This is a genomic window from Paenibacillus sp. BK720, from assembly GCF_011761545.1.
Lineage (GTDB): Bacteria > Bacillota > Bacilli > Paenibacillales > Paenibacillaceae > Pristimantibacillus.
The window spans coordinates 478,186-535,856 of the sequence record NZ_JAASRQ010000005.1; the positions used below are offsets into that span (position 1 = coordinate 478,186).

General features: G+C 53.1%; 45 protein-coding genes (2 of these 45 only partly in view). 29 read left to right on the forward strand and 16 right to left on the reverse strand.

Annotated elements, in window-relative coordinates:
• The 11 genes from FHT67_RS21135 to FHT67_RS21185 all read left to right on the forward strand — a co-directional run.
• Positions 1-1,787, forward strand: partial view of a beta-galactosidase gene (locus FHT67_RS21135; protein WP_167201224.1) — the 3' portion only. The gene continues 31 nt to the left of window position 1, outside the view; only the last 1,787 of its 1,818 coding nucleotides appear in the window; its start codon lies beyond the left edge, outside the window; its stop codon occupies positions 1,785-1,787.
• A gap of 283 nt (positions 1,788-2,070) precedes the next feature.
• Positions 2,071-2,955 (forward strand): LysR family transcriptional regulator, encoded by an 885-nt coding sequence (locus FHT67_RS21140; RefSeq protein WP_132310646.1) that lies wholly within the window; start codon positions 2,071-2,073, stop codon positions 2,953-2,955.
• 136 nt (positions 2,956-3,091) lie between these two features.
• Entirely contained in the window at positions 3,092-3,625 is a 534-nt protein-coding gene (locus tag FHT67_RS21145) for a GNAT family N-acetyltransferase (protein WP_132310644.1), read from the forward strand.
• A 29-nt stretch (positions 3,626-3,654) separates the two neighbouring features.
• Complete coding sequence (locus FHT67_RS21150; RefSeq protein WP_132310642.1) at positions 3,655-4,524, forward strand: transporter substrate-binding domain-containing protein; 870 nt, start codon at positions 3,655-3,657, stop codon at positions 4,522-4,524.
• 40 nt (positions 4,525-4,564) lie between these two features.
• Positions 4,565-5,353, forward strand: a complete 789-nt coding sequence (locus tag FHT67_RS21155) for an amino acid ABC transporter permease (RefSeq protein ID WP_132310640.1) — start codon at positions 4,565-4,567, stop codon at positions 5,351-5,353.
• Positions 5,343-6,053 (forward strand): amino acid ABC transporter permease, encoded by a 711-nt coding sequence (locus tag FHT67_RS21160; RefSeq protein WP_167201226.1) that lies wholly within the window; start codon positions 5,343-5,345, stop codon positions 6,051-6,053. Before FHT67_RS21155 ends, FHT67_RS21160 begins: the two co-directional genes overlap by 11 nt.
• On the forward strand, positions 6,050-6,802 hold the full coding sequence (locus FHT67_RS21165; protein ID WP_132310638.1) for an amino acid ABC transporter ATP-binding protein: 753 nt from the start codon (positions 6,050-6,052) through the stop codon (positions 6,800-6,802). Before FHT67_RS21160 ends, FHT67_RS21165 begins: the two co-directional genes overlap by 4 nt.
• A gap of 92 nt (positions 6,803-6,894) precedes the next feature.
• The gene (locus FHT67_RS21170; RefSeq protein ID WP_167201228.1) at positions 6,895-7,905 is read left to right on the forward strand and encodes an LLM class flavin-dependent oxidoreductase; all 1,011 of its coding nucleotides are present in this window, start codon (positions 6,895-6,897) and stop codon (positions 7,903-7,905) included.
• A 22-nt stretch (positions 7,906-7,927) separates the two neighbouring features.
• Positions 7,928-9,115 carry an amidohydrolase gene (locus tag FHT67_RS21175; protein WP_167201230.1) on the forward strand — a complete coding sequence of 396 codons (1,188 nt, stop codon included), beginning with the start codon at positions 7,928-7,930 and terminating at the stop codon, positions 9,113-9,115.
• Positions 9,112-9,621 (forward strand): DinB family protein, encoded by a 510-nt coding sequence (locus FHT67_RS21180; protein WP_167201232.1) that lies wholly within the window; start codon positions 9,112-9,114, stop codon positions 9,619-9,621. Before FHT67_RS21175 ends, FHT67_RS21180 begins: the two co-directional genes overlap by 4 nt.
• Entirely contained in the window at positions 9,621-10,949 is a 1,329-nt protein-coding gene (locus tag FHT67_RS21185; protein ID WP_167201234.1) for an LLM class flavin-dependent oxidoreductase, read from the forward strand. Before FHT67_RS21180 ends, FHT67_RS21185 begins: the two co-directional genes overlap by 1 nt.
• A 234-nt stretch (positions 10,950-11,183) precedes the next feature.
• Here FHT67_RS21185 and FHT67_RS21190 read toward each other — a convergent pair whose 3' ends face one another.
• The 4 genes from FHT67_RS21190 to FHT67_RS21205 form a co-directional block, all read right to left on the reverse strand.
• Positions 11,184-12,647: a glycoside hydrolase family 32 protein gene (locus tag FHT67_RS21190; protein ID WP_167201235.1), complete on the reverse strand. Its 1,464-nt coding sequence runs from the start codon at positions 12,645-12,647 to the stop codon at positions 11,184-11,186.
• A gap of 15 nt (positions 12,648-12,662) precedes the next feature.
• Positions 12,663-14,279 carry an ABC transporter substrate-binding protein gene (locus FHT67_RS21195; protein ID WP_167201236.1) on the reverse strand — a complete coding sequence of 539 codons (1,617 nt, stop codon included), beginning with the start codon at positions 14,277-14,279 and terminating at the stop codon, positions 12,663-12,665.
• Positions 14,280-14,301: 22 nt separating this feature from the next.
• On the reverse strand, positions 14,302-15,183 hold the full coding sequence (locus FHT67_RS21200) for a carbohydrate ABC transporter permease (protein WP_132310611.1): 882 nt from the start codon (positions 15,181-15,183) through the stop codon (positions 14,302-14,304).
• Positions 15,184-15,327: 144 nt separating this feature from the next.
• On the reverse strand, positions 15,328-16,263 hold the full coding sequence (locus FHT67_RS21205; RefSeq protein ID WP_167201237.1) for an ABC transporter permease: 936 nt from the start codon (positions 16,261-16,263) through the stop codon (positions 15,328-15,330).
• Positions 16,264-16,468: 205 nt separating this feature from the next.
• On the opposite strand from FHT67_RS21205, the gene FHT67_RS21210 reads away from it, so the two are divergent.
• Positions 16,469-17,452, forward strand: a complete 984-nt coding sequence (locus FHT67_RS21210) for a LacI family DNA-binding transcriptional regulator (RefSeq protein WP_132310607.1) — start codon at positions 16,469-16,471, stop codon at positions 17,450-17,452.
• 59 nt (positions 17,453-17,511) lie between these two features.
• On the forward strand, positions 17,512-18,474 hold the full coding sequence (locus tag FHT67_RS21215; protein WP_347880115.1) for a carbohydrate kinase family protein: 963 nt from the start codon (positions 17,512-17,514) through the stop codon (positions 18,472-18,474).
• A gap of 56 nt (positions 18,475-18,530) precedes the next feature.
• On the opposite strand, the gene FHT67_RS21220 is transcribed toward FHT67_RS21215, so the two are convergent.
• Positions 18,531-19,334, reverse strand: a complete 804-nt coding sequence (locus tag FHT67_RS21220; RefSeq protein WP_167201239.1) for a phytanoyl-CoA dioxygenase family protein — start codon at positions 19,332-19,334, stop codon at positions 18,531-18,533.
• Positions 19,335-19,505: 171 nt separating this feature from the next.
• Between FHT67_RS21220 and FHT67_RS21225 the strand changes: the two genes are divergently transcribed.
• A complete protein-coding gene (locus FHT67_RS21225) occupies positions 19,506-20,297 on the forward strand; it encodes a helix-turn-helix domain-containing protein (protein ID WP_243711748.1) in 792 nt (263 codons plus the stop codon).
• Here FHT67_RS21225 and FHT67_RS21230 read toward each other — a convergent pair.
• Positions 20,281-20,946 carry a helix-turn-helix transcriptional regulator gene (locus FHT67_RS21230; RefSeq protein WP_132310601.1) on the reverse strand — a complete coding sequence of 222 codons (666 nt, stop codon included), beginning with the start codon at positions 20,944-20,946 and terminating at the stop codon, positions 20,281-20,283. The genes FHT67_RS21225 and FHT67_RS21230 overlap by 17 nt on opposite strands.
• 259 nt (positions 20,947-21,205) lie before the next feature.
• Between FHT67_RS21230 and FHT67_RS21235 the strand changes: the two genes are divergently transcribed.
• Positions 21,206-21,505 (forward strand): DUF6171 family protein, encoded by a 300-nt coding sequence (locus FHT67_RS21235; RefSeq protein ID WP_132310599.1) that lies wholly within the window; start codon positions 21,206-21,208, stop codon positions 21,503-21,505.
• Between the two features lie 41 nt (positions 21,506-21,546).
• Entirely contained in the window at positions 21,547-23,025 is a 1,479-nt protein-coding gene (locus FHT67_RS21240) for an alpha-N-arabinofuranosidase (RefSeq protein WP_132310597.1), read from the forward strand.
• A gap of 466 nt (positions 23,026-23,491) precedes the next feature.
• On the opposite strand, the gene FHT67_RS21245 is transcribed toward FHT67_RS21240, so the two are convergent.
• Entirely contained in the window at positions 23,492-24,649 is a 1,158-nt protein-coding gene (locus FHT67_RS21245; protein WP_167201240.1) for a Gfo/Idh/MocA family protein, read from the reverse strand.
• A 13-nt stretch (positions 24,650-24,662) separates the two neighbouring features.
• Positions 24,663-25,736 carry a Gfo/Idh/MocA family protein gene (locus FHT67_RS21250; RefSeq protein WP_132310593.1) on the reverse strand — a complete coding sequence of 358 codons (1,074 nt, stop codon included), beginning with the start codon at positions 25,734-25,736 and terminating at the stop codon, positions 24,663-24,665.
• A 122-nt stretch (positions 25,737-25,858) separates the two neighbouring features.
• Between FHT67_RS21250 and FHT67_RS21255 the strand changes: the two genes are divergently transcribed.
• The 3 genes from FHT67_RS21255 to FHT67_RS21265 all read left to right on the forward strand — a co-directional run bounded on the left by FHT67_RS21255 (position 25,859) and on the right by FHT67_RS21265 (position 34,207).
• Positions 25,859-26,698, forward strand: a complete 840-nt coding sequence (locus FHT67_RS21255) for an AraC family transcriptional regulator (RefSeq protein ID WP_167201241.1) — start codon at positions 25,859-25,861, stop codon at positions 26,696-26,698.
• A gap of 15 nt (positions 26,699-26,713) precedes the next feature.
• Positions 26,714-27,268, forward strand: a complete 555-nt coding sequence (locus tag FHT67_RS21260; protein ID WP_132310589.1) for a GNAT family N-acetyltransferase — start codon at positions 26,714-26,716, stop codon at positions 27,266-27,268.
• Positions 27,269-27,730: 462 nt separating this feature from the next.
• Complete coding sequence (locus FHT67_RS21265) at positions 27,731-34,207, forward strand: alpha-amylase family glycosyl hydrolase (protein WP_132310587.1); 6,477 nt, start codon at positions 27,731-27,733, stop codon at positions 34,205-34,207.
• Between the two features lie 113 nt (positions 34,208-34,320).
• Here the strand turns inward: FHT67_RS21265 and FHT67_RS21270 are convergent, their stop codons facing one another.
• Positions 34,321-35,217, reverse strand: coding sequence for a LysR family transcriptional regulator (locus FHT67_RS21270; protein WP_167201242.1), 897 nt, complete (start codon positions 35,215-35,217; stop codon positions 34,321-34,323).
• Between the two features lie 130 nt (positions 35,218-35,347).
• Here FHT67_RS21270 and FHT67_RS21275 point away from each other — a divergent pair, with 130 nt between their 5' ends.
• Both FHT67_RS21275 and FHT67_RS21280 read left to right on the forward strand, forming a co-directional pair.
• On the forward strand, positions 35,348-36,019 hold the full coding sequence (locus FHT67_RS21275) for an O-methyltransferase (protein WP_132310583.1): 672 nt from the start codon (positions 35,348-35,350) through the stop codon (positions 36,017-36,019).
• A gap of 77 nt (positions 36,020-36,096) precedes the next feature.
• The gene (locus FHT67_RS21280) at positions 36,097-37,089 is read left to right on the forward strand and encodes an NADPH:quinone oxidoreductase family protein (protein ID WP_132310581.1); all 993 of its coding nucleotides are present in this window, start codon (positions 36,097-36,099) and stop codon (positions 37,087-37,089) included.
• Between the two features lie 73 nt (positions 37,090-37,162).
• On the opposite strand, the gene msrA is transcribed toward FHT67_RS21280, so the two are convergent.
• From msrA to FHT67_RS21295, 3 genes are all read right to left on the reverse strand, one after another.
• A complete protein-coding gene (gene msrA, locus FHT67_RS21285) occupies positions 37,163-37,684 on the reverse strand; it encodes a peptide-methionine (S)-S-oxide reductase MsrA (RefSeq protein ID WP_132310579.1) in 522 nt (173 codons plus the stop codon).
• A 150-nt stretch (positions 37,685-37,834) separates the two neighbouring features.
• Entirely contained in the window at positions 37,835-38,500 is a 666-nt protein-coding gene (locus tag FHT67_RS21290) for an ABC transporter ATP-binding protein (protein WP_132310577.1), read from the reverse strand.
• A 136-nt stretch (positions 38,501-38,636) separates the two neighbouring features.
• Positions 38,637-39,386 (reverse strand): YheC/YheD family protein, encoded by a 750-nt coding sequence (locus tag FHT67_RS21295; RefSeq protein ID WP_132310575.1) that lies wholly within the window; start codon positions 39,384-39,386, stop codon positions 38,637-38,639.
• Positions 39,387-39,538: 152 nt separating this feature from the next.
• Here FHT67_RS21295 and FHT67_RS21300 point away from each other — a divergent pair, with 152 nt between their 5' ends.
• Genes FHT67_RS21300 through sbnB form a run of 3 tightly spaced genes read left to right on the forward strand, consistent with a single transcriptional unit; the run spans position 39,539 to position 42,767 of the window.
• Positions 39,539-40,804, forward strand: a complete 1,266-nt coding sequence (locus tag FHT67_RS21300; protein WP_167201243.1) for a phenylacetate--CoA ligase family protein — start codon at positions 39,539-39,541, stop codon at positions 40,802-40,804.
• Entirely contained in the window at positions 40,801-41,802 is a 1,002-nt protein-coding gene (gene sbnA / locus FHT67_RS21305) for a 2,3-diaminopropionate biosynthesis protein SbnA (RefSeq protein ID WP_167201244.1), read from the forward strand. The genes FHT67_RS21300 and sbnA overlap by 4 nt, the downstream gene beginning before the upstream one ends.
• Complete coding sequence (sbnB, locus tag FHT67_RS21310; RefSeq protein ID WP_167201245.1) at positions 41,799-42,767, forward strand: 2,3-diaminopropionate biosynthesis protein SbnB; 969 nt, start codon at positions 41,799-41,801, stop codon at positions 42,765-42,767. The genes sbnA and sbnB overlap by 4 nt, the downstream gene beginning before the upstream one ends.
• A 61-nt stretch (positions 42,768-42,828) precedes the next feature.
• On the opposite strand, the gene FHT67_RS21315 is transcribed toward sbnB, so the two are convergent.
• Positions 42,829-43,833 carry an aldose 1-epimerase gene (locus FHT67_RS21315; protein WP_167201246.1) on the reverse strand — a complete coding sequence of 335 codons (1,005 nt, stop codon included), beginning with the start codon at positions 43,831-43,833 and terminating at the stop codon, positions 42,829-42,831.
• A gap of 110 nt (positions 43,834-43,943) precedes the next feature.
• Positions 43,944-44,306, reverse strand: a complete 363-nt coding sequence (locus FHT67_RS21320) for a LytTR family DNA-binding domain-containing protein (protein WP_015846737.1) — start codon at positions 44,304-44,306, stop codon at positions 43,944-43,946.
• A 184-nt stretch (positions 44,307-44,490) separates the two neighbouring features.
• Between FHT67_RS21320 and FHT67_RS21325 the strand changes: the two genes are divergently transcribed.
• From FHT67_RS21325 to FHT67_RS21340, 4 genes are all read left to right on the forward strand, one after another.
• The gene (locus FHT67_RS21325) at positions 44,491-45,570 is read left to right on the forward strand and encodes a lactonase family protein (RefSeq protein WP_167201247.1); all 1,080 of its coding nucleotides are present in this window, start codon (positions 44,491-44,493) and stop codon (positions 45,568-45,570) included.
• Between the two features lie 28 nt (positions 45,571-45,598).
• Positions 45,599-46,819, forward strand: coding sequence for an MFS transporter (locus FHT67_RS21330; protein ID WP_132310563.1), 1,221 nt, complete (start codon positions 45,599-45,601; stop codon positions 46,817-46,819).
• A gap of 177 nt (positions 46,820-46,996) precedes the next feature.
• On the forward strand, positions 46,997-48,616 hold the full coding sequence (locus FHT67_RS21335; RefSeq protein ID WP_167201248.1) for a cellulase family glycosylhydrolase: 1,620 nt from the start codon (positions 46,997-46,999) through the stop codon (positions 48,614-48,616).
• Positions 48,617-48,805: 189 nt separating this feature from the next.
• Positions 48,806-50,017 carry an S-layer homology domain-containing protein gene (locus FHT67_RS21340; RefSeq protein ID WP_167201249.1) on the forward strand — a complete coding sequence of 404 codons (1,212 nt, stop codon included), beginning with the start codon at positions 48,806-48,808 and terminating at the stop codon, positions 50,015-50,017.
• Positions 50,018-50,441: 424 nt separating this feature from the next.
• Here FHT67_RS21340 and FHT67_RS21345 read toward each other — a convergent pair whose 3' ends face one another.
• Positions 50,442-50,690, reverse strand: a complete 249-nt coding sequence (locus FHT67_RS21345) for a hypothetical protein (protein WP_208403409.1) — start codon at positions 50,688-50,690, stop codon at positions 50,442-50,444.
• Between the two features lie 160 nt (positions 50,691-50,850).
• Here FHT67_RS21345 and FHT67_RS21350 point away from each other — a divergent pair, with 160 nt between their 5' ends.
• Positions 50,851-56,556, forward strand: a complete 5,706-nt coding sequence (locus FHT67_RS21350) for a hypothetical protein (RefSeq protein ID WP_167201251.1) — start codon at positions 50,851-50,853, stop codon at positions 56,554-56,556.
• 38 nt (positions 56,557-56,594) lie between these two features.
• Here the strand turns inward: FHT67_RS21350 and FHT67_RS21355 are convergent, their stop codons facing one another.
• Positions 56,595-57,671, reverse strand: partial view of an ROK family transcriptional regulator gene (locus tag FHT67_RS21355; RefSeq protein WP_167201252.1) — the 3' portion only. Its footprint extends 87 nt past the window's final position; the window shows 1,077 of its 1,164 coding nt (coding positions 88-1,164); its start codon lies beyond the right edge, outside the window — the gene reads right to left on this strand; its stop codon occupies positions 56,595-56,597.

Sequence of the window (57,671 nt, forward strand, 5' to 3'; positions counted from 1 at the left end):
ATTGGCTGGATGGGGAGGAGTTCCGGATTTTGTCCGGGGCGATTCATTATTTCCGGGTTGTGCCGGAGTATTGGGAGGACAGGCTGCTGAAGCTGAAGGCGTGCGGTTTCAATACGGTGGAGACATACATTCCGTGGAACCTGCATGAGCCCCGGGAGGGAAGCTTCCGTTTCGACGGGATTGCGGATGTCGCCCGTTTTATAGAAACGGCGGGCCGGCTCGGGCTATACGTCATTGTCCGTCCCAGCCCTTACATATGCGCGGAGTGGGAGTTTGGCGGCCTGCCGGCCTGGCTGCTGAAATCGTCCATGGGCTTGCGCTGCATGGATAACGAATATCTGGAAAAAGTCGACCTCTACTATAACGAGCTCGTTCCGCGCCTGCTGCCGCTGCTGGATTCGCAGGGCGGTCCCGTCATTGCGATGCAGGTCGAGAATGAATACGGAAGCTACGGCAACGATACCGCTTATTTAGCTTACATAAAGAATGGCCTGATCCGGCGCGGAGTTGACTGCCTGCTGTTTACTTCGGACGGTCCCACGGACGAGATGCTGCTGGGCGGAACGGTTGACGGGCTTCACGCCACGGTTAACTTTGGCTCGCGCGCAGCCGAATCCTTCGGGAAATACCGGGAGTACCGGCAGGAAGAGCCGCTCATGGTCATGGAATATTGGCTTGGATGGTTCGACCATTGGAGAAAGCCGCATCATGTCCGGGATGCAGGGGATGTTGCGAGCGTATTGGACGAAATGCTGCAGCAAGGGGCCTCCGTCAATTTGTACATGTTCCATGGAGGGACGAACTTCGGCTATTACAACGGAGCCAACTACGGCGAGCATTATGAGCCAACGGTGACCAGCTACGATTACGATGCGCCTCTGACGGAATGGGGGGACGTAACCGACAAATACAAAGCCATTCGCGGCGTGCTCGAAAAGCATGGCATAACGGAAGGAGCTCCGTTCCCCGCTCCGATTCCGAAGAAAACGTACGGCAAGGTCGCTTTGACGCAGCGGGGGGAATTGCTGGATCAGCTCGGGCAGGTATCCGCCGAGCAAGTGCAGTCCGTCGGCATCCGGCCGATGGAGCATTTCGATCAGGCGTACGGTTTTATTTTGTACTCGACGCAGGTTAAAGGGCCAAGAACCAGACAAAAGCTGCATCTTCGCGAGGTGCGCGACCGGGCTCAGGTGTTTCTGGACGGCAAGCTGATTGGCGTTGCCGAGCGTTGGAATCCGCAGCCGATCGAGATCTCGGTTCCAAGAGAAGGGGCAAGACTGGATGTCCTGGTCGAAAATATGGGGCGCGTCAATTACGGGCCTTATCTGCGAGATCATAAAGGAATAACGGAGGGCATCCTGATCGATAACCAGTTCCAGTCGAACTGGACGGTTACCCTGCTGCCGCTTGAGTCCGAGCAACTCGCACGTGTTCACTATGAGTCGGTGGAAGTAACAGAGGTACGGCAGCCTGACGGGCGTCCTGCCTTCTATCGCGGATTTGTTGAGGTGGACGAGCCTGCGGATACGTTCCTGCGCTTCGACGGCTGGCAGAAGGGGATCGCCTGGATTAACGGCTTCCAGCTTGGCCGTTACTGGGAAGCCGGTCCGCAGCGTGCGTTATACGTGCCGGCTCCGCTGCTCCGCAAGGGAGGCAATGAAGTCATTCTGTTTGAACTGCACGGCGTACACGGGCTTCCCGAAGTGACGTTGACGGATATGCCTGACCTAGGCGACACGGCCGCCGTAGACGAGCAGGTGCTGAATTTCGTGCAGGAAGAGGAGTAGGATTTAAGGCGGATCGAAGACTATTCGATTCGCCTTTTTGACGTCATTTTGAAGTTTTTTACCATTATAGAATTTATAAGTTCCTAAGGCAGCGGAAGCTGAAATTCTATATGGCGATAAAACCACCCCCTATACGCGGTCGCTCATCTTCGAAAGACCTGGATAGAGGTATTCTCACAATTCCGCTATTCCATAAATCCGATTAATCCTATAAGATAAAATTAATTTAATTTTATCGCCTATATAGAAAAAGTCTATCGATAAGGTCGCGGAGGGATTATCCATGAATATTGAGAACATCGAAGCTTTTGTGTACGTCAATCATTACGGCAGTTTTAATAAAGCGGCGGAGGTGCTCTTCCTCTCCCAGCCATCCGTCACCGCCCGCATTCAGACGCTGGAGCGAGAACTCGATTGCCGGCTTTTTGACCGGCTCGGCAAGCAGATCATGCTGACCGAGAAGGGCAAGCAGTTCCTTCCTTACGCCCAGCAAATCCTTCAAACGATTCAGAAAGGCCGTCTCCATCTCCAGGAGAAAGGGGCACGCCCGCAGGAGCTTCGCATCGGAAGCACCGTGTCCGTCTCGAATTATCTGATTCCCGATTTGCTGCCGCGGCTGACCCGCTTATTCCCGCGTTTAACCTTCAAATTAACAACGGCGCCCTCGGATGACCTGGTCAAAAAACTGCTCGACCGGGAGATTGATATCGCTTTTGTTAGAAAGCTTGTTCATCCTTCCCTTCAGTCATTTTCCTACTATGAGGATCCTATCCGACTCTATGTCTATGAGGGGCATCCGTTTGCGGAAGAAGGCCGGGTATCGATCGACGAGATCCAGGATCAACCGCTTGTTTTCTTCGAATGCGGCTCGCTGGACTGGCTGCGCCTTCACCGCGTATTCGAGCATCTGGAGCAGCCTCCGCGCATCGTTTTCCATGCGGATAATTCGGAGACCGCCAAGAAGCTTGTGCTGCAGAAGGCAGGCATTTGCTTCCTGCCGGGCTTATGCGCCAGGGAGGAAGTAAGCAGAGGAAGGCTTATTCCGATTGAGATTGAAGAGACCAAAGGGATTTCCCTGCAGACGAACCTGATTGCGCTGACGGGAGAGAACGAGGAGTATATACAGGCACTGCTGCCCAAGGATAATTTGAGCTTTTACAGCATTTAGAACGGACCAATAGAATCAATCGATCGATAGAGAAAGTCTATTAGCGCGGGTAGGCGGATCGATGATACATTAATACCATCTTAATTCTTAGTAAGTTTATAGGAATTATTTAATTAGACATTTGAGGGGTGGAACTATGAGTGAATTGTTTAGGCAAGCGGGAATCGATGATGCGGAGCGTCTCCGTGAGGTGACGTATGAAGCCTATTCGCTCATTCGGGAGCTGAAGCTGAATTGGCCAGCGGCGAATGCCGGTCTGGATCAGATACGGGACAACATTACACAGAATGAATGTTACGTGCTGGAAGCAGACGGCGTTATTGTCGCAACGATTACCTTGTCGAGAAACGATGAGGTGAAGGCCATTACGGATCTGCCGTTTATCAAATGGTTTGCGGTCCATCCCGGCGAGCAGGGCAAAGGATACGGCGACAAGCTGCTGACCTGGGTCGAGAATACAATCATTCGAGATAAGGAAGGGGCGCCCGCGGTAACGCTCGGAACGGCCGAGAAGCATCCGTGGCTTCTGCCGATGTACCAGCGCAGAGGCTACGAAAGCATCCGCTCCTTCGATTCCGGCAACGGCGACGGAACGATGCATTTGCTCCGCAAGATTGTGAATCCGGAGCTGTTCGAGAAGGTCAGCCGGGAACAAACCGCGGCGAATTAATTCAATAATTATAATCGGGGGTTACTTATATGAAGAAAAAAGCACTAGTCGTTACAGCCGCATTATCGCTCATCCTGGTGGCGGCGGGCTGCGGCTCGAACAATAAATCGGATAACACGCAAGCGCAAAACGGCAATAAAACGGCTGCAAACGTATCGGCATCCGGCAATGCCGGCGGTGAAGCGAAGAAGGTTGTCATCGGCACGGGCACCGGATTCCCGCAAGTATGCTTTATCGACGAGAACGGGAAGCTGACGGGCTTTGACGTTGAGCTTATCAAAGAGATCGACAAGCGTCTGCCGCAATACGAATTCGATATTCAAACGATGGAATTCTCGAACCTGCTGCTCAGCCTGGAGACGAACAAGATTGATCTTGTTGCCCATGAAATGGAGAAAAATCCGGAGCGCGAAGCGAAATACCTGTTCAACAAAGAGCCATACGCTCACTGGAGAAATAAAATCGTTGTTCCTCAGGACAACAACACGATCCATTCCCTTGATGATCTGGCGGGCAAGAAGGTGCTGGTTGGCGCAACTAGCGCGCAAGCGCAAATTCTGGAGAACTACAACAAGGATCATGACAAGAAGATCAACATCGTCTACCAAAACGGCGCAGCTAACGATACGGTCAGCCAAATTACGACCGGCCGCGTAGACGCTACGTTGGCAGCCGACTTTACCTTGTCCTTGATCGATCCGCAAGCGAAGCTGAAGACAACGGGCGATAACCTGTCCGAAGCCGACATTCTGTTCGTGCTCCGCAAGAACGATCCGGCAGAACAAGAGCTGTCCGATGCGATTGACGTGGCTCTGAAGGAGCTTAAAGCAGACGGAACGCTCGGCAAATTGAGCACCGAATGGCTGGGCGGCGACTTTACGGCGGATAGCGGGAAATAGCAAGCGAAAGTGAATGAGTAATGAGAGGTGAGACCGCAAGATGGAGTATGGCTTCGATATTAATTATGTGTTCGATTTTATTCCCAAACTGCTGAGTACGCTGAATATTACCCTGCTCATCGTGGCAGGCGCTATCGGACTGGGGCTGCTTGTCGGTTTTCTCGTCGCTTTGCCCCGCCTTTACAACGTACCGGTGCTTCGGAATGTATCGATGGTGTATGTATCCTTCTTCCGGGGCACGCCGGTTCTCATTCAGCTGTTCCTGTTCTATTACGGCCTTCCGGAAATTTTGAAGCTGGCGTCGATCGACATTTCAAAGCTTCCCGTTCTTTATTTCGTTATTCTCACCTTCGGCCTAAACGTAGGCGCCTATGTATCGGAGACGATCCGGGCGGCCGTGCTCGCGGTTAACCGGGGGCAGGTGGAAGCGGCTTATGCCGTAGGCATGACCGGGTATCAGGCTTTTACCCGGATCGTGCTGCCGCAGGCGGTAGGGATTGCCGTTCCGGTATTCACCAATCTTGTCATTGCGATGCTGAAGGATACCTCGCTTGCTTTTACGCTGGGCGTTATGGAGATGACGGGCAAAGCTCAGACGCTTGGCTCGCTGTCCCAGCATTTTATCGAAACTTACATTGCGCTTGCCCTTATATATCTTGTTATGAGTATCGTATTGGAACGTCTTATGCTGCTCGCGGAGCGTCGGTTGTCCCGTCATCTGCGCAGGGATAGCAATGAGAAGAACAGGTTTTTCAGCAGAAAACGCAAACGCCTGTCTTTGGGCGGCCTAACCCGCGAGTTAAAGGAGGTGCCTCGTTATGAAGCTTGATCCGTCCTTTATATGGACCGCATTCCTGCAGCTATGGTCGGCTGTTCCTACTACGCTGCTCATTACTCTCGTATCCGTGTCCGCCGGATTCGTGATCGGCGTAATAACGGCGCTAGCCCGAATTTACCGGATTCCGGTATTGTCCCAGCTGTCGAGCGGTTACGTGACCTTTATCCGCGGGACGCCGATGCTGACGCATCTGCTCCTCATTTATTTCGGATTGCCGATGCTTGTGGACGGATTGTCGGCGCAGTTTGATCTCGGATGGAATTCCGCCAAAATCCCTATGATCGGCTTTGCTTACATTTCATTCTCGATTACGGCTGGCGCTTATTTGTCGGAGGTTGTCCGTTCCGGGCTATTGGCGGTGGACCGCGGGCAGATGGAAGCGGCTTGGTCGATTGGCATGACAACGCCGCAGGCGCTTCGCCGCATCGTATTTCCGCAAGCGCTGGCAGCAAGCCTGCCGAACCTGTCCAACTCGGTTATCGGGATGCTGCACGGTTCGACGCTTGCTTTTACCGTATCGGTTGTCGACTTGAACGCCAAAGCGCAGATCGTGGCTTCGACGAACTGGAAGTTCTTCGAATCGTACGTCGCCGCGGCTTTGATATTCTGGGGATTAACGATCCTGATTGAACGTTTTACCGGCCTTATCGAAAGAAGAATCCGCGTGTACAGCAAGGGAGGGGTAGCATGATTAAGCTTAGCGGTATCCATAAGTCGTTTGGACGCCACGAGGTCCTGAAAGGGATTGATCTCACCGTGAATAAGGGCGAGGTTGTGGCCATTCTGGGGCCAAGCGGCTCCGGCAAAACCACGCTGCTGCGCTGCATCAATTATTTGGAGAAGCCAAGCGAAGGAGAGATCCGGATCGGCGATTTCGCCCTTAACGTGAAGCATGCGGGGAAAAAGGACATTTATTCGCTGCGCCAGCGCTCGGCGATGGTGTTCCAGCAGTACAATCTGTTCAGCCATAAGACGGCGCTCGAGAATGTGATCGAGGGACTGATTGTGGTAAAGAAGCTCGGCAAGGAAGAAGCGCGTAAACGCGGCATCGAGCTGCTCGAGAAGGTAGGCCTCGGCGCCAAGCTGGATGCTTATCCGAGCCAGCTGTCAGGCGGCCAGCAGCAGCGCGTCGGCATCGCAAGAGCGCTTGCGCTTGAGCCTGAAGTGATCTTGTTTGACGAGCCGACATCGGCGCTGGACCCCGAGCTTGTGGGCGAGGTGCTGGCCGTAATCCGCCGGATTGCCAAGGAAGGCATCACGATGATTATCGTGACGCATGAGATGGGCTTTGCCCAGGATGTTGCGAATCATGTGGTATTTATGGACGGCGGGGTTATCGTCGAGGAAGGCCCTCCGGCCGAGCTGTTCGGCAATCCGCAGGAAGAGCGGACCAAGCAGTTCCTGAAGCGTTTTACGTCGGAGTACAGCTATTCGATCTAGCAGTCTGAGCGCATGCTTTCGATGCAAGAATCATCATGAACAGCCTGCCAGGGCTATTTATGTGACAATTCTTTTAAGGAGGATTAAACGGCATGTCCATTACAATAAGCATTTTGGATCAAAGCCCGGTCTACCCGGGCGAAACTTCAGCCGAAGCATTCGCTCATACGGTTGCGCTGGCGCAAAAAGCGGAGGAGCTTGGCTTCCGCCGCTTCTGGGTATCGGAGCATCACGATTCCGAGCATGTAGCGGGCTCTTCGCCGGAGGTTCTTATCTCGTATTTGCTCGCCCGCACCAATAAGATTCGGGTTGGCTCCGGCGGTATTATGCTGCAGCACTACAGCCCTTATAAGGTAGCGGAGAACTTCCATGTTCTTGCTTCCCTCGAACCCGGCCGCGTTGATCTTGGCGTAGGCCGCGCTCCCGGCGGACTTCCGCGCAGCACGCAGGCGCTTCAACGCAACCTCGTGAACCCGTTGTCGCTCACGGACAAAATCGTCGAGCTCCGCGGATACGTGGAGGGACGGACGGAGGAAGAAGGTCCGCTGGCGGGACTTAAGGCGACGCCGATTCCGGCTGTAGCGCCGGAGCTGCACGTGCTGGGTGCTTCCGCGGACAGCGCGGAGCTGGCTGCAAGTCTTGGCCTGCCTTACGTATTCTCCCTCTTCATCGGAGGTGACGAGCAAGCTGCCGTTGATTCGGTTCTTCAATATAAGCAGGCCTTTAATTATGAGCTGGGTGCTGCCCCGCAAGCGATTCTGGCATTGGCTGCAATCGTAGCGGATACGGATGAAGAAGCGGTGAGCCTGATCCCGCCGCAAAAGCTGGTGAAGGTGCATTTGGCCAGCGGCCGCAAGGTTACGCTTGGCACGATTGAGCAGGCAGAGGCTTACGGTCAGCAATCCGGCGAGGCATACACCATTGAGGAGAAAGTGCCGCTTATCGCGGCAGGCTCAAAGGAAACCGTTCGCGGAAAGCTGCTTGCCTTGCAGGAAGCGACCGGCGTAGACGAGTTTATTATCACAACGAATATTTCGCCGTTCGAGAAACGGATCCGCTCGTATGAGCTGCTTAGCGAGGCATTTGCCGAAGTAACGGCTTAAACATGGGAGGTGGGGTGGACGAATGAGCAACGATACGACAACCCGCAGCGCTGCCGCGTTGGCGGGCCAACTGACAGACATCCGCAGGGAGCTCCACCGCAATCCGGAGCTGTCCCACGAGGAGTTCGAAACGACAAGGCGAATCAAAAGCTGGCTTGAAGCCGCCGGTATCCGAATGGCTGATTATCCTCTAAAGACCGGGGTTATCGCCGAGATCGGAACGGGCTCACCGGTTATTGCGCTTCGCGCCGATATCGATGCCCTTCCCATCCAGGAAGAGACGGGACTGCCGTTCGCTTCGATTGTTCCGGGCAAAATGCATGCCTGCGGCCATGACTTTCATACGGCTGCCCTTGTCGGAGCCGCTTATTTATTGAAGGAACAGGAGCAGGAGCTGAAAGGCACGGTCCGGCTGATCTTCCAGCCAGCCGAGGAGAAGGCGAAAGGCGCGCGGCAGGTCATAGAAAGCGGTGCGCTGGAAGGCGTGCGGGCGATCTTCGGACTGCATAACAAGCCGGATCTGCCGGTTGGAACCATCGGCATTAAAGGCGGTCCGCTTATGGCGGCGGCCGACGGCTTTGTTGTTGAAGTCGCGGGACGCGGCTCGCATGCCGCCGTACCGGAAGCCGGCAATGACCCGGTTCTAACGGCTGCGCATATCGTTACCGCGCTGCAGTCGATTGTCAGCCGTAATGTAGGGGCGCTCGACAGCGCGGTGATCAGCGTTACGAAAGTGAATAGCGGTACGGCGTGGAATGTCATTCCGGAGAAGGCCGTGCTGGACGGCACGGTCCGTACTTTTGATCCGGCAGTCCGCCGCCGGGTCCGCCAGCGATTCGACCAGGTGGCAGCCGGCGTTGCCGCTGCCTTCGATACTACCGCCGTAGTCCGCTGGATTGAAGGTCCGCCTCCGGTTTACAACGATGAAGGATTAGCGGAGCTGGCATGGCGGGAAGCCGAGCGATTGAAGCTGCTTCCGGTTAGTCCGGTGCCTTCACTTGCCGGAGAAGATTTTGCGGCCTACCAGCAGCAGGTTCCGGGACTATTCGTCTTTGTAGGAACGGACGGGCCAAAAGAATGGCATCATCCGGCGTTTGATCTAGACGAACGCGCACTGCCTGTAGCGGCTGATTTCTTGGCCGGTACGGCCATTCGCGCAATATCACACTTTGCGGCCGAACCGCAAGATCCAAAGGAGGACTTCGAATGAGTGCCATTGCTATTCAAGCTTATTTGGACACGCATCTTCAATTGACCCGGGCAATCGCAGGGGTAGACGAAGCGCAGCTGAAATGGAAAGAAAACGAAGCGAAATGGAGCATTACCGAGGTTTTGTCCCATTTGGCCGATCATAATATCGTGGTATCCTTCCGCATCCGCGACATTCTTGCGGATACGAAGGCTCAGCTCCCCGCTTTTAATCAAGACCTGTGGGTGTCGGGCCAGCATTCCAATGACGGCAACGCTTCCGATATTTTGAACGTTTTCTGGGCGCTGCTGCAGTACAACGGTCTGCTGTTTGGCCGGTTGAGCGAGCAGGATCTGGATAAAACAGGCATCAACTTCAAAGGGGAAACGGTCCGCGTCCGCGACATTATTCAAGGCTTTACGAAGCATGTGCAGAACCATCTCGGTCAGATTGACCGGATTAAAGCGGCTTATCTGGCACAAGGACCTGCGGTTATTGTTACAAGAGCACAAGGAGGGAATGAGTAATGGCTAAGCGTAAACAATTAAAGCTGGGCGCAATGCTGCATGGCGTCGGCAGCAGCACTTCGCTGTGGAGACATCCGGAGGTACCGTCCGATGCCAGCGTAAATTTCGAGCTGTACAAATCATGGGTCGAGAAAGCCGAAGCGGGCAAGTTCGATCTGGCGTTTATCGCCGACGGTCTTTATATAAACGAAAAATCGATTCCGCATTTCCTGAACCGCTTCGAGCCCATTACCATCTTGAGCGCACTCGCCGCCGTCAGCAAGCATATCGGTCTTGTAGGCACTCTCTCGACTTCGTATAGCGAGCCGTTTACGGTTGCGCGCCAGTTCGGTTCGCTTGACGTAATCAGCGGCGGCCGCGCAGGCTGGAATATCGTCACTTCCCCGCTTGAAGGCTCCGCGCTCAACTACGGCAAGAAGGAGCATCCGGACCATGACAAGCGTTACCGGATCGCAACGGAATACTTGGAGGTCACGCGCGGCCTGTGGGATTCGTGGGAGGACGATGCGTTTGTCCGCGACAAAGAGTCCGGCGTCTTCTTTGACCCTGCCAAGCTGCATACGCTTAATCACGAAGGCGAGTTCTTCTCCGTAAAAGGTCCTCTTAACATTGCCCGCTCGAAGCAGGGCCAGCCGGTTATTTTCCAGGCGGGAGCTTCTGAAGTTGGCAAGGATTATGCGGCTAAGCATGCGGATGCGATCTTCACCGGCCATGAGACCGTTGAAGACGCGGTTTCGTTCTATCAGGACGTGAAGCGCCGCGCGGCCGCGTTTGGGCGCAACCCGGATAACGTTCTTGTCTTCCCGGGCATTGGCCCTGTTATCGGCAGCACGGAGGAAGAGGCGGAGCGCAAATACCAGGAGGTTGCGGATCTGGTATCGGCGGAGAATGCGCTTCTGTATCTCGGCCGGTTCTTTGAGCATCACGATTTCTCTCAATATGATCTGGATGCGCCGTTCCCCGACCTTGGCGACCTTGGCCGCAACAGCTTCCAGAGCAGTACGGACAAAATCAAAGCCAATGCGAAGGAGAAAGGTCTGACGCTCCGTCAAGTGGCTCTGCAGGTTGCGACTCCTCGTCCGGTCTTTATCGGAACGCCTGAGCAGGTAGCCGACCGCGTGCAGGAATGGTTCGAAGCCGGCGCTGCCGATGGCTTTATGGTTGGTTCTTCCGTGCCGCATGGCCTTGAGGATTTCATTGAGCATGTGGTTCCGATTCTGCAGGCACGCGGCTTGTTCCGCACCGAGTATGAAGGCGATACGCTCCGCGGCAATCTAGGCCTGCCGATTCCGGCTAACCGTTATACGAAAGCGGCTGAACACGTTTGAGACGCATGCTAGAATATTACACGAAAAATAATGACAAACAAGACCCTGAGAGGGTCTTGTTTGCTAGGAAAGTAACCGGTTGGTTAGAATAAGAACCTGGCAGGGTCTCGAACGTGCTTAGGTTAAGGTCCTTATAGGGCCTTAACCCCGAATCAAAGGGATGAGTTCATGGGATTCGCAGGCAAATGAAAAAGCAATCCCCAAGCCATCGGCTTTGGGGATTGCTTTTTTCATTTATTCCGTTGCCAGCACCGTGCAGCTTACGAGCTGCGCAGTACCGCCAACCGCGTACAGCGTGACCTTCTGGCAAGTCTGGTCCGGGAAGACCAGACTGGTCATAGCGGCGGAGCCGTCCGCGAGGAACAGCTCTACCGATGCTGCATCGGCCAGAATCCGAAGACGGAGACGGTCCGGGGCGGATCCCTGCAGTTTCATGTGCTGAGGCTTCGCAAACATGTCGGAGAAATCATGCGGTCCGGCATGCTCCCTTAGCAATGCAAGCTCCTTCTCCTCAGCCGAATAGGTAATGGTTGTGTACTGCTCTTCATTATGATGAAGGACGATACCTAACTCCCGAGCCTCGATCTGCTCCGCATCGAGACGAAGCTCGAAGGCATCCAGCTTGCAATCGATGATCTCCTTGCGGCCATCAGCGAGCAGCAAATCCTCTACTTCAGCAGCCACCCGGGAGAAATACGTTCCGATTTCTTCAACCGGATGCTGGACGATAACAAGCTCGCCGTTCTCTTCGAGGCGCTTTAAACCAAGTGTCCGAGCCGCCGTCATCGAACCTCTCCAGCCGTTTGACGGAACATGATTGGCGTAACGCCAGTTGCTCATCCAAGCGATATAGATCCGCCGGCCGTCTGCCTCCGGAATATCCGAGAAGCTGACGCCCGCATAGTTATCGCGGCCGAAGTCCAGCCAGCGAACCTCGCGATCATCCGGCGCAAACGCAGAACCGTCAAACTCGCCGACAAAATACTGCGTGCGCGAGCCCTCGTTATATTCCGGATTGTCGCCAACGCTAACGAGGAGCACCCATTTGCTCTCATCCGTTCCTTCAACCGTCAGAGGGAAGAGGTCCGGACATTCCCAAACGCCGCCATGAAAGCCAATGCCGTCCCCGAACTCGCTTTCATGCTCCCAGACCTTCAGGTCCGGCGAGGAGTAGAAGGAGATCGTCTGGCCGGCCGCCAGAACCATCATCCACTTGCCGCTGTCCTTGTGCCAGAATACTTTCGGGTCGCGGAAGTCGGGTTTATCCGCAACTCGCAGCACCGGATTGCCCTCGTGTTTTGTCCACGTTCTGCCGTTATCCCGGCTGTAGGCAAGACTCTGCGTCTGCACGGCAGGCTCGCCTTTTACCTCGAGATGACTCGTAAATACAGCTACCAGCCCGGGCTCATCCGGAAAAAATCCGGATGTATTATGCCAATCCACGACCGCGCTGCCCGAGAAAATCGTCCCGTTCTCATCGGGATAAAGAGCGATGTCCAGCTCCTCCCAATGGACGAGATCCTTGCTGACGGCATGACCCCAGTGCATGGGTCCCCAGGTCGAGCCATGAGGATGATATTGATAGAAGAGATGATATTCTTCATTAAAATAAACAAGTCCGTTAGGATCGTTAATCCAGTTCTGCTGCGGTGCAAAATGCCATAGAGGCCGATATGCGGTCTTCTTGATCGTTTCCAAATAAACGTCCACCTTTTATGATTTGATGTAGTTGTCGTAGCCGGCTTGCTTGATTTGCAGCCATTTATCCAGTCCCAGACGGTTCAACTCTTTCAGGTAATCCGCCCATTCCTCGTTAACCTTGCCCGTCTTCATCCACTCGGCGCGTTTCCGGTTCACGTAAGCGAACAGATCGGTTTCGATCGTGGACAGCTGTTTCTGATCTTCCAAAGAGAAGAAAATCTTCGGATAATTGTTCTCCGCCTTCATGTAAGGAACCAGCTTTTCCTTCATAATGTTCAGGCGCCAAGCCGCGTCGTCCGGCTTTGTCGTGTATTTGCCGTAATACTCGTCAAGGATGGCAAGCGGACCGCCGATATTGGTCTTCTGGCGAAGTTCTGCCGGCGCCGCACCTTCTAGCGGTAGATGCTCGAGCATGCCTTTTGCCTCATCGAATTTGAAAATGTTCTGCTGCGTTTCGTCGCCGTAAGTACCCCAGTTGTCCTGTACCGATTGAAGCGGCTCGTACAGCTGGTCAATCCATTTGGCCGTTAATTCCACGTTTTTGTTTGCGCTTGTAATGACCATGCGGCCGCGGTCAAAGCCGTAGTTGTTCGTGCGGGTAACATTTACTTCGCCGGAAGGGCCGGCCAGCGGCTGCATCAGATCATACTTGTCGTTGTTGCCCGTAATGTTCGCCTTGTCCCAAGTGAAGTACAAGCCGTAACGCTCATCCTGACCCTTCGCCAGGAAAGTATTGTAATCCTGTTCGAACGATTCCTCGTCGATCAAATCCAGCGCATAAAGCTCATGCAAGTAGTTGATGGCATCCTTATACCCGTCTTGATCGGCTGTAAAGACCACTTTGCCGTCATTGGTGACCACCGTATGATCGCCGTTATCGCCAAGACCAAAGGCGCCAAACAGGAAGTTCAGGTCCTCGTTGCCGTTGTTCATGACAACGCTGAGGGGGATCTCGTCGGCTTGGCCGTTGCCGTTCGGGTCATCCTTCTTGAAGGCAAGCAGGACGTTTTTCAATTCCTCGGTTGTAGTAGGCATCTTGAGGCCAAGCTTGTTCAGCCACTCCATGTTAATCCACGGAATATCGTTGACGGAGTGAATGCTTTCTTTGCCCGCCCCAAGCTCCTCGATCCACGGGAAGCTGTAAATATGGCCGTCCGGCGCAGTCATCATTGCTTTGTACTCCGGCGCTTCCTCAAGCACCTTCTGCAGATTCGGCATGTATTTCGTTATGATGTCTTCAAGCGGAATGATCGTTTTGTCCGTTCCAAGCTTGAGCAGATCATAGTCGGAATAAGCCGCATCGAGAATGGCGTCCGGCAGATCGCCGCTTGCTACGGCGAGATTTCTTTTCTCCACGAAGGAGTCCGAGGTGAAGTTCTTCCAATTGACGTGAACGCCGGTTTTCTCCTCAAGCCGCTTGTAGATTAGCTTCTGGTTCGGGTCGGTCGGGGCAAGCGGCGAGCTTTGGGTCATGAAGTTGAGCGTAACCTTTTCCTGAAGCGGGAACGACACGTTAGTCAGGTCATAACTTTTGGAAGCGGCCGAGCCTTTGTCGCCCCCTCCGCTGCAGCCTGCGATCATGGATACGGATAAAGCTAAAGCGGTTGCGGAATAAATCGTTTTTCTCATGAGATGATTCCCCCGTATAAGTTTATTTGATGGAGCCTACCATAACGCCTTTCTCGAAGTACTTCTGGAAGAACGGATACATGACGATAAGCGGCAAACTGGACACTACAATCGATGAATATTTAATCATCTCCGACAGCTTCTTCAGTTCGGCTTGGGCCAAAATATCCGAAATCATGCCGGGATCAACCTGGTTCTGGATCAGAATCGACCGCAGAACAAGCTGCAGCGGGAACAGACGGCTGTTGTCGAGATAAATCATGGCGTCGAAATACGAATTCCATTGCCCGACAAACGCATACAACGCTAGGACAAAGATAATGGGCTTGGACAGCGGCAGGATGATTTGGAAAAAGAGCCGTTGATCCGTGGCGCCGTCTATCTGAGCGGCCTGATTCAGTTCCTTTGGAATGCCGGCAAAATAAGTTCTCGCCAAAATGATGTTGTACACGCTTACCGCGCCGGGCAGAATAATCGCCCAGATCGTATTGAGCATATTGAGGTCTTTGACAACCAGATAGGTCGGAATCAGACCGCCGCTGATAAACATCGTGATCAGGAAAAACACCATAAACAGTCTTTTGCCAACAAAGCCTTCGAGGCTAAGCGGATACGCGGCGAAGACCGATACGACAACGGTTGCCAGCGCAAAACCCGCGGAATACAAAATTGCGTTAAAGAAGCCTCTTAACATGGCCGAATTGCCTAATATTTTCTCGTACCCGGTAACGCTCCAGTCCGAGGCGCTAAGCGACAGCCCCTTCGTCAGAAGCACGTTTGGGTTCAGGAAGGAGGCAAGAAGCACGTAAAGAAGCGGAAAGAGAACGAGAAGCGCGAGCAGGGCAAGCAGCACATAGGTGATAACGAGCAGAACGCGGTCTCTTCGGGAAATATGAATGTCCATTGAATCCTCCTTAAAAGAATCGTCACGCCAACAGCCGGATGGCTGTTCGTGATGATTCTTGCGTCGAAAGCACTAGCTTAAAGAATCGTCACGCCAACAGCCGGATGGCTGTTCGTGATGATACTTGCGTCGAAAGCACGAACTTTAATAGAGTCCTTCTCCTTCGTTCAGCCGCTTCACGACGGCGTTTACGAGGACGAGAAGAATGATGTTGATAATGGAATTAAACAAGCCGATGGCGGTCGAGTAAGCATAATCGCCGGACTGAAGGCCAACCTTGTACACGTAAGTCGCGATAATCTCCGAAGTTGGCGTATTCATAGCGGTCTGCATCAGAAAAGCCTTCTCGTAGCCGATCGACATAATGCCGCCGGCAGCCAGAATGAACAGGACCGCCATAACCGGCTTCAGCGTTGGCAGGTCGATATGCCAGATGCGCCGCAGAAGCGACGCGCCGTCAACGGTTGCCGCGTCATGAAGCTGCGGATCCACATTGGAGAGGGCGGCGACATAAATGATCGAAGCCCAGCCGGCTCCCTGCCAGATGCCCGATAAAATATAAACCGAGCGGAAGTAAGCGGGATCGGACATAAACGAAATGGGCTTATCCGTAAACATGGTGACAAGCGAGTTGACCAGCCCCGTCGGCGACAGGAAAACAAACAGCATCCCGGTAAGAACCACGACGGAGATAAAGTTGGGCGCGTACAGGATCAGCTGTATATTTTTTTTAATCCTGGGCCCTCTGATCTGGTTGAGCATCAGCGCCAGTACGATCGGTACCGGGAAGCCAAGCAGCAAGCCGTAAACGCTGAGCTTCAGCGTATTCATAAAGATATCGTAGAAGTTCGGCGATGACAGGAACCGGTCGAAGTTCTCGAAGCCGACCCATTCGCTCGCCATAATTCCTTTCAGCGGGCTGAAGTTTTTGAAGGCGATGATGGAGCCGTACATCGGAACATACTTGAATATGACGGTCAGCACGACGGCCGGCAGCAGGAAGAGATAAAGCGTGTAGTTTCTGAACACGTAATAAATCCAGCTTGGCTTTTGTTTTCTGCTAATGGATGTGCTTGCCAATGTTAATCCCCCCTAAGAGTGCGCTTTCATATGGAGCTCGGAAAAAGCGGCTTGAATCCGTTTTCCCGATTTCAGGGTAAGTATATGTCAACCGGATGACATATGTCAACCGGTTTCATATTTGTTTATTTTGTGGTTTAATCAAATAGGCATTAAGCTTATAATAGGTTCCATAAAGCGGTAAGACAGGAATGAGGTGAGGCATGTGAACCCGAAAATAAGCGATGTGGCGGAGAAAGCCGGCGTATCCAAAACGACCGTGTCGCGGGTGCTCAACAATCGCGGCTATATCAGCCAGGAGACGAAGGACGCCGTTTACGGCGCGATGAAGGAGCTGAACTATGTTCCCAACGATGTCGCGCGGTCGTTATTTAATAAAAAAACGAATCTAATCGGGCTTATTCTCCCGACGGTGAACAACCCGTTCTTCAGCGAGCTGGCCTTCTACATCGAGAGCATTTGCGCGGAGAAAGGATATAAAGTCTTGCTCTGCAACAGCACCCATAGCAGGGAGAACGAGGAGCGGTACCTCGACATGCTGCTGCGCAATCAGGTGGACGGCATTATCGTCTGTTCGTACAACCGGGGGTTTCACCATTACAATCACGGCAAAATGGCGGTTGTCGCAATCGACCATTACTTGGCTCCTTCCATACCGGTGGTTGGTTCGGATAACTATAACGGCGGCAAGCTGGCAACAGAGCTGCTGATCGCGAAGGGCTGCCAAAATATTGTCCATATTAACGGGCCAAGCGAGCTGGCGACTCCGGCGAATTTGCGGCGGAAAGCTTATGAAGACGTGATCAGGGAGAACGGCCGCGAGCCAATCGTGTACGAGAACCGCCAGTCGTTTGAACAGAAGGGGTATTCGAATCTGTTCGATCGGATCTTTGCGGAGCATCCCGAAGTGGATGGCGTATTCGCCAGCGACGATCTGATCGCGTCAACGTTTATCCAATACGTGAAGAAAAAGGGACTCCGTATTCCGGAGGATATCAAGATTATCGGCTATGACGGGTCGGAGACGGTACAAGCTTTCCTGCCGGAGCTGTCGACCATTCAACAGCCAATCAAAGGCATTGCTCAAGAATGCGTCCGGATCCTGTCGGAGCAGATTGACGGCGAAGCCGATCATGAGGCGGAAGAGATTTATTTGCCGGTTCAGCTGATGGAGAGGGAAACCACCTAGAACGTGGTTTCTTTTTTGGGGGCTGTGTCAACCGGTTATCATACTAAGGGGAGAGATTTATTATGGCGGGGAATGTCGTTTGTATTGGGGAGCTGTTGATTGATTTTATCTGCACCGAAATCGATGTGGACCTGGCGCAAGGCGAACGGTTTGTGAAAAAAGCCGGAGGTGCGCCTGCGAATGTCAGCGCGGCAATCGCCCGGCTGGGCGGCAGCTCGGCTTTTGCGGGCAAGGTCGGAAAGGATCCGTTCGGCTATTTCTTAAAGCGGACATTGGAGGAAGAAAAGGTCGATACCTCGATGCTGATGCTGGATGCGCAATTGCCAACAACGCTAGCCTTCGTATCGCTCGATGCAAGCGGAGAGCGGGATTTCGTGTTTAACCGGGGAGCTGACCGTCTCGTTGAGCCGGAAGAGATTGACGTGGATCGCCTCCTGGCGGCGGCAGTGCTTCATTTTGGCTCGGCTACGGCTCTGCTGGAAAATCCGTTCCGCTCGACCTATACAACGCTGCTGCAGGACACTTCGGAGAACGGAAAGCCGTTTATCTCGTTTGATCCGAATTACCGCAAGGATTTGTGGGCGGACCGGCTGCACGAATTCACCAAGCTTGCGCGGGACGGCGCGTCGCATGCCGATCTCGTCAAAGTAAGCGAGGAGGAGCTGCAGCTGATGACCGGCGAGCCGGACCGCACGGAAGCCGTCCGGCTGCTGCATGGGCTGGGGGCCAAGCGGGTTTGCGTGACGCTGGGCAGGAACGGGACATTGGTATCCGACGGCAAAGCTTTGTCGCAGGTGCCGAGCATAGCGGTGAAGTCCGTTGATTCAACCGGGGCGGGTGATGCTTTTGTGGGGGCTTTGCTGTGGCAGATCAGCATGCTGGAGGAGCCCAAGGAAATGTCGTTCCGGCAGCTTTTGTCTTTCGTGGAATTCGCCAATAAAGTCGGGGCGATCACCTGTACGAAGATGGGGGCCATTGCAGCCCTGCCGACCCTGGACGAAGTACATTCATACCCGGCATAAAACAAGGGAGGCAGCGTCGGTTCGGGTAACCGCGTGCCTCCCTTGTTGCAAATAGATTAGTGATATGCCGGCGTCTCGATGCCGCATGGTCCGCCGTCCGGATTCGCTTCCAGCGAGAGCTCGGTGCCGTCCGCCTTGTAGAGCGGGTTATACCAATGCGAGATGGACATCGCGCTGCTGTTCGCGTAATGGGAAATAAACGCGCGGCGGAAACCGTCCTTTGTTTTGTTCCGGTAGGAGCCGTGAATCAGGTTGCCGTTGAAGAACAGGATATCGCCTGGCTCCATGATGGCGGCAACGGGCTTCTCCTCTTTTGGCGGCTTTACGTAATGATTCGTGAACGATTCGTTTGAATCCGATTCTTCCGGGCATACGATTTCATACGTATTTGTCTTCGGAACAAGCAGCATGCAGCCGTTTTCTTCGTCGCAGCGGTCGATAGCCGCCCATGCCGCAATACAGTTGCCCGGCTCCACCTTCAGATAGAAATTATCCTGATGCAGCGCTTGACCGCGCGAGCCCGGAGGCTTGTAATAGAACATGCTTTGCGCAGCCAAAGCCTCTTCTCCGTACAGATCGTGCATAATGTCAAGAACAACCGGATGCAGCATGTAATGCTTGCTCAGATCGTTGTAACGGTGAGGGTGCATCACCCGCGGATAGCGGCGAAGCGGATCCTCCTGCTCTCCGTCCAGGACCGGCTCGAAGTAGCCGGGAATGGGGGTAAGGCTGATTTTATCGAACTCGGCCCGGATTTCCTCGATCTCTTCCTTGCTCCATACCCCTTTTACGATTACGTATCCTTCCGTCTCGAACTGCTTCATCTGCTCCTCGGTAAGCACTTTAAGCGACTGGTTCATTTGTATTGCCCCTCTCCTTGTTGTTTGCTGCTTCTTGTCTCTAATTGTAGGGCGTTAAGGGAAAAGGGAGAAGTCGCGATTATGCTCAATACTGCATGGATTCTGCTATTATGCTGGACGAATGGAATGTGGCGCGGTACCCTTAGGATAAGGAATCGGAGCGGGGTGGAAATGATGGAGAAGGAATCGAAGAACGGCGTCGTGACGGGACATTTTCTGGAGAACGAGTCCTATTGCATGGTACGGCCTGCCGGAAGAGAGGACTGGCTGCTCGTCTATACGCTGGAGGGTCAGGGATTTTTCCGGACGCCGGCGGGAGAAAAATTATGCAAGGCAGGGGAATTGGTACTGCTCCGCAAAAGGATTCCTCATACGTATGGAACCTTAAAAGGAGATACGTGGAACTTTCTGTGGGTGCATTTCAACCGGCTCCCGGAGCTGTCCCTGCTGCCGGATGAAGAGGTGCTGCTCTGTCCGCTGCCCTCCAGCGAGCTGCAGCGAAGGGTGCTCCGCATCTTCCGGTCGCTGCTGCATGACTCGAGGGCGCAGCGCGGATTCTGGGAGGAGCTATGCGATAATCAGCTGAGTGCTTTAATTCTGCTGATGGCCGGACAGCTTGCGGACAAGCTGGATTACCGCGTCAGCCAGGTGATGCGGATTTTATCCGCGCAGATGCAGGAGCCGTTATCCGTTAACGAGCTGGCCGCACGGGTAGGATTGTCCGCTTCGCGGCTGTCCCATCTTTTCAAATCCGAGACCGGCCGCTCCATTGTGGACACGCTAAACAATATGCGTCTCGAACAGGCGGTTCTGCTTATGCTGCAGGCTGGCCGGACGGCCGGGGAAGCAGCCTTTGACGTCGGCTTCCAGAGCTATAACCATTTTGCCGCCTTGTTCCGCAGGCGGTATGGCTGCGGTCCGGCGGAGTACAAGCGCAAGGCGGAATCTATACCCGAGCCTTGAATTGGCTTGGCGTCAGGCCGACGAATTTCTTGAACTGCCGCATGAAGTGCGTCTCATGCTCGTACCCGCAGCTTGTCGCGATAGCGGTTACGGAGAGCGTGCTGTTCTTGAGCAGGTATTTGGCGAGCTCCAGCCTGCCGTTAATCATATCGGTAACGACGGAGCAGCCGAAAATATCCTTATAGAGATGCTGGAAGTAGGACTTGCTCAGATGCACGCGGTCAGCCAGCATCTCTACCGTGACATGGCTTTGCGGCGAGTTATACAGCTCGTCCCGCAGCTCCGAGAACTGCCGGATATATCGCCCCGGCCGCTCGGGATGCTGGGATAGCTCATGCAGATTGCTCAGCTTCATCAGAAGCGCCCGAATATCCGTATCCAGAATGTGATCCCTCAAATGCCCGCCTTGCTTCTGAACCCGATGGAGCTCCATAATGCTTCTCGAGATGAGCATGGGATCAACGGCGGGGACAGGAGTATCCAGCGGAAAGTTTAGTTCGGCAAGCAAACCCTTCAGCTCTTCCCCCCGGCAATGAAACCAGTCGTTTACGAACGGCAGCTCAAACTGCGCATAGGAATGCGGCGTATCCGGCTGGAACAGGATAAACGAATCGCTGTCCACCAGAATACGCAAGCCACGTATGATCACCTCGGACTTCTTCTTGAACAAAACAAACGCGTAATCCCCCGAACCATTCGGCCGGATAATCGAAATCCCGTGAGGATGGACAAACCGGTAGCCGCAGCTGTCTAATCGGATGATCGTCAGCAGCTCCTTTCTTCAAAAAAGCACGATAGGTCAGTTTTTTCTCATTATAGTGAATTGTAGGCGCTTTCTCAATCCCATACAATCTTTCTTATAGAGTTATTTATTATCGTCCTATGCGCGGGTGGGAGCTGAAGAAAGCATGACAATCACAGAATCCGTCAGTAAAAGGGAACGGGACGGCTGCAAGGGCTGTTCGGCCGATGTCAGAGTGACGGACGAGCAGATTCAGCGCCTGATCTCCAAGATCAAATCCGATGCCTGCGTAACGGACGAGCTGTACGCGAAGCGGCTCGCCGCATGCGAAGGCTGCGCAAGCATGGCGTACGATACGACCTGCATGCATTGCGGCTGTCTCGTACGGGTGCGAGCAAAGCTAAAGGATAAAGGATGCCCGCATCCGCAGCAGGCGGTCCGGGCGTTATGGGAAGCAAACCACTAACGGCTGTTTGTGCAATTATTCTTTTTGGGAGGCGTTATTGAATGAACAAAGCGGTAGTCCATGCAGACTGGTCAATCGGCACGATTAACAAGAACATCTATGGCCATTTCGCCGAGCATCTTGGCAGATGCATTTATGAAGGCTTGTGGGTAGGGGAAGATTCCGAAATTCCGAATACGGACGGCATCCGCAACGACGTTATCGAAGCGCTGCGCAAGCTGAAGGTGCCGGTTCTGCGCTGGCCGGGCGGCTGTTTTGCCGATGAGTATCACTGGAAAGACGGCATTGGTCCCCGCGAGACGCGCAAGAGAATGGTCAATACCCACTGGGGCGGCGTAGTGGAAAATAACCATTTCGGCACGCACGAATTCTTCCGCTTATGCGAGCTGATTGGCGCCGAGCCTTATATCTGCGGCAACGTGGGCAGCGGCTCGATTCAGGAAATGTCCGAATGGATGGAGTACATGACGTTCGACGGCGATTCCCCGATGGCGAATCTGCGCCGCCAGAACGGCAGGGAAGAGCCTTGGAAGCTGAAGTATTTTGGCGTGGGCAACGAGAACTGGGGCTGCGGCGGCGAGATGCTTCCGGAGCATTACGCGGATCTGTACCGCAACTTCCAGACTTACGTCCGTCAATACGGCGATAACAAGCTGTACAAAATCGCCGGCGGCGCAAGCTCCGACGATTACCGCTGGACCGACGTGCTGATGAACAAAGCGGAGCGCTTCATGAGCGGTCTGAGCCTGCATCACTACACGGTTCCGGGCGTATGGGCCGACAAAGGCTCCGCCACGGAATTCGACGAGAACGACTGGTTCGTGACCATGAAGAAAGCCGAATACATGGACGAGCTGCTTACCCGTCACAGCACGGTCATGGACCGCTACGACCCGAACAAACGCGTTGGCTTGATCGTTGACGAGTGGGGCACTTGGTTCAACGTGGAGCCGGGCACCAATCCGGGCTTCCTGTACCAGCAAAACACGATGCGCGACGCGCTGGTTGCGGCGATCAACCTGCATATTTTCCATAAGCATTGCGAGCGCGTACAGATGACCAACATTGCCCAAATGGTTAACGTTCTGCAAGCGGTTGTTCTGACTGAGGGCGACAAAATCCTGCTTACGCCTACTTACCATGTGCTTGAAATGTACAATGTCCATCAGGATGCCGAAGCGCTGGCGATTCATGGCCAATTCGGCAAAGTGAATGCCGACGGCAAAGAGCTGGACCAAGTTGGCGTTACCGCGTCCAAGAAGGATGGCGTCATCCATGTCAGCCTGTACAACCTGCACCCGTCCGAGCAATCGGAGATCAGCCTTGAGCTCCGCGGCGCCGAAGGCAGCTTCAACTGCACGGGCAAGCTGCTTGCAGCGGATGCGATTCAAGCGCATAACACCTTCGAGGAACCGTCGAAGGTGAGCGTAAAGCCATTCTATGAAGCGAAGATCGAGGACGGCAAATTGAGCCTTAATCTGCCTGCCGCATCGGTAGTTACGCTGCGTCTGGAGCAATAAAAGATCAGAGCCGGTAAGTCCCTTTTGCGGGGCTTATCGGCTTTGTTTTTGTTGGATCACAGAGGGGCGAGGCTTAACGCTTCCTATGTTGGATTCCCTCCAGTGTTTCCATTACATGTACCATGGTTTCTACACTGGATTCATCCCGTGTTTACTCCATTTAGGGGTTACTTGGCAGAGGGGAGCTCATTATGGTGCATTTAACCCAGCATAGATAGGGAACAAGCAGCGAACATCGATCAAACCAGGCGTTTGCGGAAGCTTAAGGCAGTAGAATTAGCCGACGTTGAACAGGTTAAGGTCCATTAGGGACCTTAACGTCCGGAACAAGTAACGTCGGGTGATTGAAGGAGCATAAGACCCAGGCGGGCTCTTATTTACCAGTGCGAGTGTCGAAACTGGCCTGTTACAGGTGCCCGAAAATGAAATAAGACCCCCATAGGGTCTTATTCCTCAACCTCTTCGGCTATCCTTTCAAATTGCTGCCCGTCGTAATCGCACGGTCCTTGAAGTTCTCGACCGAGGCGCTTTTTTCGTAGAAATGCGGGACGTTGTCCCGAATGCCCTGCCGAGTATAGAACGGATCGTCGGCAGCCAGCGGGAAAGTAACCTTTTCCCCGGTGGTGGCGGATTTGTAAATGCCTACAATCAGCTCCAGCGTCGCGCGGCCGCTATGGCCGTCAATTAACAACGATTCCCCGCGCTCGATCGCGGACAACACATTATCGATCTGCCCGGCATGCCCCTCATAGGCAACCTCCGGAAGGCTGTCGTAATAGGCCTGGATCTCGGCAGAAAGGGCCGTATTTGGAGTCGGGAAGCCGTTATCCATCGAGCTGGATGCAACAAGCTTCCATGGCGCGGAGATACGCGCGGCTTTGCCTTGGAAAATAAGCTGCTGCTCCTCGCCGTGGTGGACGACGGAGCTCGTAATTTGGCCAAGGCCGCCGCCGGCGAACTTCAGCATCGCAATCGACAGATCCTCCACCTCCGCATTATCATGCGAGGTATTGCTCATGAACGCCTGCAGCTCGGTTGGCCGGCCCATCATCCAGAGCAGCGCGTCGATATGGTGAACCGCATGGTTCAGCGTGCAGCCGCCGCCTTCCTTCTCCCATGTGCCGCGCCACCAGAGGTCATAGTAGCAATGGCCGCGCCACCAGAAGGAATCGACCTGCGAGTGGACAACCGGGCCGATCAACCCGCTGTCGAGCACTCCCTTAAGCTTCATCATTGGCGTGCGGAAGCGGTTCTGGGCTACGATCGATAAGAGCTTACCGCTTTCCTCCGCGGCCCGGTTCATCGCGTCGCACTCTTCGAGCGAGGAGGCCATCGGCTTTTCGACCAGCACATGCTTGCCCGCGCGGAGGAAGTCGACCGCAATCTCGGCATGCGTGTAAGGCGGCGTGCAGACGGAGACCAGATCGATGTCCTGGCCGAGGAGCTCCTTGTAATCGCTGTACGCCTTCGCCTCCGTAAGTCCGCATTGGGCAATGCGGCTCTCGGCTTTGTCTGCGTAAATATCCGTGACCGCAACAATCTTGCATCTGTCCGAAAACTTCTGATAGGCGTCGATATGGGCTCTACTGATAGCCCCGGATCCAATAATGGCGATTTTCAGCATTTTATCATCTCTCCTATTCCATGCGAACCGCAAGATTTTGGGCTAATACGCTAAGCTCGGCAACCTTGAAGGCATGTTCCTGGGTCATGGCGTTTTCCGTACGGTGGATGCAGTCAAGAATAAGCTGGCCGAAGAAGGGATAGCCAACTTGCCCTCTTACCGAAAAATGAAACTCTCCCTCATGGTTGGCCATATAAACCTGATCGCCTTCGGGATTCTTGGCAAGATCGACGTATTTGCGCACTTCAATGTAACCGTCGGTGCCAAGAATAAGCGTCCGGCCGTCTCCCCACGTGCTCAGCCCGTTAGGGGTCAGCCAGTCCACCCGGAAGTATGCCGCAGCGCCGTTGTCGCCCGTCAGCATCACGTCGCCATAGTCTTCCAGCTCCGGATAGTCCTTGTGATGGTAGTTGGCGATCCGGGACTGCACGACCTGCGCATCCTTTGCTCCCGTATAAGACAGAAACTGCTCGATTTGATGGCTGCCGATATCGCAAATAATGCCGCCGTACTTCTCCCGCTCGAAGAACCATTTCGGTCTGGCCTTCGCATTCGTGCGATGAGGTCCCCAGCCCATGACCTGCACAACCCGTCCGATCGCTCCTTGCTCGATTAATTGGCCAGCGAATAAGGCTCCTTCGTTATGAAGCCTTTCTCCGTAATAGACCATATATTTGCGCCCGGTCTCGGCAGATACCCGTTTGGCGTCTTCCAGCTGCTCCAAGGTGGTCAAGGGCGCCTTGTCCGTAAAATAATCCTTGCCCGCCTGCATGACCCGAAGGCCAAGCGCGCAGCGTTCGGAAGTTATGGCCGCCGAAGCAACGAGCTGTATGCGGGAATCCGCGAAAATCTCCTCTTCCGAAGCGGCTGCTTTTACATGCGGATACCGCTCCACGAATCTGGCAACCTTCTCCGGGTCCGGATCGTACACGTATGCAAGCTCGCCGCCTGCTTCGATCAATCCGTTGCACATGCCGTAGACATGCCCGTGATCCAGCGCGATTGCCGCAAATTGAAATTCCCCGGGCGCAACAACAGGATTTGGTTTTCCCTGCGGCGCATAGTTCATGCCGTCTGATTTACTCAAGCCAGTCACATCTCCTTAAGTGGAATTGCTTCTAGAATATATGGAAAATGAGATGCTTTGTCGTTTGATTTTGCGGTAAAATGTTTATATCTTGCGGTTATCTTGAAAGGGCGGGAGAACGGATGGTTCAGGCAAAAAGATGGTTCGAATACGAGTACCGCAGAACGTCGAGAGACTACTTCCGCGAGGTGTTCCATGCCCACTCCCAGATGGAGCTTACGTATGTCCATGAGGGCCGCGGGCTGCTCATTATTGACGGGGTATCCTATTCGATTGAGCCTAATGTGCTGCTTGTGTTTCCGCCGTTCCAGATGCACCGCATTCAGATTCAGGTGACGGAGAAGGAGCCATTTATCCGCAGCGTGCTGCTGTTCGAGCCGGCGATGCTGCACGGTTATCTGAACGATTTTCCAAGTTTAAAAAGCTTCTTCCAACGGCTGATGCTGCAGCAGGCGAATGTCCATCCGGTGAATGCAATGCCGGAGAACGAGCCGTTTGCGGCTTTGCTCAGGCAGTTCAGCGTAACGATGGGCGGCAAGAGAGAGGCGGATTTCGAGGAAAACATGGGCGTCTTTCTGCTCAGCCTTGTGCATCAGCTGAAGCAAAGCCCGGAAGGCGAATCCGCTTTTCTCAAGAAGCATAACCATCATGTAGAAGAAATCATCGGATGGATTGAGGAGCATTACACGGAGCCGTTCCGGCTGGAGGAGCTGGCGGGCGAGCTTCATTTGTCGCCATACCATGTTGCCCATCTGTTCAAGGAATCGACCGGCACAACCATTGTCGCTTATACCCAAGCCACCCGAATCCGGCATGCCTGCTCGCTGCTTCGCAAGACAACGCTGCCTTTATCGGAAGTCGGTTATCGGGTAGGGATCGCGAATCCTTCGTATTTCAGCAAAATTTTCCGCCAGATCATGGGCGTCGCGCCGCTCACGTATAGACAGCATCTGATCAAATAAGGATGAGGTGAAGGGATGATTCTTTTTCAAAGCAAAGAGATTGGTCTCCGTACATTGGAGCTTGAAGACGCGGGGCTGCTGGTCCGCTGGCTCAGCGATCCGGTGGTGCTGGAATATTACGAGGGCAGGGACAGGCCGCTTGACGCCGAGCAGGTCCGGAAGCATTTTTACGAGGAACGGGAAGAGATTATTCCTTGCATTATTCAATATAACGGCAACGACATCGGCTATCTTCAATTCTACGAGATTCAGGAAGAGGAAAGGGACATTTACGGATTCCCGGAGGACGAGGGCGCAGTTTACGGCATGGACCAATTTATCGGCGAGTACCGTTATTGGAACAAGGGGATTGGCACGGAGCTGATCAGAGAAACGGTGCGTTATTTGATCAAGGAGCGGGGAGCGCGGAGGATCGCCATGGATCCGCAGGCCTGGAATGCAAGAGCGTTAAGAGTGTATGAGAAGAGCGGTTTCAAGAAAACGAAGCTGCTGGAGAAGCATGAGTGGCATGAGGGAGAATACCGGGATTGCTGGCTGATCGTATACGACGCCGACGCGGCAGATGCTTAAGGCGTCATGCCGCCCATACCACATACCATCCATATCGCCAATAAGGCCCATATGCATTTCCTTTCAATAGTCCAAAATGCGCAAACGGTTGCTCAAATTTTTAATGCTCCTGTCGAAAAGTAAATTTCTTCTAACCCCCATTGACTGTAAAGCGTTTTCATAATAGGATGAAGATAATTCTTACAAGCTTATAAATGCCTAATTTAAGGGCAATGCTTTCCGGTTTAAGAACAAAACCGGAACAACCCCGCTATCTCTTCTAACCCAAGGGATAGCTTTTTTTATCTGAATATAAGCAAGTATAGGGTTTTTTCTATCCTGTATGCTTATATTTCGTTCGCGAAACGTCCGCTGCGATCTCCAAGGATCGTGCAGCCGTGTAGACTTGGAAGGAAAGGAGCTTTTTGCGTCTTGTTGTGCAATCGTTTGCTCAATCATTAAACCGGGGAGGATTTCGTGCATATGATAAAGCATGTAAGGAGCGGAAAACAGATAAGAATATGGTCGCTGCTGCTGGCGGTCATGATGGTTATTCAGGTGGTGGGGCTGGTGCCCAAGCAGGTTCAAGCAAGCGCTGCCAGCGAAACGTATTCGGAGGCTGGCGCGATTCATTTCGTTTTGCCGAAATCGTCGGTCAGCATAACGGCCAAAGGCGATTTCAACAGCTGGGGCGATCCGGCCGTAACGCTGACCGATGAGGACGGGGACGGTACTTACACGGCTGAAGTAACGGGGGATGCGCCTAGCAAGGCTTATGGCTACAAGTTCTTAGTGAACGGCAACTGGCTGGATAATCCGAATCTGAACGTTTCTTCGGACGAGAACAGCAAGATTCATCTAAGCTATACGCCGCATTTCAAGGTGGCGGGAAGCTTTGATACGAATGCTTTTGCCGATCAGCATGAGATGGTGCTGAGTGAAGGCAATTATACGTTTGCGGCTGAATCGCTGGCGGACGGGACTTATACGTATAAATTTATTTCGGAGGCCGAGGGCCTTCCAAGCATTTGGTTCCAGGATCCTACGAATCCGGAAACGTCGAACGGAAACAGCAAAATCCTCGTTGGCGAACCAACGCCGGATGCTCCGACTGCGGACGTATTCGTCAACCAACCGGGCGGCAGCAGCAAATGGGTGGTCGTCGGCTCCTTCCAAGGGTGGAATAACGCTTCGGCCGATACGCTCATGAGCCATCTCGTTGGCGAATTTTATGCCTACTCAACCGTGCTGGACCCGGGCCATTACGAGTTCAAGCTGGTCCGTCAGGGAACTTGGGACGGCTATTCGGATAACGGCAATAACTTCGCTTTTGACCTGGCGGCTCAGTCGAAGGTGAATTTTTACGTCAATGACGAGCTTGGTCAGGTCCGGATCAGCGTGCCGGGAGCAAGCGGCATTCCGCAATATACGCCGGTTCTTGGCGCGGCAGAATGGCCGCGGCTTGTCGGCGATATTCAGACGCAATTCGGGGAAGACGCTTGGGCGCCTGATCAGGCGAAGCAGCTGTTTGTCGATTACAACTTCGACGGATCGGTCTATAAGCTGCAGCGCGCGCTGCCGGCAGGCCGTTACGAGATGAAGGTTGTGCAGGGCGACAATTGGTCGGCCAATAATTACGGTACGGGCAATGACAATTTTATTTTGACGACACTGGATCCAGCCGATGTTACGTTCAGCACCGTGCTTGCGGAGCGGACGATCGTGACGAATTACAAGCCGGCGGACAGCCAGTTTGACGGGATGATCAAGCGCGACAAGCTGCTCTTCGATTCCCGGTCGGTTACTTACAAGAAGCCGTTTGGCGCGATAAAAGAAGGCGTCGAGGACGTGACGCTCCGCATGGCGACGGAAGCGGGCGATGCGCAGGTGGTCCGCGTGGAGCTGAGCAATCCCGAAGGGCTTGCTTCGGCATTTGATATGCATAAGGCGACTACATTTGACGACAAGGATTACTGGGAGGTTACGATCCCGGGCTCGACTTTCAAGGGCATCGGGGTATGGGGCTACAAATTTATCCTGATCGACGGAACGGCGAAGGTGGAATACGGTGACGACGGTTCGCGCGGCGGTACCGGCACTACGGCGGACGAAGGCGTGCTGCCTTACGATCTGACCGTTTACGATAAGGATTTCACGACGCCGGATTGGATGAAAAATGCCGTTGTGTATCAGATCTTCCCTGACCGCTTCTATGACGGCAACAAGGAGAACAACCGGGCGAAGACGGAAGACGGCTACCGCGGTCCCGCAGAAGGGGATAACGCAACGGCCGGCGTGACTTCGAAGGGCGGTTATCAGCTGCAATATTTTGACGGCGGAGTGGCCAATGATCCAACGCCGGATCAGGTGGAAGGAACATGGTCGACCCCGCCGGAAAATCCGGACCGGATATCGCCGGAGCAGAAGCCTTATTTCCCGGATGCGAAATCCGATGGCGTATGGACTAACGAGTTTTACGGCGGCGATATCCAAGGGGCTTCGCAGAAGCTTGACTACCTGAAGTCGATCGGCGTAAACGTCATCTACTTCAACCCGGTGGCCTGGGCCGGCTCGAATCATAAGTACGATGCGACGGACTACGAGCATTTAGATCCGATGTTTGGCGAGCCGGTATACAATACGCCTGGCGATCCAACCTCCGGGCTCAATTACGAAGCGACAAGGGCAGCTTCCGACCGCATTTTTACCGAGTTTGCGAAAAAGGCCCATGAGATGGGAATCAAGCTGATTGTTGACGGCGTGTTTAACCATGTCGGCGACGACTCGATTTATTTTGACCGCTATGAGAAGTATCCGGAAATCGGTGCTTACGAGTTCTGGGCGAAGGTATACGACATGGTGAATGACGAGGGCTTGGCGCTTGATGCAGCGAAACAGCAGGTCATTGACTCCTTTACCGCTCAGATCAACCCGGCTACGGGCAAGCATTACGCGTATCCGGAGGATTTTGATTTTACAACCTGGTTTACGGTATCCAATGAAAAAGTAGACGGCCATTACAAATACGAAGGCTGGTGGGGCTACGATTCCTTGCCTGTCATTGATGCGCCGACGCCTGCCGCCGGCGATACGGAAGGCCTTCCGGGCAATCATGAATGGAACGTAAAGGGCTACCGCGATCTCGTAATCGGCCATAATCTGTCGGGCAAAACGGATGAAGAAGCTTCCGCCATGATGCAGAAGGCGAACTCGCAGCGCTGGGGCTGGCTGGGGGCTAACGGGTGGCGGCTCGACGTAGCGCCGGACGTATCCGCTGGCACTTGGCAAAAGTTCCGCGAAGCGGTGAAGTCGACGGAAGGCCGCAAGGACAGTAACGGCGAGACGATTCCGGAACCGGTCATTCTTGGCGAGGAGTGGGGCGTAGCAACGCGGTTCCTGCTTGGGGACCAGTTCGATTCGGTGATGAACTACCGCTTCCGCGGCGCGCTGCAAAGCTTTATTCTGAGCGGCAACGCCCAGCAGTTCAACGATGCGCTGGAGTCAATCCGGGAGGATTACCCGGCCGAGGCTTGGGAAGTGATGCTCAACCTTGTCGACTCGCACGATACGATCCGGTCGATTACGAAATACGATAAGCCGGAGTGGGAAGAGGAGCATTTGGCGATTGCGCCGGAGGCTTCGGACAAAGCGCTTCAAATGCAGGCGCTGACGGCGATTTTCCAAATGGGTTATCCGGGCGCGCCAACGATTTATTACGGGGATGAGGTAGGTCTTGCCGGTACAAAGGATCCCGACTCCCGCCGCGCCTTCCCTTGGGAGCGCGTATCGGAATCCGGTGGAGAGTATACCGGGGTTGGGAAATATGCGTCTTTGTTCAATACGTATAAGAAGGCAGGCACCGTGCGCGACAACAATGAAGTGTTCCGCACCGGAGAGCTGAAGACGGCTTACAATACGGGCGATGTCATTGCCTATGCACGGAAAACGGGCAGCCAAGGCGGCCTTGTTGTCGTGAACCGGGGCTCCTCGGATGTGAGTATTCAGGCGGATGTGGCAGGCTTCCTGCCGGAAGGCCTGACGCTTGAGGATCAGCTTGGCAGCGAAGCGGTAGCAACGGTTACGGGCGGTAAAGTATCTTTGACCGTAAAAGCGATGACTGGTCTTATGATGACGTCGACCTCCGAGCTCGTTCAAGTTCCGCAAGTAACGAATGTGCATGCGGCTGGCGGCAATGGGCAAGTGGATTTAACATGGGATGCGGTAGCCGGTGCTTCCGGTTATAACGTATACCGCGCGGCGATTGAAGGCGGGCAGCTGCAGCTGGCCGGAGAGCCGTCGGATGCAAGCTGGACCGATACCCATGTCGTGAACGGCAAGAAATATTACTACACGGTGACAGCCGTGACGGAAGCCGGGGAAAGCCCGCTCAGCGAGTATGGCTCGGCAACGCCGTCGTTCCCGGTCAGCAGCGTTGAAGTGACAAAGCAATCGCAGGAAGTAACGCTTGGCGTTGGCCATAAGACTTCCGACATTGAAGTAACGATTGCTATCCCTGGTCTGACGGACAACGCGGCTCTTGCCGGCAAAGAAGCGCCAAACGTCATTGGACGTCTTGCATTCTATAAAGACGACGCGGGCAAAGCGACGGCCGAAGATACGAAGCTTCGCTATAAGTCCGATACGGAAGACGGCAGGAAAGTATACTGGGCCGCATTCGAACCGACGGAAGCCGGCACGTACCTTTATTTTGCAAGGGTATCCACGGATAACGGCGAGTCGTATGCCGAATCGGCTGAGGAAGCGGTGCCGGTTCAGGCGGACGGCTCGGATACGGAAGCTCCGAAGGCTCCCGTGCTTGCGGAGATTGCGGTGGAGTCCAACCGCGTTCTGCTGAACTGGACGGAGGATGCCGAAGAAACAACGGTTGATCATTACGAGATTTTCCGCAAGACCGCGGATTCCGGATTTGTGAAGATTGCTTCGGCTGCCAAAACAGCCGTGTCCTACGCGGACTTTACGGTCAGCAACGACAAGGCTTATACGTACAAAGTGGCTGCGGTAGACAGCGCGTATAACCGGGCGTTCTCGGGCGAGCAATCGGTAACGCCAAAGCTTGTTATGGTCGATGTAAAGCTCCGCGTTCATTTGCCTAGCTATACGCCGGTTCAGGACGATATTTACTTGGCGGGCGATCTGAACGGCTGGAATTCGGCGGGCAACAAGCTGACCGTGCCAAGCGGCGCCACAACTCGCGATGTAGTCGAATACAGCTTCAAAATGATGGCGGGCAAGTCGATTCAGTACAAATATACCCGCGGCACCTGGGCGACGGAGGCCTTCACCTCGCATGCCCGCCTGGCAAGCGATACCGTGGATGCCGGCAACTATGCTTACTCCTCGACGGATACGAATATGAGGCTGACGATCAAGAACCAGGGCGGCAATACGATGGTCGTCGACGATTACGTCCTGCGTTGGGTTGATATGCCTATGATCTTGACAATGCCGCGTATCTCTTACGGCGAGAATATTTCGTATGATACGGATGAAGAGTCGTTTACGCTGCGTGCCAATGTGCCGTATGGCGTGGACTTTACGATTAACGATCAGCCGTTGGCGGACGGAGCGATGGATGCTTACGGCAGCGTGTATGCACCAAATCTTCCGCTTCAACCGGGTGAGAACCGCTTTGTGCTTCACATTGAGCCAAGCGCGGATACGCTGGCACAGGAATGGTACACGGATAAGGGCCGCGCTTCGCAAGCGACCAAAACGATCGAGCTTGTCATTACAAGAGACGGCGGCGATAGTGGTAACGGCAACGGCAATGGAAACGGCAGCGGAAGCAGCGGCGGCGGAGTGACGCCGGGCAGCTCTTCGGTGACGGTAACCGAGCAGCAGCTGAAGGATGCGGTGAAGCAAGCCGGCGACAGCAAAGTGACCGTTGCGGTTGACGGGAAAACGGAAGTGCTCCTGCCGGCGGGGGCTGCTGAGCTGTTGGGCGGCAAGCCGCTGGAGCTGAAGCAGGGAGATTTGACGCTGCTTATTCCAAGCGCGATGCTGCAAGAGCTGGCGAAGAAAGCGGGTGGCTCTGCGTTGAGCGCTGCTTCGCATATTGTCCTGCTGCTTAAGCCGCTTGATGCTGCGGCGGAGCAGGATTTGCTGAACAAGGCTGCTGCGGCAGATGGTACGGAGTTAAACCCGGCTTCCGCCGTAGTTGAGTTCCGCCTAGCGCTAGTGGACGGCAATGGCAAGGAATCGGCCGTGTTAAGCAAGTTTGACGAGCCGCTTAAGCTGGCGTTTAAGCTGGATAGCGAAGCTAATAAGAAGCTGACCGGTATTTATTACGTAGCGGATAACGGCAAGCTGGAATATGTCGGCGGAACGTTAAATGAAGACGGTACAATGACGGCAGAGATTCAGCACTTCTCCACATACGCGGCATTGGAATACTCGAAATCATTCGGGGATGTACCTTTGACGCATTGGGCTTGGGGGATGATCAGGGTGCTGGCATCCAAGCATGTTGTAACAGGCGTAACGGCTGACCGGTTTGACCCGGAACGCAGCGTGACCCGTGCCGAATTTGCCGCGCTGCTTGTTCGGGCAATGAGCCTGAAGGCTGCCAAGCCAGCCGGATTCGCGGATGCAGCAGCCGGCAGCTGGTATGCCGACAGCGTTGCAGCGGCGGCAGAAGCGGGCATTATCAAAGGGCGTACCGCTACAACCTTTGCGCCAAACGCCGTCGTTACGCGCGAAGAGATGGCCGTTATGCTCTTGCGCGCGTACGAGGTAAAGAGCGGCAAGAAACTGGAAGGCGGCGCGGAAGGCAATGCCTTCACCGATTCCGCCGCTATCCATGACTGGGCGAAGACGTCCGTTGAGGCAGCCGTTAAGCTTGGCTTCATCAATGGCAAGGGCCAAGGCCAATTCGACCCGCAAGGCTACACTACCCGCGCCGAAAGCGCGAAGGTGATCTACAAGCTGCTAGGCTTGTAGAAGACGGAAAAGCGAACAGGCGAAAAAGCTGTCCTCTTGCGGGGCAGCTTTTTTGCGTCTTGCAGGCGAATAAGAGGAAAAAACCGAGTTGCGGCAGATCCGTATGCAAGGTGCTATCTCACATACGGATTTTTCCGGATCATCTGTACCAAGTTCGTCGCCGAGGCGGGGAGCGGCTCGTTTCTGCGGGTACAGATGGCGATGGTGTTCTTGAGGTGGATTCCCTCGACATAGACGCGGGCGAGCTCGCCGCGTTCGACGTAGTCGCGGACGACGAGGGAGGAGACAAAGTTGGCACCGTAGCCTGCGATTACGGCAGTAATCGCTTCGTGCAGTCCGTTAAATTGCAGGGAGATGGTCGGAACGGCCGAATTGTAGGTGCGGCATAGGGACAGCAGACGTTCCCTTGTGGAGCTGCCTTCCTCGCGCATGACAAACGGCTCCTTCATCATCTCAGGCAGCGTGACCTGCTGATTGGCATACGGGTGGCCGGGCGCGACAACAAACCATAATTCATCCTGGAATAGCTCTTCCGTCTGAATCGTGTCCGGATAATGCTCGGCCATTCCGCCAAATATGGCGATATCCGCTTCGACGTTCAGGAGCTGCCGTAAGGCCCCGCTGGAGTTGGTTGTCGTGATATTCATCTCGACCTGCTCGAATTGCTGCTTGAACTTGGCGATCCAGGCGGGGATAAGGAAATGGGCAGGCAAATAGGTAGCCGCAAGCCGGATGCTGCCGATAGTGCCGCTGCGGTAGTTCATGGCAAATTGCTCGATCTGCTGCTCCACGGCAAATAGTCTTTTTGCGAGCACGGCAAGCTCCTCGCCGGCATCGGTTAACGCGATTCCTCTGCCTTGAGGCTTGAAGAGCGTAAGCATCAGCTCTTTCTCGAACTTCTTGATCTGGGCCGTAATCGCTGGCTGGCTGATGTTCAGCAGCTCCGATGCGCGGGTTACGCTCCCCGCTGCGGCAATCGTATGAAACAAACGCAAGGCATGCAAATTCAAAACGTGGCCCCTCCCAATTAATTATATATAAAATTTATAAGTCGAAGAAAAACATATATTATTCTTATCATTATAACTCGCTTACTATGGAAGCAGAAAGTCATCTTAAAGCGAGGAGAAGTGATTGACAATGAGTACATTGCACACTTGGGAAAAAGTTGATGCCTACCTGACGGAGCGCCTCATCCAGCAGGATTCTATCCTGGATCGGGTGCTGGCGAACAACAAACAAGCCGATCTGCCTGCCATCGATGTGGCGCCGAATCAAGGGAAGCTGCTCAACCTTTATGCGAGGATGATTGGCGCGGAGCGGATATTGGAGATTGGAACGCTTGGCGGCTACAGTACGATCTGGATGGCAAGAGCGCTGCCGGAGCACGGGAAGCTAATCACATTGGAGCTGGATCCCCATCATGCGTCGGTCGCCGGTCATAATATCGCATTAGCCGGACTTAGCCAAAAAGTAGAGATAAGAGTCGGAGAAGCGCTGGAGCAATTGGAAAAGCTGGAGGAGGAAGGGACGGCGGCTTTTGATCTCATCTTTATCGATGCCGACAAGCCCAATAATCCCCATTATCTTCAATGGGCGCTGCGCTTCTCCCGTCCCGGCACGGTTATCCTTGCCGACAATATCGTTCGGAAGGGTGAGGTAACGAACAGACACAGCACGGATCCGCGGGTGCAAGGCGTGCGTAAATTCATCGATCTGCTGGCCGAAGAACCGCGTATAACAGCAACGGCTGTCCAGACGGTTGGAGTCAAGGGCTATGACGGCTTTGCGATGGGAATCGTTAAGAGCTAATTAACCTGGCCCAACTTGGATGTGCCTCTCTCTTTCGGCTACAATAGAAGAAACGAAATCGAAGGAGCGGATGCAGAGTGGATCACTTCCGAGCTTTAGTAGCGGATCACATGGGGGAGGAAGCCCCAAAGCTAGCGATTAAAAATCTGACAACCGCCGACCTGCCTGAAGGCGAAGTAACCGTTCGGGTCGCTTACTCCAGCGTGAACTATAAAGACGGGATGGTTGGGATATGGGGCCGAATGATCCAAAGCTATCCGCATATTCCGGGCATTGACCTCTCGGGCTTCGTAACCGAATCGACGGATCCGCGCTATAAACCGGGGGATGAGGTCATCGTAACGAGCTATGGTCTTGGCGTTACGCATCACGGCGGATACAGCGAGCTGGCACGGGTTCCCGCTAGCTGGGTTGTGCCGCTGCCGCCCGGACTAACTCTCAGGGAAGCGATGATCCTGGGAACGGCGGGCTTTACGGCGGGGTTATCCGTACAACGGCTCGAGGATAACGGTCTAACGCCGGATAAAGGCCCGGTCGTCGTTGCCGGCGCAAGCGGCGGGGTAGGCAGCGTTGCCGTCAACATCCTTGCCAAACGCGGTTACGAGGTAACGGCGAGCACCGGCAGGTTAAGCGAAGAAAACTATTTGAAGGCGCTTGGCGCCGCGCGTGTCATTCACCGGGATGAGCTGACGGAAACGGAACGCAAACCGATCCGGCGTCCGCTCTGGGCGGCTGCGGTTGATCCGGTTGGAGGGAAAACACTCTCCTACCTGCTGAGCACGCTCCAATACGGCGGATCCGTTGCCACAAGCGGATTAACTGGGGGCGTGGAGGTCGAGACCTCCGTTTATCCGTTTATCCTTAGAGGGGTGAACTGGCTTGGCATCGATTCGGTGGAATGTCCGATGGAGCTGCGCAGCCGGGTATGGGAGCGCCTCGCCACGGATCTGAAGCCAACGATGCTAAGCAACACGATCGTAAACGAAATCCAGCTGGAGCAGCTGCCGGAGGAGCTTGCCCTTATTCTGCAAGGTCAAGTGCGCGGCCGGACAATCGTAAAGCTTGGATGATAACAAAACCCGCCTGGCTAGCCGTATTAACCATAACGGCAGGCCAAGCGGTTTTTTTTGCGAAAGACAACGATTATTTCCAGTTCCGCTCGATAAACTCGTCGCGGCCGGACTGGGCGCGGTCTTCCTTGTAATGCTTCGGATTCTTCTTATGGTAATCCTGATGATAATCCTCTGCCGGATAGAACGTCTCCGCCTCCCGGATCTCCGTCACAATCGGCTTGTCGAAGCGTCCGGATAACGCCAGCGCCTGCTTGGAAGCCAGCGCGAGCTCCTTCTGCTCCTCGTTATAATAAAAGATGGCGGTACGGTATTGGCTCCCGCGGTCCTGGAATTGTCCTTCGTCATCGGTTGGATCGATCTGCGGCCAGAACAGCTCAAGCAGGCGTTCATAAGGGAATACCGCCGGATCGAATGTAATCTGGACCACCTCGAGATGTCCGGTTGTCCCTTTTTTAACCTCTTCATAAGTCGGATTGGCCAAATGGCCTCCCATATAACCGGATACGATTCCGTGAATGCCGGGAAGCTCCTCAAACGGCGTAACCATACACCAGAAGCATCCTCCGGCAAAAGCTGCATGCGTAAGCGACATTTTGCATAACCCTTTCTTTTCTTGCGTAGACTGGCCTTCTTTATTCCTAAAAGTAACTTGTCCGGCGCAAGAAGTCAATTTCGCCAGCCCCAAGCGCTAATAAGCCTCATAACCCTCCTAATACTGCCGGAAAGCGATGAGGCTTAAGACTTAAGCGATAGCTCCGTCTCTAATATATAAGACTCGGTCCGCGTACGATGCCACCGACTGGTCATGGGTGATGAGAATAATGGTGCGGCCTTCGGCATGCAGCTTGGCTAACAGTGCCATGATCTCTTTTCCCGTATGAGAATCGAGTGCACCCGTAGGTTCATCCGCCAGCAGTATCGAAGGATTTGTTGCAAGCGCTCTCGCAATCGAAACTCTTTGCTGCTGGCCCCCCGACAATTCCGCCGGCCGGTGATGCAGATGTCCGCTCAGCCCAACCGATTCGAGCGTATCGAGCACCGCTTTTTTCCTCTGATGCCCGGGAACTCCCCGGTAAATTAACGGCAGTTCTACATTGTCGTAGGCCGACAAGGTTGGGATCAGATTATAATTTTGAAAAATAAACCCGATTCGCCTGTTCCGCACATCCGCCAGTTGATTATCGTTCATTGCCGATACCCGTCTGCCCTCCAGCATATAAGTGCCGCTGTCGGCAGTGTCCAGGCAGCCCATGATATTCATGAGCGTAGATTTACCGGAGCCGGACGGCCCTTGAATAGCAACAAACTCGCCTTCCTGTACTTCCAGCGAAATATGCTGCAGGGCCGTGTAACGCTGCCCGCCCATGCGGTAATGCTTCGTAATCTGCTCCATTTGAACGATGGACATCCCGTTGAACCCTCCTCGTAAGCATTGGCTTAAGAAATGGCAAGCCATTCTTGTTTCGTAAGCGTCGACCTACTATAGAAGTTATTCAAAAAGCTTGTTCAAAATATCAGAGTGAATAAGTTTTTCCTTGTAACGCCTAAGTTCTGCGGGCATTCAGCTTGCGCAAATGGTGAATGCGGTTGTACATGGTGCGCGTCGGGAGCTTCTTGAAAGGGATAGCTTCCGGGGTTGTATTGACTTCGAGAATCCAGGGGTGCAGCTGCTGGTCCAGCGCAATGTCGAAGCCCAGCTCGTTCAAGAAGGGATACCTGGCCTTGAGCATATGCGCGCTTTCGATGCACAAGCTGTTCAGCTGCGAAGTTACCTTGCGAACAAGCTCCGCTCCGCCATGGGCAGCAATAACCGATCTAAAGGTGTATACATCCGCGCCTTGCGCCCCGTTGGTTACGGCCATGCCTTGTTGGGCAACCCGGGCAAGCATGCCGGTAATCTGCCATCGCCCGTACTCATTCAGCTGCACTTCGACCCGAAGGTCGTAGATCCGGCCCTTGAACCTCGACAAATGAATACCGCGTTGAATGATGTACTTGGTGCCCCGGATTTTGTTCGTCAAGGAAGCGACAAGCTGCGCCCAGGTCAGGTTGCTTCTCTTTTTTGCTCCGAGCTGATAGGAATAGGTGCCGTTCTTATGCTCTACCCGCATAACTCCGTCACCATGAGAACCGGCATTTGGCTTGACATAGACCATTTGATAGAGCTGCAGCATCCTTTTCAAAGAGCTTGCGTTAAATAGGAGTGTATGGGGAACATGACTTCGGGTTGAAGCTTTTTGGTTAAGAACAATGGTTTTGGCCCATTTGTTATATACGCCTCTTCTTTTACTCATAGGATCGCAATCTTCCTCCGTCTTTCTGACATGATTGTCTTACAGAGTTAAGATATGCTAGCCCTTTCTGCCGCGAGTGGGCTTAATGCGGGGCGATTCTCTTTTGGGGCGCATAGGATGGTAGAATGATCGACCGAAATGGAGGATGCTTCATGCCTATTTCTATGGAAAATTTGCCCTCTCTCTTCGTCAAATGGGAGGAAGTGAGACAGCTGTATCCTTGGTACAAAGAGATGACCGGGGAGTATGCAAGCTTTAATTGGGAGGAGGTTCCGCTTCTCACGCAGGAGAGATTGCTGCCCTATTACGAGAGTGATGAGAGTGCCGTTCCGCAAGATTGGAATGTCTACCGGACTTCGGGAACAAGCGGCGGTAAAAGAAAAGCGATCTATTATGACGCGAACGACGAGAATGGATACATTCAGTATAAAAAAGAGATGTTTGCGGAGCTGCTCAAAGGCTATCAGGTTTCGCGGGCATTAAGCGATATGGGGACGGGGCACGCGGAGGCAACGGCGGTGCAAATATTCGAGGAGCTCGGTCTTGCATGCGAGTCGGTTCCTTTTGGCCTGCCTGCAGCGGCACACCTGGTCCGTATTGCGGAATATCGGCCGGATGTGCTGTATACGATGCCTTCCTTGCTAGACGGAATGCTTCGGGTTGCCCCTCCGGACTTTGACTGGGGCGTGCAATGCGTCATTCTGGTCGGAGAGCCGGCACCTCCCGCGTGGCGTCAGCGTGTTGCGGAACGTCTAGGCATTACCGAGCAGGATGTCATGGACACGCTGGGCAGCATCGAGATCGGGACGATTGCTTATTACGACCGATCGATCGGACGGTATGTCGTTATGGATGGCATTATAGCCGAGGGTGTGGAGCCTGCGGAGGCAGGCCTTTCCGATATCGAGCTTCCTGCCGGAGAGCAGCTGCTCGTGTTGACCTCGCTTGTGCGGCGGCGTTTCCCGGCGCTTCGTTTCGTCACTTACGACGTTGTTCGGGATTTAAAGGTAGAGGAGCGGAACGGCAAGCTGATTACCACTTTTGAAGCCATTGTGAAGCGGGTTGGGCCGGAATTGAAGCATGGGGAAAAAATCAGCATTTACGACATCGAAAATGCGATCTTCAAGCATGTCCGGCAAGCCGTTGTGAAGGTGCTTGTGAACGGCAATAGGCTGCAGGTCAACATTACGACTGCTGATGATTTGGATGAAGAAGCGCGAACTGCGGTTCGCGACGAGCTGCATAGCACCATTCCCGCGATTGGCGCGATGATTCGCGGCGGCCTGCTGGAACAGATGGATGTATGGTTTCTTAGTGATAGTACGGACACCGCTTCGCCCGAGGGAACGGGAAAGAAGCCGATTAAGCAGAAAAAGCTGTTTGTGCAGCAGAGCAGCGAAGGAAGGGATCGTGGATGAGCGTTTACGACAATGTGGCGTCCATGATTGGCAATACCCCCATGGTGAAGCTTGGCAGGCTATTTGGGCATGCCGATTTTCAGGTATACGCGAAGCTGGAGATGCATAATCCAGGCGGAAGCGTAAAGGACCGTCCGGCAAAGGCGATGCTGGAGGCGGCGTTAAAGGATGGCCGGATTAAGCCCGGCTCCGTTATCGTGGAGTCCAGCTCGGGCAATCTGGCGGTAGGGCTTGCGCAGCTATGCAACACGATGGGCTTCAAGTTTATTTGCGTGGTGGATCCCAAAACAACGGAGGCGAATCTTCGCGTGCTCCGGGCCTACGGCGCACGAATCGATCTGGTCGAAAAGCCTGATCCGGAGACCGGAGAGTTCGTTCCGGCAAGGCTTGCGCGGGTTCGCCGCTGGCTGAAACGGCTGCCGGATGCTTTTTGGCCGAATCAGTATGGCAACAAAAATAATGCCTTGTCCCATCAACAGACGACGATGGCGGAGATGGCCGCCGATCTTCCTAAGCTGGATTATTTGTTCTGCGGCGTTAGTACCTGCGGAACGATCCGGGGCTGCGTGGACTACATCCGGGAAAACGGGCTGCAGACGAAGGTCATTGCGGTAGATGCGGAAGGCAGTATTATTTTTGGCGGGGAGAAGGGAAAGGTTACGCGTCTGCTGCCCGGACTTGGGGCCGGCATTAAGCCGGGGCTTTGTCCGGACGAAGGCATTCATGAGGTTGTTCGCGTGAACGACCGCGACTGCATCGCCGGCTGCCGGAAGCTGATTCGCATGGAGTCCATACTGGCAGGAGGCTCCTCTGGAGGCGTGATAGCGGCCGTTGAAAAATATAGTCCGTTCATCGAGCCCGGCTCAACCTGCGCGGTGCTGCTGCCGGACCGGGGAGAACGCTATTTGAATACCGTTTATGACGATACGTGGGTATCGCGGATGTTCGGCGCCGGTTTTGCGTCCGGTCTTTACAAGCAAGGAGGAAACAAGGAATGATTTATTTGAACGAACGGGATATTGAAGGGATCGGCATTGACTGGCCGGCATTAGCCGGGCTTATTGGAGAGGCGGTTGCTGCTTACGCAGCCGGCGAGTGCGCGCAGCCGATCAAGCCTTATCTGAAATACGGCGATGAGCGCAACCGGATCATTGCGATGCCCGCTTTCGTCAGCCGGCCGGTGAGGGCTGCCGGGCTGAAGTGGATTGCCAGCTTTCCCGGCAATATCGAGAACGGGCTGCCTAGGGCAAACAGCGTTACGATTCTGAATGACCCGGATACGGGCATTCCCGTTGCTATGGTGCAGGGCAGCCTTATTAGCGCTATCCGGACGGCAGCGGTAAGCGGTGCTTTGCTGCGCAAGCTGGTTGCCGATCGCAAGCAGCCGCTGCGAGTAGGGCTGATTGGCATGGGGCCCATCGGGCGCATGCATGTGCATATGTTAAACGGTCTTCTTGGCGGCCGGATCAGCGGCATTTCCGTTTTTGACCGTCGGGACGTTGAAGTAAAGGAATGGCTAAACGGAGTGCCGGCTGTTATTCCGGTCGTGAAAGCAGCTTCCTGGCAGGAGGCTTACCGCGGAGCGGACGTCGTGTTTACTTGCACGGCTGCGCCGGAGCGCTATATTGATGAACCTGCCAAGCCGGATGCGATTCTGATGCACGTCTCGCTTCGGGACTATCAATTGGAGGCATTGGCTAACGTGGGCACGATCATCGTCGACAGCTGGGAGGAGATTTGCCGGGCGGATACGGATACGGAGCGCCTGCATGTGCATGCGGGTCTGCAGGCAGATGACACGCTGACGCTGGCCGATGCGCTGACGCTTCCACCGGAGCAAATCATTCGGCCTTCGGGACCAACGTTATTTACGCCAATGGGACTTGCGATCTTTGATGTCGCCGTAGCCGCGCATTACGCCGCGGCTGCGGAGCGGCTAGGCGTAGGCTTGAGATTGGAGTAGAAAGAACGAGGGCTGTTCCGGTTGGTTGGAACAGCCCTTATTTTCCAGCTGGATATCTAATTTATTGTGCAGATCGCAAGTAGAAACGGCTGGAGTTTTCCCAAATGCCGCCCGGCTCCAGGCTGACGAGACCAATTTCATCGGCTGGCAGGTCAACGTTTGGCGCATTAACCACGTTAAGCTGCGGCTCAGGGCAGAAGAAGCCTTTGGTAGCGTTATTGTTCCATACCATCCATTGCTTGAAGGCCGTACCCGCGTCATAGACGAGAGCAACCTGCTCGCGCGAATCCGTCAGCACCATTTGGTTGCGGCCGTTGCGCGGCTCTGCCGTATAGTGGTTGTCCATAGCTTCCCAATAAGTAGGAACGCCGGTTGTTTGAATAGCCTGCTCGCCTTCGGAAAGCGGGAGGAACCGTCCGGTCGGCAGCATGCGCTCGCTCATTTCCCAGCGCTTGCCGATCGTCATCGTGAAGGAGCAGTCCTCCGGCGCGCTGTTTGGCGCGAACGGCGCATTAACCGCGGTATGGAAGGCAACCATGCAAGGCATGGCGTCTTGTCCTTCATTATGTACGGAAATATGCTGAAGAAGTCCGGTTTCGTTCAAGGCATAACGCAGACGAAGGGTAAACACATGCGGCAGGAATTCGAAGATCGGATGCTTCTCGTCTACGGACAGCTTCAGGGATACGTAGCTTTCCGTTTGGTTTACGCCGTAGTCTTCAACCGTCCACACCGCCGTATGGGCAAAGCCGTGCAGATGATTGCCTGTCTTAGGCTCGTTGATCGGGAAGGTATACGTGTTGCCGTTAAATTGGAAGCGGCCGTCTTCATAACGGTTCGGCGGGAACAATACCGGAATGCCGTGAACGCCGGGGTTTGCTTTAAACGCTTCCATTTCTTGTTCGGCTGGCTCGCGTAGAATATGATAGCCTTTGCTTGTGTCGCGGAACGCGATCAGGTTCGCGCCAACGCCAGGAAGCACGGCAGCTTCATAAGAACCCCATTGCAGCCATACCGCAGGCTCGCCTTTATATTGTTCCTCAAATGCTTTTCCTTGCGTGCTCATTGATAATGCCTCCTTATAATCAACCTTCCATTAGAATAACAGGATGAACTTGAACAGACAACCGCCGCATTCCAGTCCTGGAATGCGGCGGTTGTCCGTACAGGCAAAGCTTATGGTGTTATGCGCAGCTCGTTGTTGATCGTGCGTTGAGTGAAAAGCTGCTGCAGCACGTATTGTTTGCGCCTAGGTACCGGTACTTGCTTCGTCTCGTGGTATTCCGAGCCAAAGTATACGACGCCGCCGGCAATGGACTTGATCTTGCCGATATTAATGTAGCAATTCGTATTCACCGGATAGAAGCTGCTATTTGCGGTGAGCTGCTGGATCTGTTCGGCAGTCATTCTCTTCTTTATGTTGTAGTTTCTGCCGTGGAAGCTGACTAGACCAAGAGTACCAAGCTTGAAGTAAAGCACATCCGATTCCAGTTCGAAATCCTCGTAGACATTTCGGCCGCTCAGCGTAGTATTCATCATTCCGATTCCCCCTTAGAAATGTGAACTACTGATTTGATAGCGCTTACATTATATCACGCCTATGGATGGTTGAAAAGACATTTTTTTATAAGCGTCAGAATGTTTCGTTAGAAGCATTGTGAAGACGGTTGGCATGTGCTATGTTCACTTTACTGTACTCTACCTAAGAAAGGTTGTTGGGCAAATGAGCAAAAACCAGGCTTTTGCGGGCATTTTATACGTTGGCTCCTATGGAGCCGCAGCGGAACCGACGATTCGCGTATGCGCTTATGACGGCGCCGCGGGCAGGATTTCGGTCAAGCAAGAAGTGACGGAGGTTCAAAATGCATCTTATCTGGCCGTTGATTCGGCTGGCCGCCGGCTGTACGCGGTAAGCGAAACGGGGCAGACCGGCGAGGAAGCGGGAGGCTCGGTTGTATCCTTTGCGATTGATGAAGAAAGCGGAGAACTCACGGAGCTGAACCGACAGCTGACGCATGGCGCGGATCCTTGCTACATAACGGTTGATTCCGCGAATAACGCGGTTCTGGTTGCGAACTATACCGGAGGCAACGCAGCGCTGCTTCCTATTCATGAAGACGGCACGCTTGCGCCGGCATCCTCCATTGTCCGGGAGGAAGCACCGCTTGGCTCGAATACCGCGCGTCAGGAAGCTACTCATGCGCATGCCATTGTAGTAAACGGCAATTACGTTTATCTGAATGATCTTGGCACGGACCTGATCCATACCTTCCGGATTGAAGAAGGGAACAAGCTTGCGAAGCAGAGCTCCTGCAAGCTTCATTCGGGCGCCGGCCCGCGCCATATTGTTTTCCATCAAAGCTTGTCCACGGCTTATGTCATGAACGAATTGGATTCCACGGTCACCTTGCTCAATGTATCGGCGAGCGGTGAACTGACGCCCGTTCAGACCGTATCCGCTTTGCCGGAAGGCTTCTCCGGCTATAACGACGCAGCGGATATTCATCTGTCGCCCTGCGGCCGTTATTTGTACAGCTCGAACCGCGGTCATAACAGCATTGCCGTATTTGCCGTTGATCAGGCAGACGGAAGGCTGACGCTTCTGCAGAATGCTTCCTGCGAAGGGGATGCCCCGCGCAACTTCCTCGTGCTGCCGGATGGCAGCCAGCTTCTTGTCGCCAATCAGAAAACAGGCAATATCGTGTTGTTCTCCGTTGATGAAGAGACTGGTCATATTCAATCAGAAGGTACGATACTTGAAGTGCCAAGTCCGGTATGCATTCGTTTGGGTGCTGCCCGGTAAGCCTGGAATATAGAAAGAAGGAATCGGCATGTCCGTTAGTAATTCGGCGAAAATATCCCCGGCGGTCAAGCTGGGGACGGTATACTCTATTCTTTTTGCTATCAGCTCTGTCCATTTGCTTAATGATGCAATGCAATCGGTCGTTTCGGCTTTATTCCCGATTTTCGAGGATTCGCTTGGTTTGAAATTCGGCCAGATCGGCTGGATTGCTTTTACGCTTAATATGACGTCGTCGGTCCTTCAGCCTGCCGTAGGTTTATTGTCGGACAAAAAGCCCGCGCCTTGGATGCTTCCGGTGGGGATGGCGTGCAGTCTGGTCGGGATGGTCGGACTCGCTTACGCGCCAAGCTTCTGGATGCTGCTGCTTGCCGTCGTATTTGTGGGCTTTGGTTCGGCCGTCTTCCATCCGGAAGGCTCGCGCGTCGTATTCTTTGCGGCTGGCGAACGCCGCGGTCTTGCGCAATCGATCTATCAGGTGGGAGGCAATTTCGGCCAGGCGCTTGCTCCGCTGATGACGATTTATATTTTTGTCCCGCTTGGCCAACGCGGTGCGGTGCTTGGGACTTTCCTTGCGATTGCCGCCATTCTGGTGCTTCTACGGGTTGTCCCGTGGTACGGAGCGCAGCTGGCTGAGAAGGGAACGCCGGTTAAGAAAAAAGCAGCCGGTGCCGCTGCGGCAGTATCCCCATACAATAAAAAAGTTATCGCGTTTGCTTTAACGTTACTGCTTATTCTTGTTTTTGCGCGCTCGTGGTATGCGGCGGGAATCGGAAGCTTTTATAACTTCTACATGCAGGACAAATACGGATTGTCTATAAAAGCAGCCCAAGTGCCGCTCTTTATCTTTATGGCGGCAGGCGTGCTTGGGACGTTCTTCGGTGGTATACTCTCGGACCGGTTTGGAAGGAAGCGCATGATGCTGTTCTCGATTGCCGGTTCCGCGCCGTTTGCCCTGCTGCTGCCGCATGTATCGCTTGGCTGGGTGTACCCGGTTATTTTCGTGCTCGGGTTTATCCTGCAGTCCGGCTTCTCGGTCAGCGTCGTTTATGCGCAGGAGCTGCTGCCCGGCAAAGTAGGCATGGCGTCGGGCCTCATTACGGGTCTTGCCTTTGGCATGGGCGGGCTTGGCTCGATTGTGCTTGGTACGGCAGCCGACCATTATGGCATTTTGGATACGATGGTGGCCAGCAGCTTCTTGCCTTTGATCGGATTGTTATCGATTTTGCTCCCGAAGGACCGCAGAGAATAAAAGATGACAATAAAATGGCTTCCACTCAAAAATCAGGGTATTGCTTAAGATGCTTACCCGTTGATAAAGTTGCCTTAACGGCGCTTGCAACCGCTCTTAACCGGCGTGTGCAGGCGCTTTTTCTGTTCTTACGCTTGTCTTCGGGAGGCATAACTTATCTTATTGGGGGAATCTGAGATGGCTGGGCGGTTGGGAGACGTAAACGGATTTGTAAAACGCGCAGGTCAGAAAATCGTAAACGGTGCTGGCGAGGAGATATTGCTGCGCGGTGTCGGATTCGGGAGCTGGCTGCTTCCTGAAGGATATATGTGGAGGTTCCCGGAAGCCGGCGACCGGCCAAGACGGATTGAGAAAATGGTACGCGAGCTGATCGGCGAGGACAAGGCGGCATCCTTTTGGGAGATCTACTATAATACGTACATTGCCGAGGCGGATATCCGGCGTATTGCGGAGGAGGGCTTCAACTCGGTGCGTTTTCCGATCAACTGGCGATTCCTGATGGCGGAGGGCACGGACCACTATAATGAGAAGCATATGGCTCTGCTGGATCGGGCGATTGGCTGGTGCCGGGAGCATAAGCTGTACGTTGTTCTTGATTTGCATGGTGCTCCAGGCGGCCAGACCGGTGCCAACATCGACGATTCCGAGAACGATCAACCCGAGCTGTTCTTAAACGACGATTACAGGAAATTAACCATCGATATATGGCGCATGCTGGCGGAGCGTTACAAGGATGAGTGGATCGTAGCGGGATACGATCTTCTAAACGAGCCTCTGCCGGACTGGAATGCGCAATACAACGACAGACTGATGCCGTTATATAAGGAGATGGTGGCGGCGATCCGGGAGGTCGATGACCGTCACATGATTATTATAGAAGGCGCGCATTGGGCGACGGACTGGTCGGTTTTTAATGAGGTAATCGACGAGAACCTGATGCTCCAGTTCCATAAGTATTGGAACAGCCCGGATACGGCAAGCATTCAGAAATTCCTGGATAAGCGCGAGGAGCTGAACCTGCCGATCTATATGGGTGAAGGCGGAGAAAACAATATCGAATGGTATACGGGCGCGTTCCGTCTGTATGAGGATCATCATATCTCCTGGAACTTCTGGACTTGGAAAAAGCTCAGCACCACCAATTCGCCATGCTCGATTATAATGCCTGAAGGCTGGGACAAGCTTGTTGCTTATTTGGACGGCGGGGATAAGCCCAGCGCGGAAGCGGCGGAGCAGATCTTGTGGGCGTATCTGGAAAATCTCGCGCTTGACCGCTGCGTCTACCACCCGGAGGTTGTACGTTCGTTATTGTTCCGGACGCCAATCCGGATTCCGGCTATTTTTTACGGCTATTATGGGGAAGGCACAAGCTATGGAGTAGGCGAGCGGACTATACGGCAGCTAGGCTTCCGTGACGAGGATGGAACAGATATCCGCTTTACGGACAGCGAGCGGGAGACGGCGCATTTTCAGCATGGCGGCGGACAGTCATGGGAACCGCAGGATTGGCTTCATGTTCGGTTGGCTCCAGGCGATTGGCTGGTGTACGAGCTGTATCTGCCTGAAGGAACGGAGTTGGAGCATGTCGTAACGGTACGAGCAAAGGCTATTGAAGGCGAAGCGGTTGCTGTCATTCGAGTGAATAACCATCTCGCGGGCATCTGCGCGTTCACAGGCACGGAATGGCAGGAGACGGCCGCAGTCGAACGCGTCACGCTGGCATCCGGCCGCTGCCGCGTAACGATCAAAGCCGAGGGCGGACCGCTTGCGGTCGAGTGGGTCAGGCTGGAACGATAATTAACGGAAACATTTGACAAAAAATGATAGATTACGCTATTATAGAAATAATTTTTGAGCGAAGCACGCCAAAAGCCTTACGGGTTTTTTGTGTGCTTTTTTTCTATCCAAAATTTCGAATACGGGGGAAGCAGGCAAGAAACAGAGGGCGTATTAGTCGCTTAAAAATCATAGGGGAGATGATAGTTAGTGAGAAAAACATGGGTTTCTATTGTACTAGCCGGAGTTGTTGCGGCAGGGAGTCTGGTTGGATTAGGCGTGATGAGCAACGGGAAGAGCGCGGAAGCGGCTTCCAAGCCCTCGTTTACCGATATCGACGGGCATTGGGCGGAATCGTCCATAGAAACCGCGGTGCAAGCCGGGGTACTTAATGGTTATCCGGATGGATCCTTTAAGCCGAATAATACCATTACCCGGGCGGAGCTGCTCAAGGTTATGGCCATGACCTTTAAAATCGAAGTGGCTGCTGTCGGCTCCAATTGGTATGCGCCTTATCAGACCGCGTTGTCCAAGGCGGGCATTTATTTGGATGGTGATTATCCGGGCAACCTGAACAATCCTACCACTCGCAACGAAATGGCAAAGCTAGCGGTAAGGGGCGAGTACACGGAATACCGCGGGAAAAAGTTAAGCGCGGCGGAATTGATGTTCCGCGCGGTGAACAAAGGCATTTTGTCCCGTTCCGGGACAAAAGCGGAGACGATTAACACCGAAGGCACAACAACCCGCGCGGAGGCTGCGGTGCTGGTAACAAGACTGTTGAAGCTGGCTAACGGCGGTAAGCTGACGGTAGACCAAGGGGCGTCCAGCGCAGCGGAAATCGCTTGGCATCGGCACAATATGATTACGATGTTTAATCAGAATGATTTGGTGAAGCTGCCTTATTCGGTGGATATTAGCAAGAAGTATAACGTGACGATTGATAAGTTGATTATTCTGGATCCTGCGGATACGAAGGGGTATTATGCGGAGTATTTGAAGGGGGCAAGTTATTATTCGGCTGATACTAGTTTAAAACCTAGAGATAATTATGTATTTGCATTTAAATTAATTGGAAAAAATCTAGTTTCAGATGGATCTTCCCAGTATGTAAACGACAGTTTCATGATGTATACAGATGATAATACAGGCTCATCTATTAGACTGGAGGATCGTTACATTTATCATGATGGAACTCTAGTTGAACGGAATGGATTATTCATAAATGATAAAGAATTTGTATTCAGAAAACCTGACACTCAGGCGCATAATTATAATTTTGCCTTAGTTCCTAAAACTTATATTAAAAATCAGATTAAGCAGTACGGGGCTTTTCCTGTTCATCTAGAAAAATTTAATGTTGCATCTGGAAAAGAGTCTCAAATTTACTTGACGGATGTGAAGGATGCTTGGGGACATTAAGAAGATATCTGCCTATTTTTTTATTAGTATCTGTAATTATAAATTTATTATCCTTTCAGACGATTGCTAATGCAGTGCCGTCAAATACAATTTCTAAAACGCAATCCATTAATTTCTTGGCTAGTCAACGATTTAATCAGAATGGAACCCTTTCTGGAATATTGGTGGATTTAAATATTCCGGTTGGATATAAGCCTAAATTGTATCAGCTGTGGATGAAGGTTGCTGATAGTGAGGGCAACCTATCTTTAACGCAACGTTCAAGTAAATTTAATCTGGTAGGCTCGAAATTAGCTATCGATAATGTAAGTGGCACTAAAATTATACTTACTAAGAATAATTCACCTTCCGATATGTACGCTGTAGTAAATCGGAGGTCGAACGGTAAACAATGGATTTTAGAGGGTAATGGGGCAGGTCCATACTATGTTACTCCAAAATCTAATGATTCTTGTTGGGAAGGCAGTTTAAGTGTTTGTACAGGTTTATTGCCAGGTATAGATGATACTGGTAAGCCAATAAGTGATAAATTGCGGGCAGAAGATGGTTCTATCAAATCAATTAGTGACGGTTTCTCAACACCTTCTGATTTTCCATATTTGGGGGCTGGAAAGTCAGAAACTGTATATGCTACTGCCTTGATATCATCTTCAGTTAAGATAACTAAAGCCACGCCGATACCGGGAGCACAGCATCGGGTACTCACGCTAGGTAATTCTGACGCAATAAATGGTAAGGGACTTACAGTAGCAATAAAACCTGATAAATCATCTTTTTTAATAGATGCTGACTGTACTGGGTGTTCTGGAAATGCAATAGCCCGAAAATATAGTATGAAAACTAATTTAAATTGGACGGCAAATACATTTTTTTACGAAGGCGAAGTCCGAGTCACCTACGAACCAATCGCTGAACCAACCTCACCAACAGTCTCCTGCGATTGCTCAGCAGAACCGGACACGATTACCTTCGCTGACAAAGATATCCCAGTCACAGCTACGATGACGGCCTCTCTTTCTGGAAAGGGCACCAAAACCGTCAAGAACTGGACGGTATACGGCCGAGCCGATGACGGCAGCCAGTACACAACCTCAACGGTTGGGTATGGCTTGGACAAGATTGAGCAGAAATTCAGCTTTACCTTATCCAAGGACAAGCTAAATGGGGTTGATAGTTATACAGAAACATGGGTCATGCGAGCCCGTGTAAACTTCAACGACGGGACAAAAGCCGAGCAGCCGATAGCGTGTACAACAACCGTTGCGAAGCCGGGTGCCGCCACGCCGGATCCGGGAGGGACGCCAACCCCGCCGCCGGCTCCGCCGGTCACTGCGGATATTGAGTTTAGGCCTAATACCATTATTACAGGGGATCAATCAACGTTGGATAACAACTCCGATGGTTATACGTCCATGAGCTGGACGTTTTCAACCAACCTGCAAGAGGTTTTACCGGATACCAGCCAGTATCGCTACCCCAATGTCAAATTTGATAAGCCGGGATTCTATCAGGCGAAAATAATGGTTACCAACGGCATCGAGACGAAATGGGACACCGCCTCTTTGCAGGTGCTTGATCCAAAGCCGGTAGCAGTCGTAACAGGACCAACGAAGGTGATTCAAGGGAGAGATTTCTCAAACATCTTCCATCTGTATAATTCGTATACACCGCTTGCGGAGCGTGGGGTAACCCTTGATTTTACGAAGAATCAGACGCGTTACAAAAAGGCCGGAGATTCCGTATATACGAATGGTTGGCCATCCAAGGGTCCAACAACGCTTGGCGATTATGCCGTAGAAGGCAAGGTTTTTGACTCGCAAGGACGCGAGAGTGACTGGGGCACTCATATCTTTGAAGTAGTTCCCGATCAGCCGCCAATTGTAAGCATCATGACTCCGGAACAGACCTATCGTTTTAATGAATCGATGATCTATATCGATGCTGAAAGCGTAGACGGCGATTCGCTGGCAAGCATGAAAATCGAAGAGCGTTACGATCATGATAATGACGGCAACTATGAAGAAGAGCTTTGGACAAGCGTTTATACAGGACCCTTCAAAGATACGTACCCCGTCACTTATACGAGCGTAGGGAAGAGGCAATACCGTGCAAGCGTCACGGAGGATTACGGGTTGTCGGCTATATCCGAGATTGCCGCAACCAATGTTCTGAACTATGCTCCCTTTGTGGATTTTGACGTATTCGGCCTGACGCAGCAGCCTGATCAGGGAGATGACAGCGCACCTGAAGATTTGGCTTATACAGGCGAATCGATCATGCGTTCATGGAAGTTAATCCAGCCCTACACAACAAACGCTAACAAGCCGATCGGTTGGAAAACAAACAGCGGTGCATTGCAAACCAAGAATGCCAAGATGGCCGACTTCTTCATTAAGTATCCCAATATGGGATTAGGCGCAAATAGTCGCTCAAAGTACGAATTAGCTGCCGATCTGACCAACCTGCCTGTTTGGGGACTGCCAGCAGGCGCTGCTGCCGTACCGTACATTTATGCGGGTCATCGCCTCTACTCGCGTGAAGGTGGGGAAATGGTAGAACGCAATGCGAAAAATGGCACGGAAATCAGCAGATTTTCGTTGTCCGAAGCGAGCGGTATGACCTATTTGGGAGCGGATAAGAACGAGAACTTTTATTATGGGGCATGGGTGGGTGAATCATCGAAAGCAACTGCCTATGAGATCAGGAAAATTAACAATCGCGGTCAACTCTCAGCCAGTTATACAGTCCCAATATCAACAGGCATTTCTTACGTGATGTATTTCGAGGTTTCGGATGACGGGCAATACCTCTATATGGCTTATCGGAATAGAGTGGGCGCCGAACAAAATTACTGGAATGTACATGCCGTCAAATATTCCGTTCAGGATAAGTCCGTGAAATGGGATGTAAAAACCGGTGATCTCCGATATAACCCAACGATCCTTCAGAACTATAAAGGCGTTGTGGATTCTGACGGGGACTTATATCTGACTTGGGGGACCTATACCAGTTATGATGGCTTTGAAACCTACGCCATGGCGGTAAATGGCGATACAGGGGTTATGGGTTACGAGGCCATGACAACCGGTCAATCTGATCCATCTTACATGGTTGCGAGTCCGCTCAATAAATCAAACAACACAAAGAATTTGTATTTTACCGTCTCCGGATACTACTCAAACATGTTTAATAGCGATACAGGCATGAGTACGGACATTTACGGATTCTACTGGAATAGAACAACGGGTCAATTAAGCATGCTGGGTTATCCCGGTGTTTCCGGCCCTAATCGATTTGGGATGGAAAGCTGGTATTGCGACGATTATCCGTATTGCGATAAGTTTACCGCCGAAAAATCTTGGGGTGGGACAACGCCCGTTATTTATCCGGACGGAACGATTTATTCGACTACCGTTTATAATTACGGCGACTATAAGTTCGACAGCAATCTTTATCCAATTGTTTTTTACGATGGTAAGAAATATACGTATCAAAATAACAGAGGGAATAAGATTGCTAATGGAAAAGCCTTTTTAATGCCAAGCGGACTGTTGGCCTATCCGATAAACGGAGCATACGCAAACTACTCCGAGGCCACTTATAAGCCATACGCCGGAATAGTAGCTGCGGGCAGGGCGCCGGTGGACTTCTATAATAATTACTATGGGAACAAAACATATTCCAGCGAGATTTTAGATAAGGGCTATTCATTCCCAAGCGGTGCTTTGAAAGATCCGACACTAAACACATCCATACTTCCAGACGGATCATTTTATGGATTTTCGGCTACTTTAGGAGGTTCTACCATTCAATACGTATTCCCCTTTGTTCCCGCGAACGGCAGCGGCGATTATCCGAGGGCAATGGATGAGAATACCGTCGAAGTCGTGGATGCAACATGGGCGGGGTTATGGTACGATCCAGCGACTAAGCTGAAGAACGACCGGCTTTCCTTTAACATCGCTGTCAACGATGCGGCTAACGATAAGCCAATTGGAGCAGCCGTTCAGGTACAGGACGGTAAGAATATGTACGCAGCCGAGTGGACGAAAGACAAGCTTACTTTATTTAAAGTCGCAGCGGGTACGAAAACAGCTTTGCAATCGGTAGATTATTCACGATCACCGTTCGTAACGTATCCCTTTGAGCTTGAAGCGAGTAACGGCACTTTGCGCGTCTTCATCAACCATGCCAAATTGATTGAAATTTCAGACGATACTTATAAGCAAGGCTCTGTGGGGATTATGTCGCTTGGCCAGCAGCAAGCAAAGTTTAGCGAGGTGAAGGTCAAGAACTACGGGGATTACTACGTAGAAGAAACCCGCCAGTCCGTTCTGGTCGGAGAAGAGATCAAGTACGACACGATTTTTGATGATATCGAAAAAGACCCGGAATCGGCTGAAGAGTGGAGCTACCGGCATGATCCGTATTATTTTGCCAACCCGCTTGGGCTCAGTGCATTTGACGGTAAAACCTTCGAGGTCAAACTTCCTGTACTGGACAAGCCCGGTCTCTACAACATCACGTTGAAGGCGAAGGATAGCCCCGGCATGGATGAATATGAGGGTTGGTCGGAACCGGTAACCAAGGAGCTGTATGTGCACCGCCGTCCCATTGCGCGGCCGGATGTCCGGTTCACGGGTATTGTATATCCGGAAGGGGAGACGCTCGACTATTCGACGTATGATACCTCATATGATCCGGATATCCCGGACTACCTTTCGGACCGGAAGTTTCGGAACAGATGGGCCGACGAAACGGCGTGGACTGCAGGAAAGAGGGAGCTGTATACCCGCCCTGGCGTGGAGCTTATTATTCAAGAGCAAGTGCAGGACGGCTTTGGCGTATGGTCCTATTGGGTGGAGACACGCGTCTACAAGGAAGCGCTCCCGGCTGCGAATCAGCATAGGCCGCAGATGATGATGACCTATCCTGGCGGAACCTTGGCTAGCCCAACGCTGCTTGGAGGCGAGCCAATGCTGCGTTGGACGTACAGCGATGCCGATGGCGATCCGCAAGAGCAATTTTATCTAAAGGTCTCTTACGTTGATAACGGAGCAACCATTATGGAAGGGACATACCCAGGCAACGATACCTCTTTCATACTTGATGAGGGAATCAAACAGGGGCGCAAAGTAAAGGTACAGGGCCAGGTCTATTCCAAAGGGTACTGGTCGGATGACAGCAATATCGTCTATTTTATTCTGAATACGCCGCCAGTGACGCATCTGCTGTCTTTTAACGGAGCTAAAGCGTCTGAACCTGTCTATACGAACAATAATCGGCCGCTGCTCAAAGTATCCGTTGCCGACGTTGACGGTCAGCCGGTGTCCAGGGTGGATTACGAAGTCTTTGAAAATGCGAGTTCTGAGCTTGCGGCAGACACTAATAGCGCAATCAGCGCAACGTCTTACGCGCCTCCCGCCTTGCGGGAAGGACTTCATAACTGGAGGGCAAGAGCAAGCGACAGCTTTGCCTGGGGCGGATATTCGGAGAACGGCTATTTCTTTGTAGATACCGTTCCGCCGGACGATACGAACGAGCAGCTCGAGATCAAGCCTACCTCGGTCAAAGTCATGTTTAATCCGTTTAGCGATGCGGCACCGTCATCGGGCCATGCGTCGAGAGCCTTTTACATGCAAAAGGTGAATGATGACGGTTCAACGACCAACATCGATCTGAACAACAACGGAACCGCGGAATACAGCATTCCGCTCCCGAATGGGGCAACCAGTTATACGGTAGGCGGTCTGCTGACCGGAGCGAAGTACCGTCTGATGGTGGCGGACTGGGATGTAGCGGGCAATATGGGTCAATATCAATATATTTATTTCACAACAAACCGCCCGCCAACCGCGGATTTCGACTGGTCGCCGAAGCCGGTGTATGAAGGGGATACGGTAATATTCACTACAGCTGCATCCGACCCGGATAGCAATGAGCTGGCTGTAACGTATAAGTTAACCAGTCCCGCCGGCGTAATCAGAACCTTTAGCTATAGCCTCCAAACACCTTACCCTTCCACGGGACCAAGCTTGCGAATGACGGAGACGGGAGACTGGACGATGCTTCTCACGGTCAGCGACGGCATGGAAACGGTGCAAACCGAGAAAAAAGTAAAGGTGCTTGCGCTAGGGTTAACGGGTTACGTGAAGCATACGGAGCAGTGGGATGAGAAGCGCAAGGAATTCAACAAGAAGCAGAGCGGCAAAGAGGACTCGCCGCGGGGGTATAACGTATTCTGGGCCGGCGAGAAGTTCCTGCTGTCAGCTTCGACAACAAATACCGGAACGGCAACCAAAGCGGACCGGGTGGAGGTTTCGATGAAGAGCTATTCCGCGTCGCTAACGTCCATGAACAGCTCCCGAGCCGGCTGGCAAGGGGAACTATGGGAGAAGGCATTCAACGATTTGAAGAAAGGTCCGCTAAACTTCGAGTTCACGGCTTATTACAATAATGGCATTGTGAAGCGGGATACCGTGACGGTGCAGATTGAAGGCAATGTCTACGATATCGTTGGCGTGCATAGGTTGAAATAAAACAAAAAGGCTGCCCCATCTGAGGGCAGCCTTTGTCGTTATCCGCTCTTAATTTTTGTAAAAAATTTGCTGATTGCATAGTACGCCGCGCCTCGTACGGCCGATTGATCCTGCAGCTCGGCGAAAAGAATTCGGAGCCGCTCGCGGTGATAGGGCAAGGTGCGTCGGGTAACCGATGTCTGTACCGCTTCCTCAAGCCATCTTTGCGCCCGGCTCATGCGGTTGCCGATGATCACAACGTCGGGGTTGAACACATTTACAATGTTCGAAATACCCGCGCCCATGTACTCGCCAATCTTATAGAACAACGCACGAACCTCTTCATTGCCGGCTTCGGCTGCGTCAAGAAGATCCTCTAAGCTGTCGAAGCCAAGCGGAGCAGCCTGCTCAAGAAGTGCATTTTCGGAAGCATACAGCTCCCAGCAGCCTTCATTGCCGCATCGGCAAGGCTTGCCGCTATATTCAATGGACAGATGCCCAAGCTCGCCGGAGAATCCGGTTGCTCCTTTATATAATTCTTTATTAAGGATAATGCCCGTACCGATACCAATCCCGACACTGACATAGATCTGATGGGCGATTCCGCGGCCGATTCCGTATTTCTGTTCGCCTTGCGCGCCTGCGTTAGCTTCGTTGTCAATGGTAACCGGAAGCTGGAATCGTTCCTCCAGCATTTGCTGAAGCTCGACATGCTGCCATTCCAGGTTCGGGGCGAACAGGATGGAGCCCTGATCATCCACGATACCCGGCACGCCAATGCCGATTCCCACGATTCCATACGGACTAGCTGGCGCTCTGCCAATTAACTCCTCTATGCATTGAACCAGTTCCTTCAGAGTGAACTCGAGCTGATGCTTCTTGAGGCTTCTCTGAAGCTCGGCAACCACATTCCCCTCAAGGTCGGACAGCACTCCGCGAATGTAGTTAACGCCAAGATCGATCCCTACGGCATAACCGGCCTTGCCGTTAAACAGGAGCATAACCGGTTTGCGTCCGCCGCTTGATTCCCCCGGACCAATCTCCAATACGAGATCACTGTCAATCAAGTCTTGAACCAGATTGGAGACAGTTGCTTTGTTTAGCCCTGTTAGCTCGGAAATTTGCGCCCGCGAGAG

Coding starts and splice junctions, on each gene's coding strand:
- FHT67_RS21140 (WP_132310646.1), top strand. CDS start 2,071: ATGAATATTGAGAACATCGAAGCTTTTGTGTACGTCAATCATTACGGC.
- FHT67_RS21145 (WP_132310644.1), top strand. CDS start 3,092: ATGAGTGAATTGTTTAGGCAAGCGGGAATCGATGATGCGGAGCGTCTC.
- FHT67_RS21150 (WP_132310642.1), top strand. CDS start 3,655: ATGAAGAAAAAAGCACTAGTCGTTACAGCCGCATTATCGCTCATCCTG.
- FHT67_RS21155 (WP_132310640.1), top strand. CDS start 4,565: ATGGAGTATGGCTTCGATATTAATTATGTGTTCGATTTTATTCCCAAA.
- FHT67_RS21160 (WP_167201226.1), top strand. CDS start 5,343: ATGAAGCTTGATCCGTCCTTTATATGGACCGCATTCCTGCAGCTATGG.
- FHT67_RS21165 (WP_132310638.1), top strand. CDS start 6,050: ATGATTAAGCTTAGCGGTATCCATAAGTCGTTTGGACGCCACGAGGTC.
- FHT67_RS21170 (WP_167201228.1), top strand. CDS start 6,895: ATGTCCATTACAATAAGCATTTTGGATCAAAGCCCGGTCTACCCGGGC.
- FHT67_RS21175 (WP_167201230.1), top strand. CDS start 7,928: ATGAGCAACGATACGACAACCCGCAGCGCTGCCGCGTTGGCGGGCCAA.
- FHT67_RS21180 (WP_167201232.1), top strand. CDS start 9,112: ATGAGTGCCATTGCTATTCAAGCTTATTTGGACACGCATCTTCAATTG.
- FHT67_RS21185 (WP_167201234.1), top strand. CDS start 9,621: ATGGCTAAGCGTAAACAATTAAAGCTGGGCGCAATGCTGCATGGCGTC.
- FHT67_RS21195 (WP_167201236.1), bottom strand. CDS start 14,279: ATGAGAAAAACGATTTATTCCGCAACCGCTTTAGCTTTATCCGTATCC.
- FHT67_RS21200 (WP_132310611.1), bottom strand. CDS start 15,183: ATGGACATTCATATTTCCCGAAGAGACCGCGTTCTGCTCGTTATCACC.
- FHT67_RS21220 (WP_167201239.1), bottom strand. CDS start 19,334: ATGAACCAGTCGCTTAAAGTGCTTACCGAGGAGCAGATGAAGCAGTTC.
- FHT67_RS21225 (WP_243711748.1), top strand. CDS start 19,506: ATGATGGAGAAGGAATCGAAGAACGGCGTCGTGACGGGACATTTTCTG.
- FHT67_RS21235 (WP_132310599.1), top strand. CDS start 21,206: ATGACAATCACAGAATCCGTCAGTAAAAGGGAACGGGACGGCTGCAAG.
- FHT67_RS21240 (WP_132310597.1), top strand. CDS start 21,547: ATGAACAAAGCGGTAGTCCATGCAGACTGGTCAATCGGCACGATTAAC.
- FHT67_RS21245 (WP_167201240.1), bottom strand. CDS start 24,649: ATGCTGAAAATCGCCATTATTGGATCCGGGGCTATCAGTAGAGCCCAT.
- FHT67_RS21255 (WP_167201241.1), top strand. CDS start 25,859: ATGGTTCAGGCAAAAAGATGGTTCGAATACGAGTACCGCAGAACGTCG.
- FHT67_RS21260 (WP_132310589.1), top strand. CDS start 26,714: ATGATTCTTTTTCAAAGCAAAGAGATTGGTCTCCGTACATTGGAGCTT.
- FHT67_RS21265 (WP_132310587.1), top strand. CDS start 27,731: ATGATAAAGCATGTAAGGAGCGGAAAACAGATAAGAATATGGTCGCTG.
- FHT67_RS21275 (WP_132310583.1), top strand. CDS start 35,348: ATGAGTACATTGCACACTTGGGAAAAAGTTGATGCCTACCTGACGGAG.
- msrA (WP_132310579.1), bottom strand. CDS start 37,684: ATGTCGCTTACGCATGCAGCTTTTGCCGGAGGATGCTTCTGGTGTATG.
- FHT67_RS21290 (WP_132310577.1), bottom strand. CDS start 38,500: ATGTCCATCGTTCAAATGGAGCAGATTACGAAGCATTACCGCATGGGC.
- FHT67_RS21295 (WP_132310575.1), bottom strand. CDS start 39,386: ATGAGTAAAAGAAGAGGCGTATATAACAAATGGGCCAAAACCATTGTT.
- FHT67_RS21300 (WP_167201243.1), top strand. CDS start 39,539: ATGCCTATTTCTATGGAAAATTTGCCCTCTCTCTTCGTCAAATGGGAG.
- sbnA (WP_167201244.1), top strand. CDS start 40,801: ATGAGCGTTTACGACAATGTGGCGTCCATGATTGGCAATACCCCCATG.
- sbnB (WP_167201245.1), top strand. CDS start 41,799: ATGATTTATTTGAACGAACGGGATATTGAAGGGATCGGCATTGACTGG.
- FHT67_RS21315 (WP_167201246.1), bottom strand. CDS start 43,833: ATGAGCACGCAAGGAAAAGCATTTGAGGAACAATATAAAGGCGAGCCT.
- FHT67_RS21320 (WP_015846737.1), bottom strand. CDS start 44,306: ATGATGAATACTACGCTGAGCGGCCGAAATGTCTACGAGGATTTCGAA.
- FHT67_RS21325 (WP_167201247.1), top strand. CDS start 44,491: ATGAGCAAAAACCAGGCTTTTGCGGGCATTTTATACGTTGGCTCCTAT.
- FHT67_RS21330 (WP_132310563.1), top strand. CDS start 45,599: ATGTCCGTTAGTAATTCGGCGAAAATATCCCCGGCGGTCAAGCTGGGG.
- FHT67_RS21335 (WP_167201248.1), top strand. CDS start 46,997: ATGGCTGGGCGGTTGGGAGACGTAAACGGATTTGTAAAACGCGCAGGT.
- FHT67_RS21350 (WP_167201251.1), top strand. CDS start 50,851: ATGAAAACTAATTTAAATTGGACGGCAAATACATTTTTTTACGAAGGC.